Below are 57,671 nucleotides of genomic sequence, written 5' to 3'. Positions count from 1 at the left end.
TAATAGGCCGTGTTGAACATTCGACTGTCATTATCATACTGACCGAGGCCATATAAAAATGTTCAACACGCTCTACTATCTAGAAGACACGGTGTAATCTCATAAAATGAGGCTGCTAATCGCAAATTTCAACTGCTTTATATTTGAAGTACCGTATTAATAATACTTATCATAAAAAAGCGCCTATCTCATTACTGAAATAGGCGCTTTATCGATAACTATTGTAAAAGCCAGCAAAGCCGTTAGCAAAAATTAGCTTGCTTCTTCAACCATATAGTCTACAGCGTTTTGGACTTCTTCATCAGGGATGTCTGCGCCGCCTTTAGCAGGCATCGCATTGAAACCATTGATAGCATGGGTATATAGCGTATCTTTACCTTTCGCGATACGTGGTCCCCAAGCGCCAGCATCACCAAAGATAGGTGAACCTAACAAACCAGCGGCGTGACAAGTATGGCATACCGCATTGTATACTGCTTTACCATCACGAGGACCGTCGCCAGCAGATGGGCCAGATGAGCGTGCTGTTACATCACACACTTCATCGTCTTCAAAACATACAGTTGCAACAGGTTGAATACGGGCAATCAGATTAGGATACAAAGCAATCAGCTTTTGTACTTGCGGCGTATCTTGTGGAATCGGCTCTTCGTCAGCGGCAGGCGCTGCAGCGGCGGTCTCTTCGCCTTCTGCTGGAGCGGCACCATCAGCAGGTGCAGCGCCATCTGTTGTGTCTGCAGCAGCTTGCGGCTCACCACCTAGCGTTTGCGGCGCCTCTTCTACGACTTCTTGGCCTTCTGCGACGTCAGTCACAGTTACAGGCGTGTCGACAATATCTTCAGCTTGGCTCACCGCGATACTAGCGATTCCTAGAATGGCAGCTGCCGATAACATAACTACTTTTCTCATTCGTCACGTTCTCTTATTACGTATACAAGGACTAGCACAGCTCGGACATTCTGTCTGTCCTCCTTTGACGACCTCTAAGTCCTCAATAGCAGACAGCTATCCCGCGTGCCAGCGCACTTGCAATCGGTGATTATAAATATGAATTCTCCCCAACATTATAAGGGAAAAGGCAGGTAAATTGCCATGCTTGTTTAATGACTTGGCTGTTTTTTCTTAAAAAACCTCAATCACGACTGTCATTTATTGGCTTTATGCATTTTATTTGTTAGACTAAGCGGTCTTTATTTCTAGGCATCATATGCTGGTTATCATGCGCATCTAAGCGTGACAGTCAGACATATCGTTATCATATGCGCTCGTAGCTCAGTTGGATAGAGTATCGGTCTCCGAAGCCGAGGGTCGTGGGTTCGATTCCCGCCGAGCGCACCAATCATGATGTTTACAACCTCGCTCCATCAACTCCTTAGTACTATCCTAAACTACTCATACTCATCAGACCGACGTTTCAAAATGTTGGCAGTCTTTCTGTGCGCGCATACCTCTAGTTCTATCACCTATATAAAACTTACTTCGCGTCTTGTAAGTTAGCTGTTAGCTGAGCACGGCTAGGCACACGGTGATAATTAATCACTGGCACCTCACCCAAACGACGTTGACCTTCAGCAATTTTTTTATCAATCGTAATCATCGCCATCTTTTTGCCTTGTTGGCTGATGAGCAAGTGATTTGCCTTACGAGTGATCCGATAATCAGGAAAATACTGCTTTAATAATGCGGATGTTTTTTGCAGGGCATCATTCGGTATTGTATTTTTTGACTTGGCACTACCGTGCTTTTCGCCTACTTTTGCCCCGCGCGATTTTGCCACCAACCATAAGGCCACGATGATGGCGAACAATATGACAAGCCACCAAATTCCGTCTATCATAAGTAAAAATATCCATTACTAACAAGGGTTGGCTCATGTTAGCAGAATTATCACCAGCGTTAATAGCAGAAGTAAAACTTGCGGCAACATTGTTGGCATCGAAAGAGCGCGTTTGCATTTTGACAGGGGCTGGTATTTCAGCCGAAAGTGGTATTCCGACGTTTCGAGATAAGCAAACAGGCTTGTGGGAGAATTATCGCGCGAAAGACTTGGCAACCCCTGAAGCATTCGCTCGCGATCCAAAGCTAGTATGGTCATGGTATCAATGGCGGAGGCAGATGGTCGCAGATAAAGCACCAAATCCAGCCCATCATGCATTGGCTCAATGGCAGTATCATGCGCAAACCTCCGATCAGCAAGTCACACTTATCACCCAAAATGTCGATGACCTACATGAGCAAGCTGGAAGCGCAGTGACTCATTTGCACGGCCATCTGTGGCGTGATCGCTGTGGTCAGTGTGAGATACCTTATCCAGAACAATCAAGAGCCGCCTATATTAAGCAAGATACGATACGTTTTGATGATAAGCTGATTACTTGTCCGCATTGCAACGGTTACATCAGACCAGATATTGTGTGGTTTGGCGAAGCACTACCTGTACAAGCATGGCAGACTGCCGAAGAGGCTGCGGCTAACTGTGATGTGTTTATCAGTATCGGTACCTCAAGCTTGGTCTACCCTGCGGCCGGACTCTCACAGCTAGCCAAGCAAAATGGTGCGCAAGTTATCGAGATAAACCCTGACCCAACACCGAATACCATCGTCGATATCACGCTAATAGAAAAAGCTGGAGTGATTTTGCCGTTACTTATAGAAGAGATTACTGCGTTATAACTGCGACTGCTTAATGTCATTACCTGATAAACAATAAAAAAGGCTTAACGATTGCTATCAACCGTTAAGCCTTTACTACTAAAAATAAGCTCGCTAAAGCTTATTGCAATACCGCGTCCACTTTCGCCAAGTAATCTTCTTTTAGCTCGTCGCTGATAAATGCCGATCTAAATGAGTTTTTTACTAACGTAATAACATCTTCTTCTGTTATCGGTAGATTCTCATGCAAATTAACAAAGTTTTGATTTACGTAACCTTTGAAATAGGCAGGATCATCTGAATTGACGCTGATATTTAGACCATAATCCAAAAGCGCTTTGATATTATGCTCTTTGTAATTATCAAAAACTCGCAGTTCGATATTTGAGTTCGGGCAAACGGTTAGTGGCATTTGCTCGTCTTTGAGTCTCTGCATCAGCTCTGGGCTTTTTATAGACTGCACACCATGATCGATTCGACTGATATTCAATAAGTCTAGCGCTTCGTAGATATATGAAAAGTCCGCTTCTTCGCCTGCATGAGCGACCAGTTTAAAGCCTGCTTCTTTGGCTTTTTGAAAGACTTCTTTGAACTTCGATGGTGGGTTACCAAGCTCTGATGAGTCCAGACCGACACCGATGATGTCATCTTTATAGTCCAGCGCTTGCTCTAATGTCTCAAACGCTGCTTCTTGCGATAAATGGCGTAAAAAACACATGATGATACAAGAGGTGATGCCGTACTTTTCTTTGGCATCTGCTAGTGCTTCTTTGATACCTGTGATGACCGCTTCAAAAGCCACGCCGCGCTCGGTATGCGTCTGCGGGTCGAAGAATATTTCTGTGTGGATAACATTGTCTTCAACACACTTAAGAATATATTCCCACGTCAAATCATAAAAGTCGTCTTGGGTGAGTAAGACATTTGCGCCGGCATAGTAGATATCTAAAAAACTTTGCAGATTATTAAAGTTGTAGGCGGCGCGCACGTCTTCTACGCTGTCATAAGGGATCTCTACGTTGTTCTTTTTTGCCAGTCTAAACATCAGCTCAGGCTCTAATGACCCTTCGATATGTAAATGAAGTTCCGCTTTTGGTAGTTTCTGTATTAAATCAATCATAGTATTCCAATAATGGTGTCATCGAGACGAGCTGTAGACAATTTATATATTTGTACCGTCTTTAAACGGTACGAACATTTTGCGTGCGATATTTTAGCATCAAAACCCTAGAGACGAGAACAGTCACCTTCGACTCTATCAATAATGCGCTTCAAGATGCCGTATTACTATTTTAAAAATACCACGGTATCAGACAGCTCATTGCCTGCTGGATTGTGCTCAAGTTGATAGTACTGGCGCAGCACTTGTCCCACTTCATCCAACAATTCAGCCAAACTCTCTTCTGTCTTCTTGTTGCTGATACCTGATACTGCTTTTTCGCACATAGCACGCCAGACGGTTGGGCTTACATGAGTGCTGATACCGCGGTCAGCCACAATCTCTAACTGATGCTCGCAGATATTGACATAGATGAGAACGCCAGTGTTTTCTTCGGTATCCCAAACTCGATATTCACTAAACAGATCAATTGCTCGCTCGCGGCAATCCATATGATAAGCGTCTTGAATCGGTAAATGGTTTTCGACAATCAAAAACACCTCACCGCGATGCCCACGCTCAGCGCGTGTCACCTCATCTGTCAGGCGTGCTTTGGCTTCTGCTGTCAGCCACTTGCTATGCAGCAAAGGTACAAACAAGACCTGACGCCACCATCGAGCAAAGCTAGAAGTTGAAGCATGGTTTTCTGCCATTATATTTTTCCTCAATTACGTCATTTTTGATGGTTATTTGGGTCTATTTACTGGGACTCTATTTTTGGCTTTTATTAATTTGAGTCTTTACTAATCTGAGATTCTAATAACTAATCTGGGCTTTTAATAAACAGACACTTACCACGAGCCACCAGCACCGCCGCCGCCGAAACCGCCGCCACCACCACCAAAGCCGCCGCCACCAAAACCACCACCGCCAAAGCCGCCACCACTACCCCCACCCATACCGGGTAAGAAAATCATACCACCGCCTCTACGCCCACCTTTACCGCCGCCGCCTTTGCCACCACCGCCGCCACGGGAAATCAAGAACATCCATATAAATATCGCCATGATCAATGTCATAAAAAAGCCGCCGCCAAGCGCTAACGAACCGGCGAAAAAGCCGCCTGCCGTGATAATAGAACCAAATACTCGGCCTAAGATGTTGGTAATAAAACTGCCAAATATCATCGCCATAATAAATAAGAAAATAGGTGATGGTAGCTCATCTGAGCCTTGCACGGCACTACGCTCATCAGCTTGCGCATCAGCACGCGCCAATACCTCAGGGTCAGCCGTTAGACGTGTCTTGAGTGCATCCACGCCAGCCAGTATTCCAGCACCATAGTTGTTTTGCTTAAATAATGGTGTGATGTCCTCACGGATAATACGATTGACCGCAGCATCTGGCAATACACCCTCTAACCCATAGCCTGTGAGGATATACATATCACGGTCATTGACAGCGACCACAATCAGCAGACCATCATCGATAGCTTCATCACCCAGTTCCCACTTTTCAGCAACTTGCAATGCATAATCAAATATTGGTACGCCATTGGTAGTTGGTACGATGACCACTGCTGCTTGTGCTAGACCCTGCTGATAAATGCTTCGAAGCTGCGCTTCTAGACGTAGCTTTTCTTGGGGATTTAAGATATTGGCCTGATCAACGACTGGTTCATTGAGTATCAACTTATCAGCGTCAACACCCTCGGCACTGGAGCGTACAGGTGGCTGAGTGGTTGTTTGAGCATTGGTTGTACTATTTGCTGTGTTTTGGTTATCTGCGTTTTGATTGATAGCGTCGTTGCCGAGCACCGCTTCATTGATGGCGTCGTTATTTAATACGGCATCATTAATTGCTTCGTTAGACTCGCCTGCTTTAGCAACGGCCACCAAATCTTCGACACTACGGTTTTGCAGATCCGAGGTGCTATCTGTCGCCACCGCTGTATCATTGGGTGCAGCGTGCAATGCAGGCACGCTGACGACACCTAACGTAAACAGTAATGCTGATAAGATTGCTTTTGAATTATTCATCTAATCTATACCACCTCAGATAACATCTTTACCAATTGATAGACTCTAGCTAATCCTCATTGAACCATTAGCTAAATGAACAGAGCTGCCTATGCCGCTCTGTCGTCACGTTCATTCTAAATTTTATTCAGCTGAATTTTCTGCAGAGTCGCCAAAATCAACACTTGGTGCGGTTGAAATCGCTTCTTCGTTTGCTACACTAAAGTTGGGCTTAGTGTCCATACCAAATACTTTTGCAGTGATATTGGTTGGGAACTGGCGCACAGTGGTATTGTAGCCTTGCACTTCTTGGATATAGCGGTTACGAGCAACCATGATGCGATTCTCAGTCCCTTCTAGCTGCGCTTGCAGATCTTGGAACAGTGCATCTGATTTTAGCTCAGGATAACGCTCAGACACAGCCATCAAGCGTGACAATGCGCCTGTCATTTGATCTTGCGCAGCAGCATAACGCTCCATTGCTTCTGGGTCATTGAGCACTTCAGGCGTCACCGTGATGCCGCCCGCACGTGAACGTGCCTCCGCCACTTGGGTGAACACCTCTTGCTCTTGTTCAGCATATTGCTGTACGACTTTGACTAAGTTTGGCACCAAATCACTGCGGCGCTGATATTGGTTGACCACTTCTGACCATGAAGCAGTGACCTGCTCGTCTTGCGCCTGAAGATTGTTATAACCACAGCCGCTGAGACCGACAGTAGACGTCGTCAATAGTGCTGCTAGTACCATCGGCTTCATAATAGATTTACGCGTCATCGTTGTTTCTCCTAATAATGATAAATAACAAATATCTGGTAACACGTTTTTTAATAATTTTTTTGCGCTTATGCCTTCACAATCATCTAACGGTCATATGCGTTCTATATTTTGTATTAAAGGCACGTGCTTGTAGCTTTTATATCTACAGACACAACATGAAAAACCACTCATGCATATTGCTCAGTCTTATAAGCTACAAGATATACTGCTCATAATGACGCTATCATGATGCTTTTACAATTGACCGTTACCAAAACACAACCGCAACAACTGGGTGTCATTTTTTTGGTTATACCTTTATGTAGTGCTATTACTATTTAGATAGACTAAAGTTTATTAAATGGATTGCCAGCTCATAAATTCGCTTCTTTATTAAGGCTAATGATGCATAAATCGATGGTCCAAAAATAAAACTTATCCGTCCATACACAAAGAAATTTCTAGTAATTGGTACAAAAATATGGCAAATTGCAGTTACGTAGCCGTACGGTTTGAATACATTTGGTAGTGGACTTATAGTCTGATACGTATTAGAGAATTCATAATTGTGATAAAAAACAGTTACTCACTCTTAGATACTCCACTAATACATTCAATCCGCCATACCAGCAGTGTAGCCAATCGGGACGGCTCATAGCAAATTAAATACCCTCATCATAAGGAGTATTTAATTATATAACCGCCTGTTTTATCCGCGGACTTATAACTCATCTCATTCATAACGTGATGATAGGACACCGCAGTAGTTGAGGCTGTAGAACAATCAAACACACAGCTGATATTAATGCTATCAATGACAAGCGCTATAAAAATAGTCTGTGTCACTGATGAAGCCAAGCGGATAAATACAGACAACTACAGTCCATTCTTGGTGGCTAAGCACGTATGAGACTTAACTAATATAAATATGAGTCGATGCAGATAATTTAACTGCTTAACTTAAATAAGTAAGTTAACCAGTTAATTTACTCCTAGCATACAGAGCCACCTTGAGACAGTACTAGGAATATACATATGGAAGGTTTAGTTAACTTAGTAAACGGAATTATCTGGAGCCCAGCACTGATCTATCTGTGCTTGGGCGCTGGTCTGTTCTATTCCATCATGACGCGCTTCGTACAAGTACGTCTATTCGGTGAAATGATCAAACTACTATTCACTGGTAAGTCCAGTACTGATGGTATTTCGTCATTTCAGGCACTAGCCGTTTCCCTCGCAGGACGTGTGGGTATGGGTAACATCGCTGGGGTAGCTGCTGCTATCGGCTTCGGTGGTCCAGGTGCTGTATTTTGGATGTGGATCGTGGCGTTCTTAGGCGCGTCTACTGCCTATGTCGAGTCTACCCTTGCACAGATTTACAAAGAAAAAGATGTGGTAACTGGCGAATATCGCGGTGGCCCTGCTTATTACTTTGAGCGTGCCCTTGGTCAAAAATGGTACGGCATCCTCTTCGCCATCGCTTCTATTTTATCATGCGGTATGTTCTTACCTGGCGTACAGGCCAACGGTGTTATCAGTGCATTCGCACAGTTAATGGGCGAAGGTACGATCATGAACATCGGTAGCCTAGAAGTTGGCTCTATGCGCTTGGTTGGCTTGGCCATTATCTTAGTCATCTTAGGTGTCATCATCTTTGGTGGTATTAAGCGTATTGCAACCTTTACTGAGTTTGCCGTACCTTTCATGGCTTTAGGTTATATTGCCCTAGCGCTAATCATCATGTTCAGCAACTTCAGCTTGATTCCAGATGTATTTGGTATGATCGTTGGTGATGCATTCACTGCACAAGCAGGTTTTGGTGCTGCGATCGGTTGGGGTGTGAAACGTGGTATCTACTCTAACGAAGCTGGACAGGGTACAGGTCCTCACGCTGCTGCTGCTGCTGAAGTTGAGCATCCATCACAGCAGGGTCTCGTTCAGGCATTCTCAGTATATGTTGATACATTGCTAGTATGTTCTGCTACTGCATTCATGATTTTGTCTACTGGTATGTACAACATTCAAGGTACGCTACCAGATGGTCAGTTCATCGTACAGAACGTTGCTGCTACTACTGAAATCAATGCTCCTGCGTTCACGCAAATGGCAATGGAATCTGTATACGGTACGTTTGGTAATGCCTTTATCGCAATCGCTGTATTCTTCTTTGCCTTTACAACAATTCTGGCTTACTACTACATCGCTGAAGTAAACGTCGCTTACTTGACACGTTTCCTTGGTCGTAGTGCGAACAGAACTGGTCTATTCCTAGTGAAAGTGCTTATCATGGCGATGGTTGCTTATGGTGGTCTTAACTCAGCTGGTTATATCTGGGCAATTGGTGACATTGGTGTTGGTCTTATGGCTTGGCTCAACATTGTTGGTATCCTTGTTATCTTTATCGTGGCTCGTCCAACGCTTACCATGCTTAAAGACTACGAAGCACAACGTAAAGCTGGTGTGGCACGTTACAGTTTTGATCCTGCAAAATTCGGTATCAAAAACGCACCTTATTGGGAAGAGCGTCATCTAGCAGACCAAAAAAGAACGAATGTAGACCCACTACGTAAGTAATAGAGATAATATGCGCTAACGTAGCTACTGCTCAATCTTATTCAGTCTTCCTAAAAGCCCGAGGCAATGGTCTCGGGCTTTTTTATTGCAAATAAATAACGCAGATTTTTAAGATACCGCTGCTACGCGCCACCATCTTATAGGCACAAAAAAGCCCAGCATTATAGCTAGGCTCTTTTACTCTTGTTAAGTCTCAGAGTGACTTAACTAAATATTAATCTTACTCAGGCATCAATACTGTGTCGATTGTATGAATCACGCCGTTGCTTGCCATGATATCAGTACCTGTGATGTTGGCTGTGTTACCAGTCGCATCAGTAATAACATTGTCTTCGCTGATTGAGATGGTTTTGCCGTTCGCCGTTTCGATATCGGTACCATAAGGGATGTCAGCTGCTTTCACTTCCATTGGAACAACGTGATAAGGCAATACGGTTTTTAATAAGTCTTTATTAGCCAATAGCTCGTCTTTGGTCACGCCTAATTTTTCTAATACAGGGGCAAATGCATCATCAGTTGGCGCAAATACAGTGTATTTGGTGTCTTCCATCAACATGGTGTCAAGACCCGCTGATTTTAGTGCCGCTGTCAAAATAGTGAGATTGTCATTGTTTGCAGCGATTTCTGCGATGGTTTGTGTCGCTTCCATGTTCATGTCATCTGCCATTGGCTCGGCTTCAACCATTGGATCGGCTTCGGTCTCTGCTACTGGCTCAACCACCACTTCTTCAGTGGTAACTTCAGGCTCAGCTGGATCTGCGACTGTTTCAGTATCGTTACATGCTGCTAATGACATGGCTGCTGTTACTACTGCGATCGATAATAAATTCTTCTTTAACATGGGTCATTCCTTTTTAATAATTGGATGTCTGGTTTGTCTAGCGAATAACTGTCTTTACTACATGAATAGCTGACGCTAATACGTATATCAATAATTGACATTTTTTAGCTATAGACAATTTACTGTAAGTAAACTGATATTCGCTATATCAATAGTTTCAATTCTAACGATTTAATTTTTAATTGATACTTACTTAAGTAGTAGCACTGTATCAATCACGTATATACCATTGTTCACTTGTATATCGGTTATTGCGATATATGAAGGGTCGCGCTTATTGGTCATGCTCACTCATTAAAATAGGCGTTACTTATATCTAAATCATGCCAATTAAATACTAAAACAGCCGTTATCTAATGAAAAATTCATCAAATAATGGCTGCTCACTAAATCTTCATAATACAAAAAATAATTATTTTTTAATGAAGCTTATTTAGGTAGTAGCACTCTATCGATGACATGGACAACGCCATTGTTCGCTGGGATATCTGTTTTTACAATATTGGCAGTGCGGCCGTTTTCGTCCATCAACTTACCTTGATTCGTCACCATTAGCGTGTCTTTGCTTGCGGTCATGACATTGCCAGGTTTGACATCTTTGGCATACATGGCCATGTCGCCACTAACTACGTGATACCCTAAAACTTTGGTCAACAGTGGCTTGTTTGCAAACAATTGCGCTTTGGTCATGCCTGTTTCTTGTAGCGCTTGCATAAATGCAGCGTTGGTTGGGGCAAATATGGTGTAGTGAGCGTTAGGATCAGACAGCATACCTGCTAGACCTGCTGCTTGTACGGCTTCTACTAAGACTGAAAAATCAGAATTACTTTGAGCAACTTGTACCACGTTCATTTTTGCCATAGTTTGGCTATGCATTGGCGGCTTCATATCTGCGCTTTTTGCTGGCATCATATTGTTACAAGCGCTTAAGCCAGAGATAGAGATAGCTAGCGTGCCGATAGTCGCAATTTTAGTGAGGTTCATAACATTATCCTTAATGATTGAGTATGTATTCGCTTATTGTCTTACAGGTTATATTGTCTTCTAATATCAGTTGCTCGTGCTGTCCAATTCTTATCTTTTTGATAAGCAACATCTAGATGGACCAACAGAACAATAATAACTTTTTGCCCATAAGTGACTTATAAGCAAAACTTACAAATACCTAATTCTCCTGAAATAAAATTAACATGTAAGACTGCTTTATCAACCTGCCTTTACGCAACTTTTTGTAGTACCGGTGTAAACTCTGTCGTACTTTTAAACATAAGCGTTGGCTTTCATTTGCATAAGCAAAGCTTTATGTAACCCATAAACGAAATGATATTCATTTATGCACATATTCTTTACGAAACAGAATTTAATGCTATGCTCAGCAGTTCAATGAATAGGTATCTGCTTGTCTATGGTAAAAGTAGAATGAACAGTATCCATGTGTGCTATATTTTTCATGCTAGAATAATTCAAATTTGATGATTTCCTTTATAAGACTTTGTACTCTATTGGTTTGTTATTCCTTCCTTTTATAATATTGACGATATAAGCAGCGCACCTATGACTCAAACGATGACCTCACCGACCTCTTCTCAATCTGATACTACTTCTGACGCATCATCCGCTGATGACTTTATTTTGACGCCACCTGCTGTCTTTCCTTATAAGGAACAGCAGCTCACCGCGCGCGCCCGTATCACTGAGCAGATGGCTTCACGCATCTTGATGTTGGACGGTGCAATGGGTACGCAGATTCAGACCTATAAACTAGAAGAGTCAGATTATCGTGGTGAGCGTTTTGCCGATATCGACCAAGATGTGCGCGGCAATAATGATTTGCTAGTACTGACACAGCCGCACATGATTAAAGACATTCATCACGATCATCTGTTGGCTGGTGCGGACATTATTGAGACCAACACTTTTAATGGTACGCGTCTGTCGATGGCTGACTATGACATGCAGTACTTAGTGCCAGAGCTCAATAAAACTGCTGCCAAGATTGCGCGCGAGGCGGCTGATGAATTTACCGCCAAGACGCCTGAGAAGCCGCGCTTTGTCGCCGGTGTGGTGGGGCCAACCTCACGCACGTGCTCGATATCACCTGATGTCAATGACCCTGCCTTTCGTAACATTACCTTTGATGAGTTAGTCCTAAACTACCGTGAAGCGACCTTGTGCTTGATAGAAGGCGGCGTCGATCTTATTTTGATTGAGACGATCTTTGATACGCTCAATGCCAAGGCGGCGATATTTGCCATCACGGGTGTGTTTGATGATATTGGCTTTGAGCTGCCTATTATGATTTCTGGTACGATTACTGATGCGTCAGGTCGCACGCTATCTGGTCAAACGGCAGAGGCGTTTTATAACTCGATTCGCCATGCCAAACCACTATCCGTTGGCTTTAACTGTGCGCTAGGTGCTGATGCGCTGCGTCCGCATATTCAAACGCTATCGAACATCGCTGATACTTACGTCTCTGCGCATCCAAACGCGGGTCTGCCCAATGAGTTTGGTGAATATGACGAAACCTCTGAAGAAACGGCTGCGCTGCTAGAAGGCTTTGCCAAAGCAGGAATCCTAAATATCGTTGGTGGCTGCTGTGGTACAACGCCTGAGCATATCCGCCACATTGCAGATATGGTGGCGAACTATCCGCCGCGCGCCATCCCAGAGATTGCGCCTGCCTGCCGACTCTCAGGGCTTGAGCCATTTAATATCACGCCTGATAGCTTGTTCGTCAACGTCGGTGAGCGTACCAACGTCACAGGCTCCAAGAAGTTTTTGCGCCTAATTAAGACCGAAGCCTATACCGAGGCGCTCGATGTCGCGCGCGATCAGGTCGAGGGCGGTGCGCAGATCGTCGATATCAATATGGACGAAGGCATGCTCGACTCGAAGCAAGCCATGATTCACTTCGTCAACCTCGTCTCAGGCGAGCCAGATATCAGCCGTGTGCCCCTCATGATTGACTCGTCTAAATGGGACATCATCGAAGAAGGCCTCAAGCGTACGCAAGGTAAATCTGTCGTCAACTCCATCTCGCTAAAAGAAGGTCATGCTGAGTTCGTTGAGCGCGCCAAATTATGTATGCGCTACGGCGCTGCCATTATCGTCATGGCATTCGATGAAGACGGTCAAGCCGATACCTACGAGCGCAAAATCGAGATATCTAAACGCAGCTACGATGTACTGGTCAACGAAGTGGGCTTCCCTAGCGAGGACATTATTTTTGACCCGAATATCTTTGCGGTCGCCACGGGTATCATCGAGCACAACAACTACGGCGCGGACTTTATCAATGCCACTCGCTGGATCACGGAAAACCTACCGAACGCGATGGTCTCAGGCGGTGTGTCGAACGTGTCGTTTAGTTTCCGTGGCAATCCGATTCGTGAAGCGATCAACTCTGTGTTCCTATTTCACGCGATCAAAAATGGCCTGACCATGGGTATCGTCAACCCAGCCATGCTTGAGCTGTACGATGATATTCCAAAGGAAGCACGTGACGCCATCGAAGATGTCATGCTCAACCGCAATCAAGGCGAAACTGGTCAGGATGCGACTGAGCGTCTGATGACGGTCGCTGAAAACTACCAAGATGGCGGCAAGAAAAAAGACAGCACCGTCGATATGAGCTGGCGTGAGGGTACGGTAGAAGAGCGTATCGCCCACGCCCTCGTCAAAGGGGTGACCACCTTTATCGAAGAAGATACAAAAGAAGCGTGGGAGAAATACCCCAAACCGCTAGAAGTTATCGAAGGACCACTCATGGACGGTATGAATATCGTCGGTGATCTATTCGGTGCTGGTAAGATGTTCCTACCGCAAGTCGTAAAATCTGCTCGTGTCATGAAGCAGTCCGTCGCGTGGCTAAACCCGTACATCGAAGCGGAAAAAGTCGAAGGCGAAGTCAAAGGTAAAGTCCTGATGGCAACCGTCAAAGGCGATGTGCATGATATCGGCAAAAACATCGTCGGCGTGGTACTTGGCTGTAACGGCTACGATATCGTCGATCTGGGCGTGATGGTGCCATGCGAGACCATCCTCGATACCGCTATCAGAGAAAAAGTCGATATCATCGGTCTGTCAGGGCTGATTACCCCAAGTCTCGATGAGATGGTCTATGTCGCCAAGCAAATGCAAGAGCGCGGCATGACCCTACCCTTGATGATCGGCGGCGCAACCACGTCGAAAGCGCATACGGCCGTCAAGGTCGAACCGCAATATCAAAACGATGCAGTCATCTATGTCTCTGATGCCTCGCGCTCAGTCGGCGTGGTAACCAAGCTGCTATCCAAAGAGCACCGTACTGCTCTAATTGATGAAACCCGCGAAGAGTATGTCAAAGTCCGCGAACGTCTGGCGAAGCGTCAACCAAAAGCCGCCAAAGTCACCTATGCTGAATCGGTCAAAATTGGCTTTCAGTATGATTGGGAAAACTATGTACCACCAGTGCCAAATAAGCTGGGACAAGTGATATTGGATGACTATCCAATCACTAATCTGTTGCCATACATTGACTGGACACCATTCTTTATCTCTTGGGGTCTAACGGGTAAATACCCAAAAATCTTGCAAGATGATGTGGTTGGTGAAGCGGCGCGTGATCTGTTTGAAAATGCCCAAGAGCTGCTACACAAAATGATTGAGGAAAAATCAATCGTGGCCAAAGGCGTGTTCAAACTCATGCCCGCTCGCCGTACTGGCTCGGACACGGTGACTGTCTATGACAACGATCCACAACAAGACGGTAAGCCAACGTATCAGTTCGAGCACTTACGTCAGCAAAGCGACAAAGCCAGTGGCAAGCCAAACCTGAGCTTGGCGGACTTTATCTCGCCATCGGAGACGCATACCGATCACTTGGGCGGCTTCACCGTCTCTATCGTCGGGACAGAAGCGCTCGCTGAGCACTATAAAGCGGCAGGCGATGATTATAATGCCATCATGGTACAAGCGCTGTCTGATCGCCTCGCCGAAGCCTTTGCCGAGCATTTGCATGAGCGCATCCGTAAAGACTACTGGGGCTATCAGGCTGATGAGACCCTCACCAATGATGAGCTGATTAAAGAAAAATACGTTGGCATCCGCCCAGCGCCTGGCTATCCGGCTTGCCCTGAGCATACCGAAAAAGGCAAATTGTTTGATTGGCTGGGTACAGTGGACGCTATCGGCACGACGCTAACTGAGAGCTATGCAATGTGGCCTGCGTCATCGGTCAGCGGCTTTTATTATTCGCATCCTGATAGTGAGTACTTCAATGTCGGTAAGATCGGCCGAGATCAGTTAGAGGATTATGCCAAGCGGAAAGACTGGGATATAAAGACGGCTGAGAAGTGGTTAAATCCGAATTTGTAAGAACATACAACTCAGTTAACGCCTAGATCATTTATCGCTATTTTTTGGCTTATTCATTTAACATGATTAAGCCTTTTTATTGTGTCCTCTTCTGTCTGCTCTCAGCAAACTTATCGCTGCACGTATCACAAAATACTTTTATCATTCGCTGCCAATAACCATGTTAAATTATTGTCTATTTTATCCCTTTTATCGTTGTGAGACAGGCTATGAATCAGATTGCATTACTCTCTAGTTGGATTGGCAAAACGTTTGCAATCTGGGCATTGGTCAGTGCTATTTTAGGGTTTGTGTTTCCTACATTTTTTGCCTCGTTGGCATTTTTGATTGTCCCAATTCTTGGCATTATTATGTTTGGTATGGGTATGACGCTCAAAACAGAAGATTTCTTAGAGATTGTCAAACGCCCAAAGCCTGTACTGGTCGGACTGTTGGCACAGTTCACGCTCATGCCGTTGATTGCCTATTTACTGACGGTCATCTTTAACCTTGATCCTTTAATCGCGGTGGGCGTTATCTTAGTTGGCTGCTGTCCGGGCGGTACGTCGAGTAACGTGATTACGTTCTTAGCGAAAGGAGATGTGGCGTTGAGTGTCGCGATTACGTCTATCTCTACCCTACTTGCACCTTTTTTGACGCCTATCCTGTTAAACGTGTTTGCCGGACAGCTAATCGATATTGATTTGGCCAGTATGATGATAACCATTACCAAAATTGTCATCTTACCTATCTTATTGGGTGTTATATTCCATAAGTTTTTGGGTAAAAAAATCGAGTTCGTCACCGAGGTGTTGCCGATGGTGTCGGTATTGGGTATTTCAATTATCATCGCTGCTGTGGTGGCAGTTTCTAAAGCGACCATCTTAGATAGCGGTGCGATTGTCTTTATCGTGGTTGCCCTACACAATATGCTGGGTTATACCTTGGGATACGTGATCGCGCGCTTGTCTGGATTTACGGAGAAACAGCGCCGCGCCATTATGGTGGAAGTAGGCATGCAAAACTCTGGTCTGGGCGCTGCCCTTGCCGCGACTTATTTCAACCCTGTCGCTGCCTTACCGAGTGCGATATTTAGTGTGTGGCATAACTTTAGTGGTGCATTGGTTGCGAATATTTTTGCGAAGAGAGATGGTATGTAGGGGTTTTATTGTTTCACACTAGTCACAAACTCATAAATAATCTTTCTTATAGTATAGTAAACATTATTTTATTATAATTAGATACCAATGTTTATGATGTAGTTAGAATACTATCAATACATAGCATCCGTAATTTTTTTTGTAAAGATGTACTTCTTGAGTTTTATAATAAAAAATTTAATGAGCTAAACTATGAATATTACAGAGATTTGTACTTATCCAGAAAATGATTATATAGAGTATAAGAGTCAATGGTACTGGGAATTGAACGACGAAAATAAAGGAGACTCTAAATCATGGGGAGAGTTTATTAAAGATATACTTGCCTTAGTTAATGCTAATGCAAGAAGTTTTGACAAAAAAAGATACATGATTATTGGTTTCGATGAAGAAAATAAGGAGTTTGTAAATTTTGGACTAACAGATGATATATTTTTGGATCTAAAAGAAAAAATTGAAGAGAAGTTAAAAAAATCTATATTCGACTACAGCGATATAGATATCAATTTTAAAATTGAAAATGAAGGAGGTGAAAACGTCATCCTCTTCGAAATATCACAGCCTTATAAAATTCATTATCTAATAAGAAATATCCAAACAAAAACGATAGATTATCAAAAAAACACTATTTTATATAGAAGTAATGATGGAAATCATAGTGATAGCTTTGATAATGTAGGAGTGATGCCTCAAAAGGACTGCAAGCTTATAGAAGAAAAAATAAAAGAAAAATATGGATTAAATTTTTCCTCTGTAGAATATAATACACTGAGAAATAAAACGATATTTAGTACTATTTATTCATATTTAGAAAAAAATAAAAATTTTAGACTTTCAGATAACTTTCCCAAAAAAAGTTTGGATTCTAAAATATTTTTCGAATTATACGAAATAACAAGCAGTTTAGACAATGATGATAAAACCTACTTTGCTTATATAAGCGATACTAACATAAAAAAATCTATACAAGGTCTTATTGATTTGTATTCAGAGTATGCAACAGCTGAATCAAAAATATTTTTACTTATAGATAGACCAAAGGAGTCATCTTCAGATAAAAGGATAAGATATGTAGAACAGACTTACGATCAGATTATAAAAAATAAACGATACATAAAATTCATCGACGACTTCGGTAGGGATCATCTGTACTCTGAGTATTTAGAGCCTTTAGCATTTGAACATAATTTTCAAAATACAAACAACTTTATCGAAAGCTTTTCCTCTGAAATAGATAAAAATCAGAAAAATATTTATGTCACTGATCTACTCAAACAGTGGTTTTTAAAAGAGAACCATCCACTAATTGTACTTACAGGAACAGGTGGTGTAGGAAAAACAACTGTCGTTAGAAATTTTCTCAATAATAAGTTAAAAGAGATAAAACAAGATTCAAATACTTACGTACTATTTTTAGACTCTGCAAATCTACTTGATAAGATAAAATCTGATAGAGTTTCAACAATTTATGATTTATACAAAGCTGAAATATCTGATACAAGTCAATTTACAGAAGAATTGTTTAAGCTATCTATAGATAATGGTAGTTTTATTATTATTCTTGATGGATTAGATGAAATAATTTCAGGAAGTAGTATTAAATTTAAACTACAAGATTTCTTAAAAACCATATTTGAAGATTACTGCTTCAATTTAGCTAAAACCAAAATAATTGTGACCTGTAGAGATTATATTTGGAATGAGGCGTTCAGCTTAATATCTGAAAGTTATGAGATAGAAGATGTAAAAATAAATCCATTTAATAAAAGCCAAGCGATAGATTTTTTTAAAAGTTGCTTTAAAGATAATGATAAGCTTCAAAGAAAATCAATGAGTATTGTAAATAATATGATTGTTAGCTCTAATGACAAATACTATAATCCCTTTATGCTAGACACTGTTAGAGACTTGGTGTCAAATACTGAGAATAAAGATCAAATAGAAGATATTTTTGAAATTGATAACATTATATCCAGTAACTTTTGTTTAATTAAAAATAGTTACTTAGACTACTTGGTTTATGCTGTCTGTATGCGCGAAGAAAAAAAGACAGGCATCAATTTTAGTAGTCAGGTCAGAGTACTTTGCGAACTAAGTAAAATAAATAAATCTATAGATAAAACTGATTTTTCGTTTGTAGTTAAAAAAATAATACACAATGCTGATGATACTATAATATCTAGACTTTTAAATCATACTTTTATTCAATATACATCTCAAAAATCTATAATAGTTAAATATGACTTTTTGAAAGAATTTTTCACTAAAATATCATCCGCTCAATTCTTATCTGAAGATCATGCATCTTTGGATCTAGATTTATTATCAGCATTATCAAATAAAGTTAGTTACCTTAATCATTTTTCCAAAGATATAGGATCTCGCCTTTTAAACATTGAAATAGAAAATATATTATTAAAAATAATGACTTACATTGAAGAGTTGAATTCAATGATAGAATGTACTGATGATTCCATAAATATAGATAAGTATAGATTCTATATATCTAATTTGTTTATTCTTTATTTAGGGATATTACATAGTAAAGAAATGCTTAAAGATAGGGAGGATCTAAATAAAGCTCTTTTTGATATTTTTGAAAAGCAAAAAAACATCTTATCTAAAGTTTGCTTATATAACATAAGAGATGTAAAAAATACACCAAAAATACTGTTTAATTTTTCTGATACTACAATAGAAGAGTGTTATATAAATAATTATCATAATTTCACAGACTGTGAATTTAACGAAAAAACATTTTTTAAATCTGGAATTATAGGTATTAACTCTACTAGTAACTATAAATCCAATCTAAAGCCTAAAAATATATCTAAAGATATAATAAGAATTGGAAAAACATCTGATTTTATTGAAAATATAGAAAGCTCTCTTAAGGAAAATAGTGATAATAAAAATGAAACCTTGAAAAAATTTATAAGACTGTTTTTTAAAAATGGAAGATTTATGCCTAAAAAGATAGCAGAAATAAACGGTAAGCGCGGTGGAAACCTTTCAAGAAAAATGTTAGAAATACAGGTAATATTGATTCATAGAGACACAAAGTTAAATCAGGAAGAATATAAAATAAATCCTAAGATAGAAACTGATTTATATAGCTTCCTAGATAGCGGTGTAGTAAATCAAAAGATAAAAAAAATCACAAGATCAATGTAAAGATATTTTTTTATTTTTTCGCCGACACTTCTCAGAACAATAAATCACCTGCTCCCAATCTTTCTCCCATTTTTTACGCCATGTAAACGGACGCTGGCAGACGGGGCAGGTTTTTTGCGGTAAGTTTGCTTTTTTATGTGCCATTGTTTGCTCCCATCTACTTTTGACTATTCGTGTTGTGGTTCAATCTTACTTCTGATGCTCGACGCCCTCATACTTCTTAATTCGGCGACACTGGTCTGAGCAGTAGACCATGCTTTCCCAGTTTTTATCCAACTTTTTAGTCCAACTAAACTCACGCTCACAGACGGGGCAGAGTTTTTTTCGAACATTCTTCTTTTTGTGCGCCATACATTTCTCATTGGTTTGTTTACGACATCAGTCACGTGTCACTATAGCCTACTACGTGTCATTGCTATTAGTCACAGTTACTAGTCATAATCGTCAAATATTTTATTGAGGCGATTGAGACTGTTGACGATCAGCTTACCAGATTGATCAGTACTGCTATCAATCGCTAGCTTCTCATCCATGCGCATCGTCAGTGGTGCCAGCGCTTGCTTGAGCGCATTGGCCATCAGTGTGGTCTGCTCATGAATATCAGGCGTATCGCTACCTGCGGCTTTACTGTTATCATTTTTAATCAGGCTTTCGGCTAAACTACGAGACAAGCTATCCGCCATATTGTGTGCCAGTTGCTCCACGGCATCGACCAGCTGTACCATCAGTGCTTTTTGCACGTCTTGGTTTTGCTTTAGGTACTCGCCTTCGGCTTTGTGATCGTGCTTATATATTTGTAGCAATTGGCTCACGCTTTTCTCAAAGCCATTATCGATGCTATCGCTGACGACTTTGGCGTTATTGATCACGCTATCGGCGAGGATTTTTTGTGAGGCCAGCTGTGCCTCAATCTGCGTCTCTAACTGGGCCTTACGCTCTGCTTCTCGCAAGCGGGCGATTTGCTCTGGATCGTTTTTGGTTAAGTAAGTCTCAAACTGACTGCTAATGGCATTGAAGCCACTGGCCAAGTCGACCAACTGCGCGACGATACGCGCGCCCGTATCACCGTCTTCGCCGCCCATGGCTTTGTTGCGTAAGAAGTCGGCTTTGATCTGCGCCCAGCGCTCTTTTTCTGCCTCGGTTAAGGTGCCACGCATCTCGCCAAGCTTGAGCAAGTTGCTCTCTACGCCTTGGGTCAATAGCTGCGACTCGCCCAAATAGTGATCATCTATCAGCTGGTTTAGCTCATTCTCATTCATGACCGCCGACAGCTTTTCGGTCATCTTATTCATATTACGATAACTGCCTTGTAGCTTAAATATCGGCTCAACGCGATATTTATCATCTTGCGAGGCGGAGGCAATATAGGCTTGGTTGACGTCCAAAATGACTGCTTGCACGGCAAACATATGACGCAAGATCGCGACAATCTCGTTGATCTCTGAGGTGCTATACGGATAGGTCAGATCGCTACTTTGCGCTTGCGCGAGGTTGGCATTGTCCGTTTTTGCCATTTTGATGAGGCGATGCACATCGCTTAAATCGCGGTTTGCCAGTGGCGCGAGGACACTATTAGAAGTTAGGGAGTTTTCGATATAACTGAGGGCAAAGATGTCTTCCATACCGCTCATGATATCACCTAAGTTGTAGATATCGGCACGGTTGGCGAGCATGTCAGGCACTTTAAAGGCTTCGCCGCTCTCGGTATACGGATTACCCGCCATGACCACACAGAACTTTTTGCCGCGCATGTCATAAGTTTTGGTCTTGCCTTGCCAGACGCCATCGATACGGCGCGTCCCATCGCCGAGTGAGATAAACTTCTGCAAAAATTCCGCGTGTGTATGCTGAATATCATCGAGATACAGCATGACGTTATTACCCATCTCAAAGGCTAAGTTGATTTTATTCAGCTCTTCCCTTGCCGTGGCATTGGGGGCTTTTTCGGGATCTAATGAGGTGACGTCATGACCGAGTGATGGACAGTTGATCTTCATAAAGATCAGGCCGAGACGATTGGCCACATACTCCATCAAAGTCGTTTTACCATACCCTGGTGGCGATATCATCATCAGGATACCCATCAAATCCGTCCGCTTATCCTCGCCGACCGTGCCCATCTGTTTGGCAAGGTTATTGCCGATGAGTGGCAAGTAACTCTCGTTAATCAGGCGGTTACGCACGAATGAGGACAAGGGACGCGGCATAAACTCGTCCAATCGCAAGGTTTCTTTTGACTTGTGCAATATCTCTGAGCGCATGGCAAGATAGCGCCGATACGCTGGAATCACTTGGCTATCATGGTGATGCAAACGATTTAAAAAGTCATCAACGGCAAAGGTTAGGCTCTGCTGATGAATACGCGAATGCTCACCCAGTAAGCCATTAACTTGTATTTCAAGCGACACCTTACCCGTGTGACGCGCAAAGCTTTGCACTTGATTGAGCGGGTTATTGATACTGGTCAGCGACGTTGATGATGACGCTGGAGGTGAAGAGAGCGATAAGGTGGAAGCGGCATTAGCTGTGCCTTTATTTGCGCCGCCTTTATCAAAGCGCGCGCCTGAATCAATCAATCGTTGCACCAAAGCTTCACGCTGCGCATCGTTCAGTTGAGTGAGTAGTACAGCAATCGCTTCAGGCACATAATGACGACCACTCTCTAGTTGCTGCTGACGTAGTGCGTCTTTTTCTTGACGTTCAGCCAGCTGTGTTTCACTAAGCGCCTCGCCTGCCTCACCCAATCCATCATCTGCTGCGTTAGCCGACTCACTATTACCGTAAGTCTTATCAAGCAGTGCATGGAACCATGTGGCTAATAGCTCATAGGCTGATTTGGGTTGGAAGCCAAGCTTACCGATTGAGGATTGTAGCTGTGCAAAACTGGCATTACTTTGCGTGCTGACGGGTGAGCTACTTAGCGTTTGGCTTAGCTGCTCGCACAATTGCTCGGCCTGCCTACTGGTCTGCCAGTTCATTGTGTTATATGCGCCAGCATTTGGTTCCGCTGACTGCCCCATGACGCTGACTAAGTATTCGCAGGCAAGCTGTACATAGCTTGGTTTAAAAATATTGGTGTTATGAATATCGCTGGTCTTTGAATCTGATTTTGACTCCAATGCAGCGTTTGAAGGCTTATTAGGATCATTATTACTGCCAATACGCTCGTCACGATAGGCCGCGACAAAACGGTGCATCACTTGGCTCATGTCCTCAACCAGTAAGGATTTGGCAGTGTCACTATCAAGGGCACGGCGCAACTGCTCAGCGGTAGCGGCTCTATCCGTCCAGTTATTTACGCGGATTAGCACTGACTCATTCAGCCAATTGTCGTAGCCAAATTGACGTAGGCTATCTAAGCCCAGCGCTTGCACAATATTTAACTGCCAGTAGAACAACTGTGCTAAAGCACGTACTTGCGGCGTATAAATCAATAAACCCGCTTCTCGCAGCGTTGGCAATATTTGCATCAACAGTAGCGTGGCATCATGGTCATGAATGCCCTTGTCATAACCGAGCTGATAACGCGGGGTGGCGTAGGCTTTGACCAGTTTTGCCAGCGGACTGTCATTATCGATATCACCATTGATGTCCAAAGTAATGACGGTTTCGTCGTATGCTTGGTATAGGCGCGTTTCGGTCAGACCGTCTTGACTGTTTTTGGCGCTCTCGATAATGCTATACGCCAGATATTCAGCGCGGTATACCTTGTCGGACTCGGAGGCAATATTCATCTCCCAATACGGACGCAAAGCATTTAGCTCAGCATTATTGAGCACTTCGTAATAGTCGGTACCCGTCAGGTGCAAACTGAGCACGCGCTTGCCATCTGACTGCTGGCGACTGAGCAAGGTTAAGTCTAATGGCTGCGTATTGACTGAAAAAAGGTGCTTGCCAAGCTTGATAATTTGACCGCCATCTTCAAACAAGTCCGACTTGTCTTTTAGACTCTTGTAACTCTCGATTTGAATGGCTTTTAGGCGCGCATCAATGTCATCGGCTTTGACGCTAAAGCCCATGGCTTGTAGCTCTTTTGCGATGTTACGGACTTTTTGTACCAATCCATCTGAGGCAAAGTAAGTATTGAGCGCTTCTTCTTCGGTAAAGCCCGTGACGCCTGTGCTTTGCGTGCGCTTCTTAATACTCTCAAGCATCCGCAGCGCGCCATCGCCCAGATTTTGCGCTTTACGATTGCGAGCATCGAGCAGTTGCTGCTTATGATTTTCAAAGGTTTCGTAAATCTCTTCACGTTTACTGATGATATCGGCTAAAAACTGATCGCCGCTATTGGTCTCAGGATCCGCGAACTGGCTTTCAAGCTCCTCTAATTGCACCAGCAGCTTTGCCATTTGCTCGTCTGATTTTTCAGGCGTATTGGCAATCGATAAGGCGTTGGCAATCGATTGTCCAAACAGCTTGAACTGCGCACCAAATTGCGCGACCGCTTCAGCCGAGCCTAAGTTTTTGCGTTTATGATTGAGCTTGGCTTTGCTCTGGTTGAGGCTGGCATAAATGGTCGATATGTCATCGATGATTTGTGTGCGTACCGTGGCATCCGCAACGTCCAATGTACCAAGCAGCTCGGTCAGTAAGTCAAGCCCTTGCGCCGTATCATCAATTTTATCCAGCACTGGCTTTAACTCAGCATGGGTTTCCGCCGTATTTAGGCGCTCACTGACATCGACCAATATTCCTTCATAGCTTGATAGAGCTTTATCACCGCTTAAAAACAGCACGGTTTTTTCGGCAAGTTCGCTTTCTGCTTCTTCTAGCTGCGCCTGCAACGCTTCTAATTTATCACTGTCTAAATAACGCAAATCCTCCAAGCTGACCAAGCGACCTTTTTGTCGTCTCAATGCTGACAGCTGATCGACATAGTCGCTTGCAGACTCAAACGTCGTGACTCGTATCTGCCGCAAAATCTCATTTTGCTGGGATTCGGCATCGGCAAGCGCGGTTTGGGTTTGCTTTTGGATACTTTGGACTTTGGCAAATTCATCAATGACCAGCTCAGCGGTCGCTGTCACTTCTTTAATACTACTGGCAACGTCGCTTAGCTCAGGCTCAGACAGCCAGTAATAGCTATCAAAGAGCCGACTGGTATTGTCCGACAGCTCTTCATAGAGTTTTTGCGACACGCTTTGATTGTCAATAAGACGGGTAATGCTATAAAGATCAGAGATGCCGCGCACCAGCTCTTTGTTACCGATTTTGCCGTAAAAGCTAGTGCTTTCAGGCAATTCGCTCACATATTCAGGGGAGGCATAAGGGGTGTGCCATATCTGCATCGGATGAATGCGCGATGGCTCACTTTGGTCACTAAACAGTACCAAGCGACCGTTGTCTGCCAATGCCATACCATTACAATAAATCGGGTTTGCCAGTTGTTTTTTGATCAGGTTATAAGGGAATAATCCCGTGATACCCAGCTCTCTGTCATAAAATAAGAATAAAACATCTTCGCCATTGGTCGAGATAATCTTGCGCTTAAACTTTAAGTTTTTGGCACCGACACTGTTGGCATCGAACAGCTTATACTCGCCCGTCTGTAGATAATAACCACCCGGAAATATAATGCCGTGATCTTCGGGCAACTGTACGCAGGACTGACCGATCGCGTCCAAACGCAGCACCGCTTCGGTTAAGGTGTTATAAACGAAGTAACGATAACTGTCCTCACGATAAGGCAATATTTTGAGCAGTATCAGGCTACCGACCTTGGCATAAGCAATCTCAGCATCGGTCAGCGACTGAGTGCGGTCATTGACAGGCTCGCTATAAATGCCCTGCCCTGACTGCGTATTGTCTTCAATCTTAATAGTCAAATCACCGCCGACGGTTTCGACAAATATCGTATCCAAAATATTCATGTGCGGATACTTACCATTGACCATCTGATCGCGCGTGGTCTCAATCCAATCAAAATCATAGGCAGGCGGCAACTCAATATCACGCTCGCCACGATTGTCCACATAGGCGACTTGGGCAGCCTCTGGCGTGCCTTGGCTAAAGTCTAAAGCAAAACGAAAAACCCGAATATCGGTGATACGCTCACCAATTTGAAAGGCCAATAGCAGCTTGCTGTCTTTAACGGTTAATTGAATCAGGCGTGTTTGCTTGTAATAACGATAGAGCTCATTGAAGTCTTGTACAAAGGCATCTTGATCTAAAAACGTGCCTTTTAAATCGACCTCTTCAAGCTGATACTCTTGCTCCGCACTATCACCATTACTGCTCTGCGAACTCTCATCGTTTTCATTTTTATCAGCAGGGTCTATCAAGCGATATAGCGACAATACATCCTTAATATTGCTGGCGCGCTTTAGCCCCATAAACACATTGTAGCCAAACAGCAGATAGTCGCCAACTTGCACCATATCCTGCGCCACACAGTTATGCTCGGTACGGATACGCGTGCGGGCAATGACCTGCATCTGGGTGCTACCAAATTCCGTCAGGCGTGCAGCATTTAATTTGGCGGTCAATTGCTCTAGACGGCTACCTTGCTCTGTTAGGCGTTTTTTGATGAGCTCATACGCATTACCGGAGGCAACTGCCTGATCAGTTTGGGTTGCTTGGTTCGCGTTAGGATCACTTTTGCTATCTGAATTGGTTGGGTTTTGCGTGTCCGCCATCGTTGCTCGTCCATTTTTATATTTTGGCAATAAGAAATCATTGAAGGTAAAGAAGCGCTTGGCTAATCTAAAAAATCAGTAGAAGTGATGCGATTTTTTAGATTAGCCAACTCATCATAAATAATGAGTTGGCTATCGCGCTTTAAGACACTTAGCGCGAATGGGTCATAGCACGCTGCGACCTAAATGACAGCGTGCTTATAACTACTGACATTTATACCAGTCGCACATCGTTTACGCTGTTTCATCATCTTTGTTCTGATTGGCTTTCATGGCTTGATTGGCCATCATGGTATTGATCAGGCCACTCAACGTGTCTGACTTACCCGCTAGGCCATCAATGGCTTTACCAATTGACAATGATTTGGCAAAGTTATCAAAGAAGTGCGCTTCACCGCCGACGATATCGATTTTGGCTTTTTGTAGGGCCACTGCCAAGACCTCAGCATTTTCTTTGGCAATCTCTTTACCTGCATCGATAGATGCCATGGCTTCTTGTAGGGCGGTCTCAAGACCCATGCGGAACTCTTCGTGCTCACGTGCTTCTTTGCTCATGCTACCCATGGCATTGAATTTCTCGACCAGACCATCTGCTTCGGCTTGGAAGTGCGCACGAGTGACTTCGGCTTTTGCCAGTCCAACTTCGCGTTCTGCCTTGGCATTTGACTCACCGCGAGCGGCGATGACTTGGGCATTGGCCAGACCGATATCACGTTCAGCTTTGGCATTAGATTCACCGCGAGCCGCGATAACTTCAGCATCTGCCATGCCTTTTTCGCGCTCTGATTGTGCTTCGGCCTGTCCAGTCGCCTTAATAACATTGGCTTTAGCAATGCCTTCTTTTTCAAGCGACACTGATTTGGCTTCTTGAATCGCCGCTTCAGCAAAGCCATGCGCTGACTCTTCTGCTTTGATACCTTCTGCCATTTTGATTTTGGCTTCGGCATCTTTCGCAGAGGCTTCCAGATTGGCGTTAGCCAGCGTGGTGATCTCGACGGCTTTATGCTTGGCAGATAACTCTTCGGCTTCGGCCTTTTTCACCTGACGCACTTTGAGCTCTTCAGCATCTGCTTCGGCAGCCAGTACGCGCGTTTGCTTAGAGCGCTCCGCTTCGCTGACTTCGCGAACTTCTTTGATGCGCTCTTCTTCTTGTGCCACGGTTTTGTCGACCGCGATACGCTCACGAATGACGTTGGCGATTTCTTTTTTCTCAAGCTCAATTGCGCGCTCGGCTTCGATACGTTGCAAGTCAACTTCACGCTCACGCGAGACGATTTCTAGATCGCGAGCACGCGTGACTTTTTCTTCTTCGATGACCACAGCGCGCAGACGGTTCTGACCCGCCACTTCGATTTCGCGTTGCTGGTTCTCACGCTGAATCGCCAAATCTTGCTCCACCATGATGATGGCGGTTTCTGACTTTTTGCGCTCTTCTTCTTCAATTTTACGAGTTTCAGCGGTTTCACGAGCAATCACTGATGCGATTTCACGCTTTTGCTTGGCTTCGGCATCGGCTTGTTGACGCTCCAGCTCGAGCATTGCCTCTCGGGTCTCGACGTTCTTTTTCTTAACCGCCAGCTCTTCGTCACGCTCAAGCTCATTGGTAATGACGTTTTGAAACGCGGTAAGCTGAGTGATCTTTTTGATACCCTCAGCATCTAGGATATTGCTTGAGTCTAGCGATACTTTTGGCGTTTGCTCTAGATAGTCAATCGCGACATCTTCTAGGACATAACCGTTCAGATCGTTACCGATTTCTTGGACGATACTGTCACGGAACTGACTGCGGTTTTCGAACAGTTTGACAAAATCAATCTGCTTACCGACCGTTTTTAACGCTTCTGAAAACTTAGCATTGAACAGCTCATTGACCGCCGCTTTATCAGACGCTCTCTCTACGCCAACCGATTTGGCGACTTTGAGCACATCTTCTTCGGTTTCATTCACCCGTAGATAAAATGCGACTGTAATATCAGCACGCATATTGTCCGCGCAAATCAGACCTTCTTTGCCGCGCCTGTCCACCTCTAAGGTGATCAGCGAGATTTTCATCAGCTCTTTTTTATTGATAACCGGCCAAACAAAGCCACCATCAAAGCGTACGGCGATTTTACTCACGCCGTTGATAATAAGTGCTTTGCCCTGCTCAACCTTGACGTAAAAGGCTTTGAGCATCAAAAGCGCGACCATCATAAAAACAAACGCCAGCACCACAACCACGCCGACGATAATGAGTATATCCATATCCATTCCTTTAATTAAAACATTCCAAGCGAAGTTAAAATCCTTACTATATTTACCAAATACTTATTTTTTATATTATTGAGCCATCGTTCACTGACCAATATCATTGATGAGCGTTATTTGTCTTTAACAGGCGTGACGCGGTAAGTGTTGGTGTCATCTAAATACTCTACCAACACCACTTTATCACCTTGTTTTAGTTGATTGTCGCTCATATCTGAGCGAATCTTGAGTATCAATCCTGCACCGCCATCATTGAGCGCAGCTTCGCCATGCTTGTCGGTCACACTGAGCGTGCGTACCACAGCGATCTTGCCCACATTACTAGACGAATTGCGTTTGGGGATATTGGCGATGTTTTTGCGGATGGGCGAGATGATAAGACCAGTCAACCACATGGACACAACCAAGACAAAAATGAGTGCCCCTGTACCAAACAAGTAATACAGAATGCCTGAGTCAACGTTTTGGTGTAAGAAACTGGTGTATAGATAGCTCAACAGCCAACCGATCAAACTAATTAAGCTGAGTATGATAATGAGAGGGACGCCATAAAGACCAAACTTGAGCATCAATCCTGTGAAAAATCCGGTTGATGATAAGTTAGCAACATCCGCATCACCGCCTGCGTCACCACTTACATCAACCAGATCGACGCTGTCCATATCTGTCATACCAAGCAAAGATACGACCCAATATAAGGTGACAAACATCACAAGCCCTGTAAAAATAATCGTGGGATACAAACTGATTTTAGTGATAAATACTAAAAAAGCTTCTTGCATGACACCTCTTCTCCCTTTGCTCACTTGATCTAGTATTTTAATGACTCAGTTACATAGTTTGGTATGACATAAATGATGATTGCTCGACTTGATGCCGTTATATTTATATTTTTAGAATCAACTTATGTTTCTTTATTAATGATTATATATACATTTCATTACATAATATATAGCTGTGGCTATTAACGACCCCATATCGGTGAGCGCACGACGCCACCATTTTGGCTATTGATGGCGTAACTTGTGTTTCCTGAGAGCGAATGAATAACCAAATCGCCACCTTTTTGACGTCCTAAACTTTGACCGCCTACTTGCCCGCTGACTTTTGAAAAACGCGTTGGGTAGACCGCATAATTTCCAGAAGGAGATAGACGTGCCGGTTCATCGAGTCCAGTTTCTGCCAGGCTGACTACTTGTCCAGTCGCTAGTGTCATGACAGCAGCCTTGCGTCCATTTAGATAAGCCATACGCTGACCATCTACACTGAGCTGAGGACTGGCGACATAGCCATTTGTCGGTACAGGTACGGCTTTACCGGTCGCGAAGTGATAGCGATAGATACGGGGACGACCAGCACGGACTTTGTCACTGGTATAAACAAAGCTTTTGCCGTCAGCTGCATAGCTAGGCTGCACCTCAGTGCTCGGTAGTGTCGTTAATTGCTCAGTTGTCCCATCACTTAGGCGCATCTTATAAATATCAGCATTGCCACCGACCGTTGAGCTATAGAGCAGATATTGACCGTCAGGTGAAAATGACGCTGACATATTACTGCCTTCAGCATTGACGACCAGATTGCGCGTTTTGCTGCTACGGTCATAAATATATATTTTAGGATGCTCGCGCGGTGCTTGTTTGCTATAAGCAAGCAGTTGCCCATCAGCCGACCACGCTGGCGCATAGATATAGCCTGTGATCTGATCAATGCGCTGACGATCACTGCCATCAGGACGGATGCTATAGAGGGTCGATACTTTTGCGCTCCCTGACCCTTGCTCTTCCACATAAGCAATGTGTCCTTGACGATCAATGGCAGGCATAGCAGCGGTCAGTGGATTGCTATCCACTGTACTGGTCGGCTTTTTCATTTCAGCACTCGGCAGTGTCTGACAGCCAGTGAGAGCCGCCAATATAGCGATCGTCGTCGCCCCTTTTATCGTGATGTTATTCGTGGTTGGTTTTGACATAATAGTTTTAAACATAAAATAGTATCCAATAAAATCGCTAAGGTGTAACAGCAGCTTTACTCTAGTGTAGCGCAAAATTCGACAAACTTTGGACGAAAAAAAGCCCCACATATTAGTGAGGCCTTATCAAATCTAACCAGAATGTCTATATCGCTTTACTCAATCACCAAGTTATTTAGAGACAGCTTTAAAGTAAGCCACTTGGTTATCATTTTTGATGGTCAATACAGGGACATTTTTGGCATTTTTACTGAGGCTATACTTGCCTTGTACCGTTGCTAGGGTCGCTGTGTCAAAGCTGGCTTGCGGCTCAGGACAGGCCATCATTGTGCTGATGCCGTTTTTGATCTGCACATCACCATTGACGACACTGTAGCCCGCGCTCATATTGTTGCACGTGTTCATAAATGCCACGTAGTTTCTACCGTTATCATTCATAAAGCTCAAAGTGAGCGGCTTGGCTGGATCAAAGAACAACTGAGGCACCTGTTCACCGTTGCTACGTTTGGCATCAACCAACTGCCAATTGTGCGCTTGCAATGCCTCTACAGTGACGGGCTGACTGACTGGCGCAGGCAAGGTAGCCGTTGTCTGGCAACCAGCGGCAAGAGCACTAACTGAAAAGGTAGCTGCCATCATTAATTTAGTCATATTTTTCATATACATTCCTTTTTTATTGAATCCAAAAACCTTGCCGAGCATAAGGTCATACTTGACACAAGACCCAACAAGCGCATTCAGAATTTTGATTTATTATGGTAATTGTCTTATTCACTGTTTCAGACAGTAGCGATATTGTGTTTGACTCACCAGTGACTGTCATTATCAATTGAGTAAGTATTTAGCGGATATTTTTTGCCTCATACATACTACTGACTACTGACTACTGACTACTGACTACTGACTACTGATATTTACTATTGACGCTATTTCCCAGTGATAATGTCACTTTTCTTGATAATGTCTTATTTAAACCTTCTCTTGGCAGATGTCAGCTGATACAAAAACACTCCACTAAATAGTGAAGTGTTTTTATCGTGCGACTATCGCATCTGATGACTGATATCGTTTATCGAAACCTTAAGTAATACATATAGGTCTCAGTACACGTATTAGCAACTGCTTTAGATCACATCTGTACCAGTAATGTTTGGCTCTTCAGTCGCAGGCTTTGTCATACTTGACATCGACTGGCAACCGACGAGTACCGTTACCATGACAATACCAGTCATCAATGCTTTGGTTAAGTTTTTCATATTCGCTCCTAGAATCGTTTTAATAGACTGTTGGTTCAATTGAAAGATTACTGTCATTTTACTAAAGCTATAAATATCAGGCCGTACTTCTTCCAATGATCATAGCTTATTCACACTTTTAGCATACCCATCTCTTATATTGCTGTAAGTTAATTAATGTTAAGGGAATATGCTTACTGAGTTTTGGTTTCCTGCAACGCTGCATAACCGGATAAACGCTTGCGCTCAGCATCATCAAACAACTGCTGCTCAAGTTGGTCTATCTGAATTTGCGCCTCTGCTGGATTGGCACTTTGATTTAGTAAGCGCTGTTTTTGCGTTTGATACTGAGTGAAGCGCTGATCAAAATTGGCATCTTCTTGATCAACTTGTGCCAGTCTCTCTGCCGCTGGTGCACCTACTAGCTCTCGACGCATATTGTATAGTGCTTCAGGGCTGGCACCTGCCGCTTTCATCTGTTCAGTACGAGCCATAAGCTCATTAAGATTGGCTTGCTGCATGATATTGGTTTTGATCGCACCATCTGGTAGACGGCTCACATAATCTTGCCTGGCAGCCTGTTTCTGTGCCTCACTCATTTGCTCATTTTGATTGATTCTGACCATCTCTATACTATAGTCATCGTAACTATCGCTAGCACCAAAGAAGGCTTCGATGGTGGTTTTATCAAAATACTGCTGACGTAAACTCGCCACATCCTGCTTTTGCTGAGCAATGGCATTCAAATCTAGCTCACCATTTTTGGTCGCTTGCAGTTGCAGATTGCCATAACGCTTTTCTATCTCAGGAAGCGCTTTGAGATACGCCACATATTTGCCAAAGATAGCGACCGCTTGGCTGGCAGCTGGCTCTGGCGTGTGGTGGCGAATATAACTCTCGACACGCGCAAAAATAACGGCTTCGTCCTCCTCTCCTATTGCTGATAAAAAATAATCGAACAACCGCCGCAGACCTTCAGTGACGACCAACTGCTTGTTTTCATCGATGATGATTTCGCCGTCCACTTGCGTGCCCATTAATGAGGCTGGCAAACGCTCCAATCCAGTGTCAAATGCAAACTGGTTTCGGGCTGAAGCGGTTTGTTCTGTTTGCTCACTATTTAGCGCAGTGGACAACGTACTCTCAGAGGTATCCGCAGAGGCAATGGACGCTGATTGTGCTGTCTCCATTCGTTGACTATCTGGCTTAAACCACATAATCACCGCCGCCGCGATGACTATGATGACCACAGCGATGATAGCGATTGGTAAATAGGCTGGACGGCGATTATTCGACATAGATGAGAGTTCTTTTTACAAGTCAACTTAAAGGTTGGCGTTTTTTAGGCGATTGACCTGAGTACGATAGATAGATTTTGGCTCAGACTCGCCCCATGCCGTCAGACCTAGTACTTGGTCTGCTGAATCCAAATGGTTCATGAGGTAGTTGTCACGAATCACATACCCAAGTCGACTCGAGCAGGCAGAAACCAAACCATCATTTGAATCAAATAAAAACGGTACGCTTGTTGCTGCAAGCAGATAATCACTAGGGTCAAGGACGCTCATGACTTGTCCGACGCCACTAAATGAGTAATATTTGATACCGTTTGCAGAGGTACTGGTTGGCTGACCACAGTAACTTGTTGGCATTGCTGCGGGGAATTTGGCATTGAATTTGGCCGCACCATCGGTTGATAGCGCCATGAGTGCTTGCCAGCCATCTTGCGCTTGTATCTCTTTAAAACTGATGCCTGATCCCACATCTGTAAAGCCGCCAATCAAATTAAACACCCCTGATACCAGCTGTGTCGTAACGTTTGATGGCTCACCTGTGTCATTGTTTGGTTCAAGGACGTTTTTGACAAAATCGGCTGTTTTTGAGCCTTGCTCTGGGCTTGATACGGCGGTGACCGAGGCGACGTATTTTGGTGCAACGCCAGCGACATAGCGGATGTCTATACCGCCTTGACTGTGGCCAAACAAATTGACTTTAGGATCGCCTGAGATGGCAGTGATGGTTTTTACCTGTTGTAACAGCTGCTCGCCGCGGACTTCACTATTATTCACCGCTGATGTTTTGGTGGTGTACACCTCTGATCCACCTTTCATCAGCTCACTAGGAATCCCGTTGAAATAATCTAAGACCCCAAACAGCTTGGTAAAACCGCCAAGCCCATGAGCCAGGACCACTGGATACTGAGTCTTGGTATAACTGGATGTAAAGTATTTGCTATCGACTAGCGTGCAGCCATTGGCGTTGGCACAATTATAGTACTGCCCTGCCGCTTGCGCTGAGGTGGTTTGCATGGTCATTAATAAAACGCCAGTACTGATAGAGCCCAGTATTGGTAAAAAAGTGCGCGGCGTGAGCGCAGCACGAACGTACGAGGAGAGCGTCATAACAACATCCTTGTCATCATTAGTGGTGAGTGCCTTTACCTCATAACGTCGGCAAAGACTGCTGCTAATCCCTTTAGCATGCAAAATTACATTACTTCTATCTTTTACAAGATTCAACTAAATTGTCAAAATATGAATATATTATCGTGACTGGAGGGTCATAACGGCTCAAATGCGGCTGTACAGCAACTATTGTCAATAATAATGATAGATTTAATATCACTTATCATAAAACTGCCATTCATCCATTTATGGTATAATTTATCCACATTAACCCCATAATTATAAGACACAAGATGATGACTAAAAAATCCCTTATCCAGTCCCCAGAGGCCATAGAAAAAATGCGTGTGGCCGGCAAACTTGCCAGCGACGTCCTTGTCATGCTCGACGAACATGTCAAGGTCGGCGTTAGTACCGAAGCCCTCAACCAAATCGCTCATGACTATATCGTTAATGTGCAGCAGGCCATTCCTGCGCCACTGAACTACAATGGCTTTCCTAAGTCTATTTGTACCTCAGTCAACCACGTGGTGTGTCATGGTATCCCTAGCGAAAACAAACTGCTAAAAGATGGTGATATCATCAATATTGATGTGACCGTGATCAAAGACGGCTACTACGGCGACACCTCAAAAATGTGGATCGTCGGTAACGGCTCTATCATGGCGCAGCGTATCTGCAAAGTCGCACAAGACGCGCTATATGCTGGCATGAGTGTGGTCAAAAACGGCGCGCGTCTCGGCGACGTTGGTGCAGCGATTCAAGCAGTGGTCGAGCCTGAGCGCTTTAGTATCGTTCGTGAGTTTTGTGGTCATGGCATCAGTGATGAATTCCACCATGAGCCACAAGTCATGCACTACGGCAAAAAAGGCACAGGCTTTGAGCTAAAGACGGGCATGACCTTTACCATTGAGCCAATGATTAACCAAGGCACATGGCAGACCAAGATTTTACCTGATGAGTGGACAGCGATTACCAAAGACCGCAAACTGTCCGCTCAGTGGGAGCATACGATGGTCGTAACCGACAATGGCTGTGAAGTATTTACCACGCGCCCTGAAGAAGATTTGAGTTTTTTGACACAGTAAGACCATAAAAGATCGCCTAGGCGGTCTTTTTTTTGGCCAATCATTAGCACATATCGAGTTAGGACAGATTGAGTATTGTGCTTACTGGCTTTTTGTCTTTATACTCTGATGAGTTAATAATTTATATTGATACATTTATTAGTACATTCTATTGGTAACTTTTATCAGCTATCAGCAGCTCAAACGCTCTATTTTTAAACTTTTAATTGGATAACACTCATGTTTACTTGTGATGTCGCTTCTATTGATCTAACGCCCCTACCGCTACTATCAAATGATACGGCGACAGATAAATCGCTGTTGTCAGAGCAAAATACGACTGATAAAGCGCTACTTGGCATTCCTGAATGGCTGGGACAAATCAATGAGGACATCAGCCGATTACTAGAGCGTGGTACCAATATTCGTCAATTGGTCGAAGTACGTGCCTGCGCGATTGATAGCTTACTCATTGCGTTATTTAAATGGTTTGAGCTAGATAAGACGGATTTGGCATTGTTTGCAACGGGTGGCTATGGACGCGGTGAGCTGTCGCTTTATTCAGATATTGATATCCTGCTGTTATCTCCTGACGAAATCGGCGCTGATGCCAGCAGTAAGATTGATAAATTGGTCGCATTGCTGTGGGATATCGGGCTGGAGCCTGCGCTGTCTGTGCGGAGCGTCAACGATGCGTTAGAAGCTGCACTTGACCATACGATAGCCAGTGCCCAGCTCGAAGCTCGATTGTTAATCGGCAACGAAGCACTGCGAGATATGCCCATCCAAATCGTTAACAAGCAGTGGTCTCCTCGTGCCTTTTTTGATGTAAAAATGGAAGAGTCCAAGGCTCGCTACCTACAGCACAATGCCACCGAGTATAATCTTGAACCCAATATCAAAACGGCGCCTGGGGGATTACGTGATATTCATATCATCGGCTGGGTGACCAAACGCTACTTTCGAGTGGGCAAGCTATATGACTTGGTACAACAAAACTTTTTGACCGAAAAAGAGTTTGATGAGTTAAGCTTTGCAGAAGGCTATCTATGGCAGATACGGCATTATCTGCATGTGCTGACCGGACGTAACGAAAACAAGCTGTTGTTTGATTATCAGCGTGAGATTGCTCAATTAATGGGTTACGAGACCCAGCCAGATGACCAGCCCAATGCGGCCGTTGAACGCTTTATGCGTGATTACTATCGCTGTGCCATGCAAATATCAACGCTGTCTGAGATGCTGACCAACCACTATTATGAGACCATCATAGAGCCCAATCTGCCTGATGATGAGCGCCCCAAAAAGCAGCCGATCAATGCAAGATTCAACCGTGTGGGTGATCATATTGCTATAGCGCACCATCGGGTTTTTGCTCAGCATCCTGAATCTATTTTAGAGATGTTCTTATTAATGGGTCAGCACGGTATCGACAAAGTTCGCACCCATACGCTACGGGCGCTAAAAATTGCAGCACGCGGCATCGATCAAATCTATAGGGACAACCCCGTTCACAAAGCTTTATTTTTATCTAATCTAAAAGAGCAAAACTATCTGTTCCATCGCCTGCGCACCATGAATCGCTATGGGGTATTGGGCAACTATATTCCTGCTTTTGCGCAAGTCACGGGTCTGATGCAATATGATTTGTTTCATCGCTATACGGTGGACGCGCATACTTTATTTTTGATTCGAATTTTGCACCGCTTTACCGATCCTATGTTTTCTGAAGAGTTTCCACTGGTCAGCGCTATCTTTCAGCGTATCGAGCGCAAAGAGATTTTGGTATTGGCGGCGATGTTTCATGATATTGCAAAGGGCCGCGGCGGCGACCATAGCGAGCTTGGTCAGACAGAGTCCATTGAGTTTTGTCTGTCACATGGCATGAGCTTAGCCGACGCCAATTTGGTTGGCTGGCTGACTCGCTATCATCTGTTGATGTCGATTACCGCACAGAAAAAAGACATCTCAGACCCTGAGGTGGTGACTGTCTTTGCAGACCTTATCGGTAATGTGACGCACTTGAATCATCTGTATGTACTGACGGTTGCTGATATGAATGCAACCAACCCACAGCTATGGAATAGCTGGCGGGCAACGCTAATGAAACAGTTATACTCGCAGACGCGGCGTATTCTGCGCGCCGATATTGATGCGCCTACCAATCGCCAAGATATGATCAGTGCCACTCGTGCGCAGGCGCTCGCGATGCTAGATAATGTCAATAATCAGCACATGAATCGCGATGAAGTATTGCGACTATGGGACGATTTGGGCGATGAGTACTTTTTGCGAGAGATTGCAGAAGACATCTTGTGGCACACCGAAGCCATCTTAAACCATCCACCGATTGGGCTTGCTTCTAATGCGGATAGTCCGCCACTGGTGGTTTTGCGTGAACATCGTGAACTGGCACTGGATGCGGTACAGGTTTTTGTCTATACCCAAGATCAAATAAATCTGTTTGCTGTTACGATGGCGGTGTTCGATCAGATGAATCTTGATGTATTAGATGCGCGTATCATTACGGCGACTCGCGACTTTGCCTTGGATTCTTATGTGCTGCTAGATCCTAGCGGTACGCTGTTAGTCGATGAAGACAGTCAGCAAGAACTTAAACAGCGCCTGATTAATGCCTTTAAAGATCCAACAGTACTAAAGCTCACCAACAAACGTATGCCACGCCAGCTCAGGCATTTTGAAGTGGCTACGGTGATTAACTTTGAGTTTAATGAAGCGTCAGATCAGCATATCATGAGCTTAGAGACACTGGATCAACCAGGACTTTTGGCCCGAGTGGGACAGGTGTTTTTGCAGGAGCAAATTGAGGTTCATGCGGCTCGTATTACGACCTTAGGCGAGCGCGCAGAAGATATGTTCTATATCAGTGACCAAAATGATAAGCCATTATCTGCTGAACGACTTGATGCGTTAAAATCAGCATTGCTCGCCAGCCTAGCGACCAAAAGAGAAAACAACGTGGTTTATAGCTATTAATTGACGTTATTAGGAGCACGTTTTATAACGTGCTCTTGTATATTATATTGTCAGCATGTTCTATCAGCTCTACATCAGCAAGCTCTGGTGGCAAAACACCTACTTCAAGTAGCTGCTGCTCCATGATTAATCGTCCAGCCTTGATTTCTTTTTGTAATAAGCAATGCAAGCTTGATAAATGAAACTCGCCATTAAGATAGTCACCCAGCTGCCTCAAAGAAATAGGCGACTTGGCATGCACGTCAGGATACAGACTATCCTCTGCCAAAATAATCATTTCATTGAACGTCTCTTCACGCATCAGTTCATCATTGTCTATCTCATCCTGCAACTTATTCGCCAGACGGCCTTTCGCTGCAAGAATACCAACAAAAAATATAGTCTGTAAGATAAATAAAGCAATGTATTGCCACAAAGATAACGATAGATTCAACATATTATTTAGCAGCATCAGCGCCATGGCGACAACCACGTAACCAACCAACTGCCATAATAACCACATGATTAAACTATTTTCGCCATACCAAAAGATTTTCTTCTCTTGATGCTCAATCAATTGCCGCCTCGCCTGCCACCAGCACGCTTCACGTTCTTTTAGCAGCGCATATACGTTAATAGGGTGCACACCTGCATCAGGAATGTCATTATTGATATTTTTAGCGATGGAGTTATTATGATTTAGTGCACTAGGCATATCAAACTGTCCTTAAAATGATCTGTCTCTGGCACTGACAGTCATCTTTTATATTGTTATAAGTTATCAGACGCGAAGCGTTCAATGCGCTTTGTAAGTACGACTGAATGGGCTATGATAAGGTCAGCCGTTCAAGCACAATAAATTCGCATTCACGTTATGAGAAGAAAAAGGCAAAAGAGGTATTACACTGCTCTAATGTAAATTTTCTTTATAACTTTATTATTAATTGTCTATTATAGTTATCACACTTATGAATCACAACTTAGCGCATCTACATCCTTATCCCTTTGCCAAGATGGCAACCTTACTTGCTGACAGCATACCTGCCGACAGTTACAGCGAAATCAAACTGGGTATTGGTGAGCCAAAACATGAGCCACCAGCATTTGTACTGGACGTACTACGCGAAAACTTGGACAAAATAAGTCGTTATCCGACCACCAATGGTATGTTTGAGTTACGTCAGACGATTGCGCACTGGTTAGAGAAGCGTTTTTTTCTTAGCCATGTCGATGCCAATACCCAAGTTTTGCCAGTAATGGGTACTCGCGAGGCCATTTTTAGCTTTGTACAAGCCGTCATAAATCATGATACCGCTGATAACGAAAGCACGTCCTCTTCAGCATCTAATGCCTCGCCTTTGGTCGTCATGCCCAATCCGTTCTATCAAATATATGAAGGTGCAGCAATATTGGCACAAGCGACGCCCCATTTTGTTCCCTGTACGTTAGACAATGACTTTAAGGGGGATTATCGCGCGGTGCCAAAAGACGTTTGGGCACGCACGCAGCTTGTATTTGTCTGTAGTCCGAATAATCCAACGGGTTCGGTTATGACTATGGAGGATTGGGAATATCTCATTCGTTTATCAGACCAATACGGTTTTGTTATTGCCAGCGACGAGTGCTATAGCGAGCTGTATTTTGATACTGCTCCGATTGGCTTACTGCAAGCTTGCGCCGCTTTGGGTCGCCGCAATTTCAAAAACTGCATCGTATTCCATTCATTATCCAAGCGCTCAAATCTCCCTGGTTTACGCTCTGGGTTTGTGGCGGGCGATGCCAAGATTTTGCAGTCATATTTGCAATATCGTACTTACCAAGGCTGTGCGATGCCGATACCGCATCAGCTTGCCTCTATCGCTGCGTGGCAAGATGAAAAGCATGTCGCACACAATCGCGCCCTTTATCAAGAAAAGTTCGCGCTATGGATGTCAGAGCTTGGCGAGTTGCTAGATTTGCGCATGCCAGAAGCTGGATTTTATTTTTGGATAAAAGTACCTGAACCGTTCGATGGCGATGATGAAGTATTTGTCAAAGCATTATACGAGCAGGCCAATATCCATGCATTGGCAGGACGCTACTTGTCACGCGAGGTTGATGGTAATAATCCTGGAAAAGGCTATGTCCGTGTTGCTTTGGTCGCAAGTGTCGAGGAGAGCCGCGAAGCAATCAGTCGTATTCGAAAGTTGCTGGCGGCATAAACAGTCACTCAAAAAGCTTTTATCTTGAGCTAATAAAGCAGCCTCTAATAACCACAATATAAATAGGGTTATTAGAGGCTTTTTGCATGAATAGTGCTATAGTAAACTCTCTACTGCAAAATATACCATCAAGGATGATGCCATGCCCCATCTTGACTTTACCCAGCCACCCTTTGACGTACTGAGTCTAGCTGAACGTCAAAGCATCAGAAAAAACACGAAGATCCGCTATCTTGCTAGAGATGAGATCCTACCCGCAGCAGACTTGCAGTATCTATATGTGGTCATCAAAGGACAAATTGAGCAATCACTGAGTGGTGAATTTGTCGCCTCTTATTTGGGCAGCAACCATTCTGATGAGCCAAACAATAATGACTGGTTTGATAGTCGCCGCTTACCTGAGTCACTCATAAAAAATGGTGTGCCAGAAAGTAAAAACACGCCTATACAGCCGTACCAGTTTCGGGCCAGTGAAGAGACATTGCTACTACAAGTCGATGGTGCCACTGTCGATAAAATCAGCGCGCAAAATCATCTGGTACGCCAAATGCTATCAGACAAGCTACCCGAAAGACTAAAGGCATTGCGACAGCGCCGTAGCAACAAAGCCCTAAACCCTGCTGGCTATACCCATCAACAAGAAGTGCAGCAAATCATGCTGCAACCTGTCATCGACGTCCATTTATTGCCAGTACATATTGTCGATGCCAATAACAGCTTGTACGAAGCTGCGCGTATCATGACCGAGGCTGGGCTAAAGCACGTATTGGTACGACCGCTGAACTATGTAGAAAATATACGAGACACTGAGCAGCCAAAACTGCTGTTAGGCATTCTCACCGATACGGATATTTGCCGTGCTGTGAGTGACAGACAAGATCCCGCTATTACGCTTTGCCAGCGCTATACCAATTTTAACCTACGTACGATCAAGGCCACTGACGAGATTGGCGATGCGTTGCTCACTATGACTCGCTATCGCATTCACAGGCTGCCGGTCATTGATAGCAGTGGTGATGTCGTCGGTGTACTTGGACAAAGCGATATGCTCGCCCACATTGGTCATCACTCACAGCTTATTAGTATTCAAATCGAGCAAGCAACTGACCTACCAAGCCTAGATACCGCTGTCGAGCTTATCGGTCGCTATATTCGTGCGCAGCATCAAAACGGTGTCAAAATCGGTAATATCAGCCGCATGGTACAGACGTTGAATGCGCAAGTATTTACCAAGCTCTGGCAGCTGATCGTACCTGATGAAGTGATAAGCAATACTTGTCTCATCGTCATGGGTTCAGAAGGTCGCGGCGAGCAAATCATGCGTACCGATCAAGATAACGCACTAATCATTCGTGATGGCTATACGCATCCGGATTTGGCACAGTTTGCCGATACCTTTAATACTCGTTTGGCGATGCTTGGCTATCCGCTGTGTGATGGCAATATTATGATGACCAATCCTATGTGGCGACAACCGCTCAAGCAGTTTACCGCGCAGATTGGCTCATGGTTTAAAAACACTGACCCCATGCATGGCATCTACTTGTCCGCCATAATGGATGGTGAATACGTCTGCGGTGATGAAACCCTACTTACACAGGTACGTCAGCATTTAAGAATGGCTCACAGACAAGCCGATCCAATGTTTGTCCGGCAATTTGCCCGTGCAGCATTGCAGTTTGGCGATGTCAATCAGTGGTGGCAAAAGTTTGTGCCTTTGATAGGGGGTAAATCTATATCAGCAGATATTGATCTAAAAAAAGCAGGGATCTTTCCATTGGTTCATGGTATTCGTACGTTGGCATTAGAAAATGATGTGCTCGATGTGCCTAGCAGTAAAGATCGCCTAAAGGCATTGGTGCAGGCGCATGCCCTGACCCAAGAGCGCGCTGATACATTATTGGAAGCGCTAGAGTTTTTTATGGCGCAGCGGCTATCCGTAGCACTGTCAACTGAGGACAAGCAGGCAAGACAAGTCAATCCAACGTCACTAACCGCACTAGAACGCGACCTGCTTAAAGAATGTCTGGCCGTGGTAAAAAGTTTTAAAAATCAGCTGCGTCAACACTATCAGTTAGAAATAGCATAAATATAGCAATAGAATAAATAAATAAATAAATGGATGATCAACATGAGCTGGTTACAGCAGTTATCTTGCGCTTGGCAAAAGACGCAGCTACAGCGTCCGGAGCTGGCATCAATGTTCACCACACCGTCGGCTGAGCAGTGGGTAGCGATTGACTGTGAAATGACTGGCCTGAACCCCAAAAAGCACCATTTATTATCCGTGGCAGCGATACATATCAATGGCAATACGATCGATACGGGTAATGGCATGCACTTAGTTTGCAGACCGCCTGTAATGCCAGATCGGGATACAATTGTCATTCATGGTCTGCGTACTGCTGATGTAGAGCATGGCATGAGTTATGACGAGATGCTGGCTCTCTTGTTACCTTTTATTGATAACCGACCCATCGTCGGGTTCTGCACACAGCTCGACATGGTATTTTTAAACCCTTTGGTCAAACGCTATATGGGAACGACCCTGCCCAACAAAGTCATCGATGTGCGTCAATTATACAGTCGACGTATGGGCGACCGTACGCAAGGTATTCCCAATCAAACGCAACATTTGACTAATATTCTGGCGCATTATGGTATTCCTGAGCTTGGTGCCCATGATGCTTATAACGATGCAATAATGACGGCGATGGCATTTTTGCATGTACGCTAGCCTTTATTATTGACGATAAAATTGAGCTTCTGAGAGCATATGCGAAAACAGCAACTCATGTTACCATAAGCAGTTTTTGCCACCTGATGAAAGATGCTCATGCGATACCGTTCAAAGCGCGACCATCAGTCGCCCATTACTGCCAAAACTGCCGCAATCTATAGCCGTGTATTACCCTCTCACTTATCTAATAAACGTCTGCCTACCCTCACGCTATTCGCTGCGATGATCATAGCGCCTGCTTATGCACAGGGGGCTCTACCAGCCCCCATTGAAGCAGCATTGTCACGTGCCAATCTGACAGCGTCTGATATCAGTCTTATCGTAACGCCTGTGGGTGACAAAAATGCCAGTCGACTGCCCGCGTCTGTGCAAGTGATTGATAGCCGTGATACGGATCGCCAATCGGCGCGACCCTCTGACTATAACGCTGTGACTGCTAATGAAAACAATAGCAGCCAAAACGTGACAAAGACAGATAACCTAGCGACCAACATCACCACTCATACTGACTCACAAAGCGCGCTAATCACTATTGAACAGCGTACGATTGAACAGCATGAGCGAAAAATACATACGTATACTGATGATCCTTATACGTATCAGAGTGTAGAGAGCATACCGACGGTTGTACCTGATGAGAACCCTTCCCTTACTAATGATGACAATAGCGCAGTGAGCACGGATAATGCCTCGGTAAAAATCTCCTTTTCATCACTATTGAATCATCAGCCTGATGTACCGCGTACGCCTGCCAGCACCATGAAGTTGGTACCCACTTTTATCGCGCTTGATACATTGGGGGCAGGTTTTGTGTGGCACACGCGGGTTTATCATACGGGTATACAAGTCGGTGATACCTTGATGGGCGACTTGATCATTCAAGGCAGCGGCGACCCTAAGATGACTCATGAGCGATTAAAGCAGCTCCTTTATCAAGTGCAAGCGGCAGGTATTCGCCATATCAATGGCGATATCATCGTTGATAGCAGCATTTTTGAGTCGGTGAGCAAAGATCCTGCCGCCTTTGACAATGCGCCAATGCGTCCTTACAACGCCAGTCCAGATGGGTTTTTGGTGAACTTTAGCACCGTCGGTATCAAGACTCACCCTTTGGACAACGACCACGCAAGCTTGACTTATAAGCCGCGACTGGCTAACTATCAACTCCCTAATAAGATCCGTACTCGCGACGCGGCTTGCGGACAGGTAAGCTACAGCCTATCGCCGCAGTGGCAAGCGGAGCGGCTAGCACTCAATACCAGCCTGCCAAAAAGCTGCGGTGAGCATGTGTTTTATGTGGCGTATCCTGATGCCAAAACGTTTGCCGCACACGTCATTGCTGCAAAATGGCAAGCGCTTGGCAATACCTTAGTCGGCACTGTCATCTCACAAGAAACCCCTTACGATGCAACAAATAGCGCAAAATCATTACAAGGCCTCAGTGCGATCACCGTGTCACCTCTGCCCTTGGTCAGCTATCCTTCATTGGACTTAACGCAGCAAATTTATGACATCAATCATTTTTCAAACAATGTCATGACAGAGCAAGTTGCCTTATCCATCGGCGCTTATGACACAACTGAGCGCGCCAATATGCCTGCTAAAAACAGCACGCAAAAGGCCGCCAGCTTATACCAGTATCAGCCGATGCATACTGACTATCCTGCAGCGCTAACACACATCAGCCAATGGTGGCAAACCAACCTAAGCACACCGCCACCTTATTTGACCAATGGCTCGGGACTCTGCCGCGACTGTACCATCACCGCTGCCAATCTAAGCGAGCTATTGACTTACGCTTATAATCACCCAAGCTTTGATGCGTATGTAGACTCGTTAGGTATCGCTGGAGTCAGTGGCACCATTGCCGCTCATAGTGAGCGACTACCTGACTCAGCAGCGATTGGCCGAGCGTGGATAAAAACAGGCACACTAAATAATGTCACATCGATGGCAGGTTATGTCAAAGGATTATCAGGTCAAGACTATGTGGTTGTCGGACTCATCAATACCGAGCAAGCGCTCAATCCTTATACGGCAAGACCTGTATTAGATGCAGTACTTGACTGGACCGCTCAGCGCTAATGGTTTTGCTAAAGCGATGCTTAGTGAGCAGTAGTAAAGCAGCAGATATTTTGACGCAAGTGGCATGATTATTTGCACAGCAATTATGACTGCTATGTTTATGAATACATTTTTAAAACTTTTATTTTTACCTTTATAAAGGCAAGCTTATGTCACGCCAGACAACCAATCTCAGTAAGCCTCGCACGCTTGCGTCAAGTCAGCTTAAACTGGCGCAATATATTGGGTTTTTCGCCATTGGTTACATCCTTGCCAGCGCCATATTTATGATGATTCAGACCAAGATTGCGCTTAATTCGCAACTGGTCATGGTCGTCTCTATCATCGTCGGTGCCTATATTGCTGTCAGCAAATTCATCAAGCATCAGCAGCGTGCCTTGGCTAAAAATGAAATCAACCGGCTCATGTTTGGCGGTGTTGCGGTGGTTTGGCTATTGACGGTCCTTTATTTTTTAGCCATATGGTTTTGGTTATTTGATGGGGTTAGCCGTGAGGTATTACTCGAGATGGCTATGGCGCGGCCTTTGCCTTTGCTCTCTTCATTGGTGCTGATGCTGGTATTCACCTTGGTCAGTACGCGTATCAGCCTATGGGCCATCAACCATTTCTTGAACCCTGCTCCCAAAACAGTATGAACACAGCCAACTATCTACAACGAGCATAACCGACCACCTACAAGGTAATACAAAGTTTTCTCCTACTCATACGTAAAATCCGTTAGGCTAACTCTGAGCAGTCAAATTTTAGCGGTTATTTGTTTTACTTTATAATAGGAGCAAACATCATGGAAACGGTTTTTTTTGACAACATAGATAAGCTCGGTCGCATTGTTTTAACGACCTTTATGGTCTACGTGTTGATTGTGTTGGTGACCAAAGCCTCTGGTAAACGATCGACGTCACAGCTCAATAACTTTGACTGGATCGTGACCGTCATGATTGGCTCATTGGGTGCCAGTACCATTTTGCTCAAAAACATCCCTTTCATCGAAGGGGCTTCGTCGATATTGGTACTCTATCTCTTACAGTTTTTGATAACCAAATACGCCTCTATCTCACCGCAATTTAGCAGTGTTATTCTGTCTGATCCACGTATTGTCTTTTATCAAGGGCAGTTTTTGCCAGAAGCGATGCGTGCCGAGCGCCTGACTCGTCAAGAAATCGAATGTGCGATGCGCGCTGAAGGGGTCAATAATTTTGATGATATCGAAGCCATTGTCTTCGAGTCTGATGCCAAACTCAGTGTGATTCCAAAACAACGTCAAGCCGATACGAGTGATGATGAGCAGGATGTAGATCACAGCGTGTCAGAGACCATTACCCCTTTGATGTAGTGATTAGATACTTGAGCACTGATGGCTATCAATACTCAGATTCAGTGCTCGAATGTAAAAATTTTTCAATTTAAAAAATGGTACGTACTATGAAGGTAAGAATTTTGACCGTTGGCAATAAGATGCCTAGTTGGGTGCAAACAGGTTTTGATGAGTATTTTAAGCGTATTCAGCCCATGCTGAGCACAGAGATTGTGGAAATTGCCGCTGCAAAACGGGCAAAAAACCCATCAGATGCCAATCTAGCACAGTACCGTGAGCAAGAAGGTCAAGCGATATTGGCCGCTCACAACGCCGCGAGCCGTGAGCAATTATGGGTACTAGACGTCAAAGGTAAGATGATTTCAACGGAAGGATTGGCTGATAAACTCGCTGATGGCATGCAGCAAGGCGATGATATTGCGTTGGTCATCGGCGGTGCAGATGGCGTATCACCAGCAGTGTTAGCAAAAGCCGACGCAAAGTTATCATTATCAGCACTGACATTGCCGCATCCGCTGGTACGCGTTGTACTAATGGAGCAGCTATACCGCGCGATGAGTATCAACAATAACCACCCTTATCATCGCGGTAATTAACCAAACCCCAAGCTTTTTTTTGATTTAAAACGTCAATCCCAAAATAGATTGAAAAACTGGCGCATGCCCTAATAAATGGAACATGAAATATCCAAAACGCGCGACATCCAAAGCCTCTCAGACTACGCATCAGCGTGATCATCATCACGACACTGTACAGACACCTATTACCTCTGCTGCGGCATGGGAAAGTGCGTCTGCTATAATGCCCAATGCATCCAAACTACCTGCGTTGTTTATCTCGCACGGGGCACCCACGCTTGCGATTGAGCAATCTGCCACGACCAGTGCATTGGCACGTATCGGGCAAAACTTACCTAAGCCACGTGCTATCGTCATTATGTCGGCGCATTGGCAATCAGCAAAGCTTGAGATTAGCAGTAACCCGCAGCCAAAAACGTGGCATGATTTTTTGGGTTTTGCGTCTGAGCTTTACGATCTTCAGTATCCTGCATCAGGTCAACCAGCGCTGGCTGAGACACTTGCTCAGCAGCTCAGCGCACGCGGTATCACATGTAGCGTCAATCCTGTACGTGCCTGTGATCATGGCGTTTGGGCACCGCTCAGACACCTGTACCCAGAGGCAGATGTGCCTATCGTTCAAGTGTCACTGCCGCAGCATTACGATAGCATTGCTTGCTATCAATTGGGCGCGCAGCTCGCGCATCTGCGTGATGAGAAAATTCTTGTTATTGGCTCAGGTAATATCACCCACAACTTGCAAGCGCTACGCTGGGAAGCCGATAGCATCGATCAAACCGCCAAAGCATTCAAGCAGTGGTTGCTCCAGCAGCTTAAGATAGACATACCCACTGCCCTCGACTGGCAACAATATCCACAATACAAAGACATTCATCCAAGTGACGAGCATTTGCTGCCATTGTTTTTTGCGTTAGGTGCCGGTCAGCGCGTCTCGGTTGTTCATCAGAGCATGGCCCATCATAGTTTGGGCATGGATATTTACCGCTTTGATTAGCTTCTATTTACTATTTCCTACTTATCTAATTAAAGCACACAAACCAAACCTACTTTTCAAAGGCAGGTTTGGTAAATAAACCCGCACGCTCCATCTCACCTGCCAGACTCAATAGCGTCGCCTCATTATTCATACGTCCGATGAGTTGCATGCCAATTGGTAAGCCTTTTTTACTCATACCGACCGGCACCGACATGGCTGGCAATCCTGTGACGTTGCCCAACAATGTGAAGCCCATTTTTCCTAGTACAGGCGCGCTTAGCTTTTCGATCATGCCTGACTTAAAAGCGTATCTACCCATGTCAAACCCTTTATTAAGTACCCCAGCGCTACGCATCATCATCTCATCCATGCGGCTGGGTGGTAGCACGCCGTGTTTGACCGCAGGCGTCGGTACCGTCGGGGACAAAATCATATCGTAGGTTTCTAATAACAGTCCCGTTTGATACTGACTGTTATGCCAACCGTGTTTGGCATGAACCAAGTCCACTGCTGATAGCGAACGTCCGAGTAGCGCCATATTGTAGGTTTGCGGCTCTAGGTTTTTGATATGGGCGGGCCCAAACTCGCGCTCGATATTATCAATCGTAAAAGCGGTATGCGCGCAGACCACGACGATAAAGTCATGCCAAAACTGCTCGATATTAATATTTGGCTCAGCAGGTATCACTTGATGACCCATAGACTCTAATTGCTTAGCGGTTTGCTTCAGTACAGCAAGGACTTCTTTGTCTACTACGGTATTGGCAATCAGTGGCTGCTGCTGTAACGCGATTTTCAATGGCCTTGGTGCGCGCACCGCCGCCTGCAAAAACGTGCCGTCTGGCGGCGCAATGACATAAGGCGCACCAATCTCCACGCCACTGGTGGCATCGAGCATCGCGGCACTGTCACGTACCGAGCGCGTAATCACATGGTCGGCCACTGCCCCATCCCAGCCTTCACCAAGATTAGGGCCAAGTGGATTGCGGCCACGGCTTGGTTTTAAGCCAAACGTACCGCACCAGGCAGATGGAAACCGTATCGAACCGCCACCATCACCGCCGCCTGCCATCGGTACGATACCGCTCGCCACTGCCGCGGCACTACCACCCGACGAGCCACCAGAGCTATAGCCTTTTTTAAACGGGTTGTGAGTGGCGCCATGGGCTTTTGGCTCAGTGGTGATAATCAAGCCAAACTCTGGCGTATTGGTTTTGCCAAAGGTATTGACGCCTGTCGCTTTCATGCGTGTGACGATTTCGCTGTCTTTTTCTGAGAGGATATTGACGCTGCGGCTGCCCATTGTAATGGGTTCATCTGCGAAGCTAAATGAGAGATCTTTGAGCAAATACGGCACGCCAGTAAATACGCCAGAAGGCAACCCTGCCTGCGCCGCGTTGTAAGCGCGCTCATCGAAACGGTGAATAATGGCATTTAGCTTGGGATTGAGTTTATTGGCCTGATAAACGGCGGCGTCTAATAGCTCCTTTGCACTGACCTCACCTGAGTTAACCAGTGCCGCTAAGGCGAGTGCGTCGTACTGGGTATATTCTTTAAACATAACCAACCTTCCTTAGAGAGTAATTGTAGTAAGATTTTTTAAATATCTATTTCATCAGTAACTGTCAGTTTATTATAAAAAACCACGACCTATGGTTGATAAACAAACTCACTGGTCATTTGAAGGTTTTGGTAGCTAGTTCGTTTATAAATGAAATTAATCTTAAATCTCTTTCATAAAAAAACGAGCCACTTTAATGACTCGTTTTTTCATTATTCATTCAATACTAAATGCTACATCAACAGTTCGCGCTTACCGCTTTTGCCCATCGAGCTGACCAGTCCAGCGTCTTCCATTGAGTCAACAATACGGGCGGCACGATTATAGCCGATGCTAAATTTACGCTGGATACTAGAAGCTGAGACCTTACGCGTTTCCATAATAAAGGCGACGGCATCATTATATAGATCATCATCTTCACCAGAGGCATTAGCCGTGCTACCACCGCCCGGACTAGATAGCTCAAAATTTCCTGCCATGTTATCAATATAATCGGGCGCACCGCGCTCACGCCATGCGTCACAGACACGGTTGACCTCTTCATCACTGACATAAGCACCATGCACACGATCTGGTTCAATCTGACCTGGCCCCAAGAACAACATATCACCGTTACCTAACATGTCCTCAGCACCGCCACTATCCAGAATCGTACGCGAATCGACTTTTGAGTTGACTCGTAATGCTGCACGCACAGGAATGTTGGCTTTAATCAAACCCGTGATGACATCGACTGATGGGCGCTGAGTAGCTAGCATTAAGTGAATACCAGCCGCACGTGATTTTTGTGCCAAGCGCGTGATGAGCTCTTCGGCTTGTTTACCCACCTGCATAATCATATCGGCAAACTCATCTGCGACGATGACAATCATGGGCAGAGTTTTGAGCTTTGGCGCTTGGCTGATACTTACGCTGTCGTTTGGTCGCCATAACGGATCGAGCATTGGATTGCCTGATTTCTCTGCCGCGATGACTTTTTTATTAAACTCGTTGAGCTTACGAACCTTGAGCAAGCTCATCAACTGATAGCGGCGCTCCATCTCGGCCACGCACCATGACAAGCTGCTAGCGGCCTCGGTCATGTCAGTGACAACTGGGGTAAGTAGATGCGGAATGTCATTATAGTTGGCAAGCTCCAGCTGCTTTGGATCAATCAAGATGAGTCGCAATTGATTGGGCGTGTACTTGAGTAACATCGACAATAGCATTGAGTTGACCAATACCGATTTACCAGAGCCTGTGGTACCAGCAACCAGCATGTGCGGTGCGCGAGCAAGATCAGTAATGATGGGGTTGCCACCGATATCCTTACCCATCGCCATGCTGATTTGTGCTTTGGGGTCTTTGAACTTTTCGGTATTCAATAGTTCAATCAAGCGCACCATTTCACGTTTCTTATTGGGCACTTCGATACCGATATACGGCTTACCAGGGATAACCTCGACCACACGCAATGAGGCCATCGATAATGAGCGCGCCAAGTCACGTGAAATACCAGTAACTTTGCTGGCTTTGACACCAGCCGCCAGCTCCACTTCAAAACGAGTCACCACAGGCCCTGGGATAGCGTTGACGACGTTGGCTTTTACATTGAACTCTTGGAGCTTGATCTCAAGCAGCTCAGATAATTGTTCAAGCTCAGCGACGGTATAGCTAGGCTTACGGTCAGGATCAGGCTTGTCCAATATAGATACTTCTGGAATAGGGGTTAGGCTACTGCGATAGGCAGCCGTCTGCATTGAGCGTGATTTTTTGCTGAATGCTTCGTCATCGCTGATATGCGGCATGACGGGTGAAGCCGTGTCTTCACTGTCATCTTCTGGCATCATATCTGTGATATGGTTGCTACTATCACCTTCTGGTACCGCAAAGCTGACAGAAGGTTTAGCTGGGGCTACAGGCTGCGTATTTGAGGCCGAACTGACCGCTTCCACAGTTGGCGCCGCTTTTGGGTTGGCAGGCGGCGTATTGGTCGGTGTCATATCCGAAATTTCTGATACTGATGCGGCCACTTCTACTGATGGCTGAGCCACTGTGACCTCAGGTACAGGCGATGACTCATTACGTTGTAATAGTTCGGACTGTGCAGCAGAGAACCCATAAGAGTCGTCACTTAGAATGCTATTAGTGGCGTCTGGCGTAGGCCTTGATAGCTTTTCTTGCGGAATTTGATTAGTGACATTAGTTTCCTCAGCAGTAGCAACTGACGATTTTGCAACAGGTTCTGATATATTGCCATGCTCCGCCAACCATGCTTCTGCTAACTTATCGACATTCTCCGTTATATCATCTGGGTGAGAGTCTTCCGGCTCAGTAATAGCCTGATTGACAGCTTGATCATTCGTTGATTCATCCATTGAGGATTGAGTAGCTAGCTCTTGATTAGATAAATCTGATTGAGTTTCTGTTTCTACCATCGGTGCTGCCACAGAGGTTTGTACTGCTTCTTCTAATGACACGTCAGTGACGACTTCACTCTGTGCATAGTTAGGCACAGTAGAGTTATCTATGCTGTTAGTGCTATAAGCCATCTGCTCACGCGCGAGCAAATCATCAACCGTATTTGCATCATTCCACGCAAAGCTTGGCTCGACTTTACGGGCAGGCGCTACGATAGGGTTTGATATCGTTGATGTGTTTGTGTCACTGACTGTACTGCCAAGCATAGCATTAGCAGGCGCTGCAGCCGGATACAGTGACTCGCTTTTTTCATCGCTAGACGTAGCTGCTGCTTTTGCTGTCGCCATAGAGGCTTTCACACTATCAGCCAATCCTGACGTCGATAAAAAATCCGCCAGTACATTGCTGAATCTGCCACTATTATCTACTGCGTGAGCACTATTCGCATCGTCAGCTGATTGCAACTCAAGTGGCAGCTGCTCGTACTCGGCTGTTTGATTGGTATTGTTTTCTGTGATGTTATCAGCGCTTTGTGAGACATTACTTTGTTGATCTGCTTGAACCGTGTCTTTATTTTTTAACCCTGAGCCAAGCCATGATAATGCTGTAATCTTCTGATATATAGCGAGCCAGTGGATATTAAAGGCAAAGGTCGCCGTAATCACAACGAAAACTGCTAAGAAAACCACACTCCCCCACTGCGATAGCAACTGTGCCAAACGCTCCTGCAACTCAAGACCGATAATACCACCAGCCACGCCTTCAAGCGCCATTGATGCAGGATTGGCTACTTGCTGAACCAATGCAACCAGTTGTGCAAATAATGCACTGGCACTCAACAACAAAAACACATAAGCGACCAGGCGCATGAGCCAAAATGTCGGCTTATTGTCCCACCAAATAAGGATAGACTCATAAACCACAAACGCTAAAAACCACCATGCACCATAGCCAAAAAAGCTATAGAGCAAGTCGGACAACCAAGCGCCCGTCTGGCCACCCATATTGTTAATAGTCGTCATATCGCTACTGATGTGCGACCAGCTAGGATCATTGCCTGTGTAAGTCATCAAAATAACAAACAAATAAACAGCCAGTATTAACCCAAGGAGGGTAAATATTCCCTTTTTTAAATACTCAATAAGCGGTGCTGATATCACGTAAAATCTGCCTTGTTGTTAATACTAAATGGTCGCCAGTGCATGACTAAGTCTAATCATGCTGACATAAAGTGCTGACATATAAAGGTACCTAGCAAAGTGTTTGGTTGAGATTCACCTCTCAAAAGGCCTGAGCATAGCAGTCATCGCTTAAGCTCTATCACACTTGGCATAACTTCTTATAATAACAAATACATAGGTACAGTGGCGACACTCTTATAAAGAAAGCGTGCAAGAAAGTAAATCAATGTACGATTTGCGCGAAAAATCTGCGAATAATCCAAAAGTTACTAACAGAATACTGCTAACAATTTTGTATAGACCCTATAAAATACCAGCTGTTTCTAGCACGAGTATTTCAAGGTTATCATGCTTTGATTCTAATGATAGCTGTGTTTGTTTTAGCAAACTTGCACTTTTTGCTATCTACCCTTATGTTATTATCACACAGCAATTAGAAAAACCATATTAGTAGCAACGCTTGACGTTTTTTTATTAGATTTATAACTCATATTTTTCATTCGTATATTTAGAAAGGAACCACTTATGGCAACTGACACTACTGCTTCACGTCACGAAAAGCTCATCATTTTAGGCTCAGGTCCTGCCGGTTATTCGGCTGCGGTCTATGCGGCACGCGCCAACCTTAAACCTGTTATGGTAACGGGTATAGAAGTGGGTGGCCAATTAACCACCACCACCGAAGTCGATAACTGGCCAGGCGATGCGCATGATTTGACCGGTCCTGCATTAATGGAGCGTATGAAGGCACATGCTGAGCGTTTCGGTACAGAATTGGTTTATGATCATATCAATGAGGTTAACTTGAGTGTACGACCTTTTGAGCTGTCAGGTAACAATGGCACCTATACTTGTGATGCCCTGATTATCTCAACAGGTGCCTCTGCTCAGTACCTAGGTCTAGAATCAGAAACCAAATTTAAAGGGCTTGGCGTATCCGCTTGTGCCACTTGTGACGGTTTCTTTTATAAAGATCAAAAAGTCGCTGTGATTGGCGGTGGTAATACAGCCGTTGAAGAAGCCTTATACCTCTCTAACATTGCTTCTGAAGTCACTTTAGTGCATCGCCGTGATAGCCTACGCTCTGAAAAAATCCTACAAGACAAGCTGTTTGAAAAAGCCAAAAACGGTAATGTTAAAATCGAATGGAACCATCAAGTCAAAGAAGTTGTCGGTGATGACATGGGCGTCAATGGTGTCGTTATCGAATCAATGATTGATGGCAGCACCAAACAATTAGATACAATGGGTATGTTTGTCGCCATCGGTCATAAGCCTAATACCGACCTATTCAAAGGTCAATTGGATATGAAAGATGGCTATCTGGTCGTCAATAGCGGCTTGAATGGTAATGCCACGCAGACCAGTATCGAAGGGGTGTTTGCCGCAGGTGACGTGGCTGATCATGTCTATCGTCAAGCCATTACCTCTGCTGGTACTGGCTGTATGGCAGCGCTGGATGCTGAGAAATATTTGGATGCTATTGGTGAGGCAACGGCGAAAGACCATACCTATGCGTCAACGCTGACTGCTGATCAAGAAGACTAAATGAATAACTTTGCGCAGCACGGCAATCATGATCAATACATCACGCCTGAGACTTTACAAAGTCTTGGGCGTTATGACTTTCCTGATCCTATCTCTATCGATCCTGATGGCATTGGTATTGTCGCGATGGGTGGCGATCTTGCACCCGATACATTAATATCTGCCTATGCACAAGGACTGTTTCCATGGTTCAATGAAGATGAGCCTATCGCTTGGTGGTGTCCTGAGCCGCGTTGTGTGATCGTCCCATCTGATTATCAACCGAGTAAGTCACTGCGCAAGCAAGCAAGTCGCACGCGTTGGCAACTAACACTCAATCAAGCTTTTGATGACGTCATACATGCCTGTAGTCTGCCGCGTAGCGATGGTCTTAATAATGACCTGCCCGAAGGCGAACACACTTGGATTCATGAAGAGATGATTGAGGCTTATACCAAACTGCATGCGCAAGGATTTGCCCATAGCATTGAGGTGTGGAACGAGGCAGGTCAGCTCATTGGTGGATTATATGGGCTAAAAATAAATGGCATCTACTTTGGCGAATCCATGTTTCATCGTGCCTCTAATGCGTCAAAACTCGCGTTTTGGGGGCTGATGCGATTATGTGAGCAAAGTCATGTTGCACTTGTCGACTGCCAGTTACCTAATGATCATCTCATGAGCTTGGGTGCCACTACTCTACCGCGTCCTGACTTTCTTGCTCAATTAGACCGCTTAATAAGCAGTCGCTCCATCAATTGGCACAATAATTTTCATAAACCATTGGCCGTATCCCTTCTCGATACAGCAAATCCTTGGCAGCATCAATCATGAAATCTACAAAAGCTAAAGAGTTAAGAGAATTTTATGGCGCTTGATACCTCATTTCTGCTAATCGGAGAGCTGGCAGCAAAAGCCAATACAACCAAAGACACCGTGCGTCACTATGAACAGTTGGGCCTATTAAGGTCACGTAAGCGTCAAGCAGGCTCACGTTTATATACTGAGTTTCATCCCGAGTGCGTCGAACGTATTGAGCTAATCAAAAGCGCGCAAGCCATTGGTTTCACCCTTACTGAAATCAAAAACAGCTTAAATGATTATTACGATGGTCAATTGGATATTGATTTGCAGCTCATGCTGACTCAGCAAAAGCTAGAACAAGTCAGGAAACAGCAAGCCAATATAAGCGTGATGGTAGAGTTATTGAGCGAGCGTATAGACGTTCTTGCACGGATGAAAGCAGACAGCAATTATCAATTAGACACTAATATCTGTAAAAAGAAAATACCATCAAGTTAAACACGATAACGTTGGTTGAGATAAATAATTTATCTTTAAAGAAACCACGCTTATCACTTGAGAATTTACTCTCTTCACTCACCATAGACATGTTGCATAATGAGTGCATCAACTGCGGACTGATTCGGTGACTTATAATAACCTTTGCGTCTATGAATGGCTGCAAATGCTTGCTTTTCATATAACGCTATCGCAGCATGATTGTCTGCTCGTACTTCTAACAACAAATTTTCCACCTGATTACTCTGCAATGCTTCATGCAACTTATCAATAATTTGTGAAGCAATGCCTTGTCGTTGATAATCAGGATGCGTGCCAATACGTAAAATCTCTGCTTGCTCAAAAATCACTTGATAGAGGCAGTAGCCAATGACTTTATTATTATCGGCTTTATCTTCTTGTTTATAAACTATGAGCATATGCATACTATCTTGCGCGAGCATCTCAGCCAACGTCTGCTCAGTCCATGCGTCGTGCGGCTGTACGAGCGCTTCGATATTTGCAACGGCTTGAAGCGCTTGTTGCCGCTCTGATGTATTGATTGCTAATTTCTTTATAATAAACACCGCTTCTCCCTTTATTTTTCTTATGCAATAAATGCTATCTTATCGTCATTTTTATAATTACTCAGAAATGACATTATTTATGTCATAAATACCCGCTTTCGCGCCTCATATTTAACACTATCTTAGGTATTTCTTTTAATATTGCCAAAATTTTTGTAGAAAACATAAAAAAACTGCTTAGCCCTTATACTTAAGGATTAAGCAGTTCAACAGTATTGAGCTTCAGCATTCAAGTATTTATCGACGCCTGATGATACCAGTCAAACGTCAACACACTTAAGAATTGTGATTAAGCATTACTTTTCAGATATTCTAACATGGTATCTGCATCTGATACTTCAAATGGATCTGTTGGACAGTTGTCATCAAAACCCGCTTCTTTAAACACTTTTTTGATTTCTTTATTATCGACATACATCGAATATCGCCATGAACGCATACCAAAGCCAAGATTGCTCTTATCAACCAGCATGCCCATTTTACGAGTGAACTCACCATTGCCGTCAGGAAGCAAGAAAACGTTTTCACGGTTTTGCTTCAGGCCCCATTGGTACATGACAAAGGCGTCATTGACAGAAATGCAAACGATTTCGTCTACGCCTAATGCTTTAAATTCATCGTAAAGCGCTTCATAACGAGGTAGATGGCTGATCGAACACGTTGGCGTAAAGGCACCTGGTAGAGAGAAAACCACCACTTTTTTATTGGCAAATAACTCATCTGTGGTTAAGTCATACCATTTAAATGGGTTGTCTCCGTCGATAGATTCATCACGAACACGAGTTTTAAAAGTCACATCAGGTACATGGGTAATCATTATTTACTCCGATTTAAGTTATTGTGTTTTTATTTTTAAAACCCTGCCATTATATAATAAGGGTTATAGCTATCTATAAGCAAATCTTTAATCTACTATATATGAAGCAGTCCTTGTAATTTATAGCTTTGGAATTTATTTTTTCAAATGAGAGAAAAACCCTAGTATTTAGCCCCTTCTCCTCATTCACACCCCATAAAAAAAGCCACCCTACTTAGGATGGCTTTTTTATGACTAATTCATAATCTCATTACTGAGACTTAAGTCTTAGTTC

At 44.3% G+C, this 57,671-nt stretch carries 41 protein-coding genes and 1 tRNA gene; 19 read left to right on the top strand and 23 right to left on the bottom strand.

What is annotated here, in order from left to right:
- Window positions 1-252: 252 nt before the first annotated feature.
- Entirely contained in the window at window positions 253-894 is a 642-nt protein-coding gene (locus BTW00_RS07555; protein WP_256714033.1) for a cytochrome c5 family protein, read from the bottom strand.
- A gap of 367 nt (window positions 895-1,261) precedes the next feature.
- Here BTW00_RS07555 and BTW00_RS07550 point away from each other — a divergent pair.
- A tRNA-Arg gene (locus BTW00_RS07550) sits at window positions 1,262-1,338 on the top strand.
- Between the two features lie 136 nt (window positions 1,339-1,474).
- On the opposite strand, the gene BTW00_RS07545 is transcribed toward BTW00_RS07550, so the two are convergent.
- Window positions 1,475-1,837: a hypothetical protein gene (locus BTW00_RS07545; RefSeq protein WP_075106916.1), complete on the bottom strand. Its 363-nt coding sequence runs from the start codon at window positions 1,835-1,837 to the stop codon at window positions 1,475-1,477.
- A gap of 35 nt (window positions 1,838-1,872) precedes the next feature.
- Here BTW00_RS07545 and BTW00_RS07540 point away from each other — a divergent pair, with 35 nt between their 5' ends.
- Window positions 1,873-2,673, top strand: coding sequence for an NAD-dependent deacylase (locus tag BTW00_RS07540; RefSeq protein ID WP_075106915.1), 801 nt, complete (start codon window positions 1,873-1,875; stop codon window positions 2,671-2,673).
- Between the two features lie 100 nt (window positions 2,674-2,773).
- Here BTW00_RS07540 and BTW00_RS07535 read toward each other — a convergent pair whose 3' ends face one another.
- The 4 genes from BTW00_RS07535 to BTW00_RS07520 form a co-directional block, all read right to left on the bottom strand.
- Entirely contained in the window at window positions 2,774-3,772 is a 999-nt protein-coding gene (locus tag BTW00_RS07535) for an adenosine deaminase (protein ID WP_075106914.1), read from the bottom strand.
- A 167-nt stretch (window positions 3,773-3,939) separates the two neighbouring features.
- Complete coding sequence (locus BTW00_RS07530; RefSeq protein WP_075106913.1) at window positions 3,940-4,464, bottom strand: TPM domain-containing protein; 525 nt, start codon at window positions 4,462-4,464, stop codon at window positions 3,940-3,942.
- Window positions 4,465-4,602: 138 nt separating this feature from the next.
- Entirely contained in the window at window positions 4,603-5,790 is a 1,188-nt protein-coding gene (locus BTW00_RS07525) for a YgcG family protein (protein ID WP_075106912.1), read from the bottom strand.
- Window positions 5,791-5,913: 123 nt separating this feature from the next.
- Window positions 5,914-6,546: a LemA family protein gene (locus BTW00_RS07520; protein ID WP_075106911.1), complete on the bottom strand. Its 633-nt coding sequence runs from the start codon at window positions 6,544-6,546 to the stop codon at window positions 5,914-5,916.
- A gap of 1,017 nt (window positions 6,547-7,563) precedes the next feature.
- On the opposite strand from BTW00_RS07520, the gene BTW00_RS07515 reads away from it, so the two are divergent.
- On the top strand, window positions 7,564-9,102 hold the full coding sequence (locus tag BTW00_RS07515) for a sodium:alanine symporter family protein (RefSeq protein WP_075106910.1): 1,539 nt from the start codon (window positions 7,564-7,566) through the stop codon (window positions 9,100-9,102).
- 220 nt (window positions 9,103-9,322) lie between these two features.
- On the opposite strand, the gene BTW00_RS07510 is transcribed toward BTW00_RS07515, so the two are convergent.
- Together BTW00_RS07510 and BTW00_RS07505 are read right to left on the bottom strand one after the other, a co-directional pair.
- A complete protein-coding gene (locus BTW00_RS07510) occupies window positions 9,323-9,943 on the bottom strand; it encodes a fasciclin domain-containing protein (RefSeq protein ID WP_075106909.1) in 621 nt (206 codons plus the stop codon).
- A gap of 429 nt (window positions 9,944-10,372) precedes the next feature.
- A complete protein-coding gene (locus BTW00_RS07505) occupies window positions 10,373-10,927 on the bottom strand; it encodes a fasciclin domain-containing protein (protein ID WP_075106908.1) in 555 nt (184 codons plus the stop codon).
- 570 nt (window positions 10,928-11,497) lie between these two features.
- On the opposite strand from BTW00_RS07505, the gene metH reads away from it, so the two are divergent.
- From metH to BTW00_RS07490, 3 genes are all read left to right on the top strand, one after another.
- Window positions 11,498-15,301, top strand: coding sequence for a methionine synthase (metH, locus tag BTW00_RS07500; protein ID WP_075106907.1), 3,804 nt, complete (start codon window positions 11,498-11,500; stop codon window positions 15,299-15,301).
- Window positions 15,302-15,510: 209 nt separating this feature from the next.
- On the top strand, window positions 15,511-16,440 hold the full coding sequence (locus BTW00_RS07495; RefSeq protein WP_075106906.1) for a bile acid:sodium symporter family protein: 930 nt from the start codon (window positions 15,511-15,513) through the stop codon (window positions 16,438-16,440).
- Window positions 16,441-16,632: 192 nt separating this feature from the next.
- Window positions 16,633-19,614 (top strand): NACHT domain-containing protein, encoded by a 2,982-nt coding sequence (locus tag BTW00_RS07490; RefSeq protein ID WP_075106905.1) that lies wholly within the window; start codon window positions 16,633-16,635, stop codon window positions 19,612-19,614.
- Here BTW00_RS07490 and BTW00_RS07485 read toward each other — a convergent pair.
- The 10 genes from BTW00_RS07485 to BTW00_RS07445 all read right to left on the bottom strand — a co-directional run bounded on the left by BTW00_RS07485 (window position 19,606) and on the right by BTW00_RS07445 (window position 34,102).
- Window positions 19,606-19,758 carry a DUF2256 domain-containing protein gene (locus BTW00_RS07485; RefSeq protein ID WP_075106904.1) on the bottom strand — a complete coding sequence of 51 codons (153 nt, stop codon included), beginning with the start codon at window positions 19,756-19,758 and terminating at the stop codon, window positions 19,606-19,608. The genes BTW00_RS07490 and BTW00_RS07485 overlap by 9 nt on opposite strands.
- A gap of 45 nt (window positions 19,759-19,803) precedes the next feature.
- A complete protein-coding gene (locus BTW00_RS07480) occupies window positions 19,804-19,965 on the bottom strand; it encodes a DUF2256 domain-containing protein (RefSeq protein ID WP_075106903.1) in 162 nt (53 codons plus the stop codon).
- An 80-nt stretch (window positions 19,966-20,045) separates the two neighbouring features.
- Window positions 20,046-26,249, bottom strand: coding sequence for a DNA repair ATPase (locus BTW00_RS07475; RefSeq protein WP_075106902.1), 6,204 nt, complete (start codon window positions 26,247-26,249; stop codon window positions 20,046-20,048).
- A gap of 234 nt (window positions 26,250-26,483) precedes the next feature.
- A complete protein-coding gene (locus BTW00_RS07470; RefSeq protein WP_256714032.1) occupies window positions 26,484-28,493 on the bottom strand; it encodes a flotillin family protein in 2,010 nt (669 codons plus the stop codon).
- A 116-nt stretch (window positions 28,494-28,609) separates the two neighbouring features.
- Complete coding sequence (locus tag BTW00_RS07465) at window positions 28,610-29,278, bottom strand: OB-fold-containig protein (protein ID WP_075106900.1); 669 nt, start codon at window positions 29,276-29,278, stop codon at window positions 28,610-28,612.
- Between the two features lie 182 nt (window positions 29,279-29,460).
- Window positions 29,461-30,480, bottom strand: coding sequence for a PD40 domain-containing protein (locus BTW00_RS07460; protein ID WP_075106899.1), 1,020 nt, complete (start codon window positions 30,478-30,480; stop codon window positions 29,461-29,463).
- A 156-nt stretch (window positions 30,481-30,636) separates the two neighbouring features.
- Window positions 30,637-31,125: an META domain-containing protein gene (locus BTW00_RS07455; RefSeq protein WP_075106898.1), complete on the bottom strand. Its 489-nt coding sequence runs from the start codon at window positions 31,123-31,125 to the stop codon at window positions 30,637-30,639.
- A gap of 464 nt (window positions 31,126-31,589) precedes the next feature.
- Complete coding sequence (locus tag BTW00_RS14190; protein WP_256714031.1) at window positions 31,590-31,721, bottom strand: hypothetical protein; 132 nt, start codon at window positions 31,719-31,721, stop codon at window positions 31,590-31,592.
- A gap of 173 nt (window positions 31,722-31,894) precedes the next feature.
- A complete protein-coding gene (locus BTW00_RS07450; protein WP_075106897.1) occupies window positions 31,895-32,998 on the bottom strand; it encodes a lipase secretion chaperone in 1,104 nt (367 codons plus the stop codon).
- Window positions 32,999-33,025: 27 nt separating this feature from the next.
- A complete protein-coding gene (locus tag BTW00_RS07445; RefSeq protein ID WP_075106896.1) occupies window positions 33,026-34,102 on the bottom strand; it encodes a triacylglycerol lipase in 1,077 nt (358 codons plus the stop codon).
- Window positions 34,103-34,401: 299 nt separating this feature from the next.
- Between BTW00_RS07445 and map the strand changes: the two genes are divergently transcribed.
- Entirely contained in the window at window positions 34,402-35,193 is a 792-nt protein-coding gene (map, locus tag BTW00_RS07440) for a type I methionyl aminopeptidase (protein ID WP_371915062.1), read from the top strand.
- A 219-nt stretch (window positions 35,194-35,412) separates the two neighbouring features.
- Window positions 35,413-38,169, top strand: a complete 2,757-nt coding sequence (glnD, locus tag BTW00_RS07435; protein ID WP_075106894.1) for a [protein-PII] uridylyltransferase — start codon at window positions 35,413-35,415, stop codon at window positions 38,167-38,169.
- A 22-nt stretch (window positions 38,170-38,191) separates the two neighbouring features.
- On the opposite strand, the gene BTW00_RS07430 is transcribed toward glnD, so the two are convergent.
- The gene (locus BTW00_RS07430) at window positions 38,192-38,863 is read right to left on the bottom strand and encodes a hypothetical protein (protein ID WP_075106893.1); all 672 of its coding nucleotides are present in this window, start codon (window positions 38,861-38,863) and stop codon (window positions 38,192-38,194) included.
- A 253-nt stretch (window positions 38,864-39,116) separates the two neighbouring features.
- Between BTW00_RS07430 and dapC the strand changes: the two genes are divergently transcribed.
- The 8 genes from dapC (at window position 39,117) to BTW00_RS07390 (ending at window position 48,061) form a co-directional block, all read left to right on the top strand.
- Entirely contained in the window at window positions 39,117-40,349 is a 1,233-nt protein-coding gene (gene dapC, locus BTW00_RS07425) for a succinyldiaminopimelate transaminase (RefSeq protein WP_075106892.1), read from the top strand.
- A gap of 142 nt (window positions 40,350-40,491) precedes the next feature.
- On the top strand, window positions 40,492-42,438 hold the full coding sequence (locus BTW00_RS07420) for a DUF294 nucleotidyltransferase-like domain-containing protein (RefSeq protein WP_075106891.1): 1,947 nt from the start codon (window positions 40,492-40,494) through the stop codon (window positions 42,436-42,438).
- A gap of 42 nt (window positions 42,439-42,480) precedes the next feature.
- Entirely contained in the window at window positions 42,481-43,086 is a 606-nt protein-coding gene (locus tag BTW00_RS07415; RefSeq protein WP_178379268.1) for a 3'-5' exonuclease, read from the top strand.
- A 99-nt stretch (window positions 43,087-43,185) separates the two neighbouring features.
- Entirely contained in the window at window positions 43,186-45,174 is a 1,989-nt protein-coding gene (dacB, locus tag BTW00_RS07410) for a D-alanyl-D-alanine carboxypeptidase/D-alanyl-D-alanine-endopeptidase (RefSeq protein ID WP_083603599.1), read from the top strand.
- 149 nt (window positions 45,175-45,323) lie between these two features.
- On the top strand, window positions 45,324-45,809 hold the full coding sequence (locus BTW00_RS07405; protein WP_075106890.1) for an ABZJ_00895 family protein: 486 nt from the start codon (window positions 45,324-45,326) through the stop codon (window positions 45,807-45,809).
- Window positions 45,810-45,958: 149 nt separating this feature from the next.
- On the top strand, window positions 45,959-46,507 hold the full coding sequence (locus BTW00_RS07400; protein ID WP_058024302.1) for a DUF421 domain-containing protein: 549 nt from the start codon (window positions 45,959-45,961) through the stop codon (window positions 46,505-46,507).
- A gap of 89 nt (window positions 46,508-46,596) precedes the next feature.
- The gene (gene rlmH / locus BTW00_RS07395) at window positions 46,597-47,085 is read left to right on the top strand and encodes a 23S rRNA (pseudouridine(1915)-N(3))-methyltransferase RlmH (RefSeq protein ID WP_075106889.1); all 489 of its coding nucleotides are present in this window, start codon (window positions 46,597-46,599) and stop codon (window positions 47,083-47,085) included.
- 82 nt (window positions 47,086-47,167) lie between these two features.
- Window positions 47,168-48,061 (top strand): class III extradiol ring-cleavage dioxygenase, encoded by an 894-nt coding sequence (locus tag BTW00_RS07390; RefSeq protein ID WP_083603598.1) that lies wholly within the window; start codon window positions 47,168-47,170, stop codon window positions 48,059-48,061.
- A gap of 49 nt (window positions 48,062-48,110) precedes the next feature.
- Here BTW00_RS07390 and BTW00_RS07385 read toward each other — a convergent pair whose 3' ends face one another.
- Window positions 48,111-49,604 carry an amidase gene (locus tag BTW00_RS07385; protein WP_075106888.1) on the bottom strand — a complete coding sequence of 498 codons (1,494 nt, stop codon included), beginning with the start codon at window positions 49,602-49,604 and terminating at the stop codon, window positions 48,111-48,113.
- Window positions 49,605-49,837: 233 nt separating this feature from the next.
- Window positions 49,838-53,164: a DNA translocase FtsK gene (locus BTW00_RS07380; protein ID WP_075106887.1), complete on the bottom strand. Its 3,327-nt coding sequence runs from the start codon at window positions 53,162-53,164 to the stop codon at window positions 49,838-49,840.
- A 546-nt stretch (window positions 53,165-53,710) separates the two neighbouring features.
- Between BTW00_RS07380 and trxB the strand changes: the two genes are divergently transcribed.
- The 3 genes from trxB to BTW00_RS07365 are packed head-to-tail and all read left to right on the top strand — an operon-like array spanning window position 53,711 to window position 56,014.
- The gene (gene trxB, locus BTW00_RS07375) at window positions 53,711-54,733 is read left to right on the top strand and encodes a thioredoxin-disulfide reductase (RefSeq protein WP_075106886.1); all 1,023 of its coding nucleotides are present in this window, start codon (window positions 53,711-53,713) and stop codon (window positions 54,731-54,733) included.
- Window positions 54,734-55,546, top strand: a complete 813-nt coding sequence (aat, locus tag BTW00_RS07370; RefSeq protein ID WP_075106885.1) for a leucyl/phenylalanyl-tRNA--protein transferase — start codon at window positions 54,734-54,736, stop codon at window positions 55,544-55,546. It abuts the gene before it with no gap.
- A gap of 33 nt (window positions 55,547-55,579) precedes the next feature.
- Window positions 55,580-56,014 carry a MerR family transcriptional regulator gene (locus BTW00_RS07365; protein ID WP_058023725.1) on the top strand — a complete coding sequence of 145 codons (435 nt, stop codon included), beginning with the start codon at window positions 55,580-55,582 and terminating at the stop codon, window positions 56,012-56,014.
- Between the two features lie 74 nt (window positions 56,015-56,088).
- Here BTW00_RS07365 and rimI read toward each other — a convergent pair whose 3' ends face one another.
- Together rimI and BTW00_RS07355 are read right to left on the bottom strand one after the other, a co-directional pair.
- A complete protein-coding gene (gene rimI, locus BTW00_RS07360; protein ID WP_075106884.1) occupies window positions 56,089-56,580 on the bottom strand; it encodes a ribosomal protein S18-alanine N-acetyltransferase in 492 nt (163 codons plus the stop codon).
- Between the two features lie 289 nt (window positions 56,581-56,869).
- On the bottom strand, window positions 56,870-57,397 hold the full coding sequence (locus BTW00_RS07355; protein ID WP_075106883.1) for a peroxiredoxin: 528 nt from the start codon (window positions 57,395-57,397) through the stop codon (window positions 56,870-56,872).
- Between the last annotated feature and the right edge of the window lie 274 nt (window positions 57,398-57,671).

This window comes from Psychrobacter sp. C 20.9 (assembly GCF_001921765.1).
In the GTDB taxonomy this organism is placed as follows: domain Bacteria; phylum Pseudomonadota; class Gammaproteobacteria; order Pseudomonadales; family Moraxellaceae; genus Psychrobacter; species Psychrobacter piscatorii_B.
This window is presented reverse-complemented; position numbering and strand designations above follow the sequence as displayed.

What these genes read in the sequence shown, in the direction of transcription:
- BTW00_RS07365 (WP_058023725.1), top strand. Translation starts at nt 55,580, where the DNA reads ATGGCGCTTGATACCTCATTTCTGCTAATCGGAGAGCTGGCAGCAAAA.
- glnD (WP_075106894.1), top strand. Translation starts at nt 35,413, where the DNA reads ATGTTTACTTGTGATGTCGCTTCTATTGATCTAACGCCCCTACCGCTA.
- BTW00_RS07535 (WP_075106914.1), bottom strand. Translation starts at nt 3,772, where the DNA reads ATGATTGATTTAATACAGAAACTACCAAAAGCGGAACTTCATTTACAT.
- BTW00_RS07545 (WP_075106916.1), bottom strand. Translation starts at nt 1,837, where the DNA reads ATGATAGACGGAATTTGGTGGCTTGTCATATTGTTCGCCATCATCGTG.
- BTW00_RS07520 (WP_075106911.1), bottom strand. Translation starts at nt 6,546, where the DNA reads ATGACGCGTAAATCTATTATGAAGCCGATGGTACTAGCAGCACTATTG.
- BTW00_RS14190 (WP_256714031.1), bottom strand. Translation starts at nt 31,721, where the DNA reads ATGAAAAACTTAACCAAAGCATTGATGACTGGTATTGTCATGGTAACG.
- BTW00_RS07385 (WP_075106888.1), bottom strand. Translation starts at nt 49,604, where the DNA reads ATGTTTAAAGAATATACCCAGTACGACGCACTCGCCTTAGCGGCACTG.
- BTW00_RS07430 (WP_075106893.1), bottom strand. Translation starts at nt 38,863, where the DNA reads ATGCCTAGTGCACTAAATCATAATAACTCCATCGCTAAAAATATCAAT.
- BTW00_RS07480 (WP_075106903.1), bottom strand. Translation starts at nt 19,965, where the DNA reads ATGGCGCACAAAAAGAAGAATGTTCGAAAAAAACTCTGCCCCGTCTGT.
- BTW00_RS07415 (WP_178379268.1), top strand. Translation starts at nt 42,481, where the DNA reads ATGAGCTGGTTACAGCAGTTATCTTGCGCTTGGCAAAAGACGCAGCTA.
- BTW00_RS07490 (WP_075106905.1), top strand. Translation starts at nt 16,633, where the DNA reads ATGAATATTACAGAGATTTGTACTTATCCAGAAAATGATTATATAGAG.
- metH (WP_075106907.1), top strand. Translation starts at nt 11,498, where the DNA reads ATGACTCAAACGATGACCTCACCGACCTCTTCTCAATCTGATACTACT.
- trxB (WP_075106886.1), top strand. Translation starts at nt 53,711, where the DNA reads ATGGCAACTGACACTACTGCTTCACGTCACGAAAAGCTCATCATTTTA.
- BTW00_RS07355 (WP_075106883.1), bottom strand. Translation starts at nt 57,397, where the DNA reads ATGATTACCCATGTACCTGATGTGACTTTTAAAACTCGTGTTCGTGAT.
- BTW00_RS07525 (WP_075106912.1), bottom strand. Translation starts at nt 5,790, where the DNA reads ATGAATAATTCAAAAGCAATCTTATCAGCATTACTGTTTACGTTAGGT.
- map (WP_371915062.1), top strand. Translation starts at nt 34,402, where the DNA reads ATGACTAAAAAATCCCTTATCCAGTCCCCAGAGGCCATAGAAAAAATG.
- BTW00_RS07455 (WP_075106898.1), bottom strand. Translation starts at nt 31,125, where the DNA reads ATGAAAAATATGACTAAATTAATGATGGCAGCTACCTTTTCAGTTAGT.
- dacB (WP_083603599.1), top strand. Translation starts at nt 43,186, where the DNA reads ATGCGATACCGTTCAAAGCGCGACCATCAGTCGCCCATTACTGCCAAA.
- BTW00_RS07400 (WP_058024302.1), top strand. Translation starts at nt 45,959, where the DNA reads ATGGAAACGGTTTTTTTTGACAACATAGATAAGCTCGGTCGCATTGTT.
- rlmH (WP_075106889.1), top strand. Translation starts at nt 46,597, where the DNA reads ATGAAGGTAAGAATTTTGACCGTTGGCAATAAGATGCCTAGTTGGGTG.
- BTW00_RS07515 (WP_075106910.1), top strand. Translation starts at nt 7,564, where the DNA reads ATGGAAGGTTTAGTTAACTTAGTAAACGGAATTATCTGGAGCCCAGCA.
- BTW00_RS07510 (WP_075106909.1), bottom strand. Translation starts at nt 9,943, where the DNA reads ATGTTAAAGAAGAATTTATTATCGATCGCAGTAGTAACAGCAGCCATG.
- dapC (WP_075106892.1), top strand. Translation starts at nt 39,117, where the DNA reads ATGAATCACAACTTAGCGCATCTACATCCTTATCCCTTTGCCAAGATG.
- BTW00_RS07530 (WP_075106913.1), bottom strand. Translation starts at nt 4,464, where the DNA reads ATGGCAGAAAACCATGCTTCAACTTCTAGCTTTGCTCGATGGTGGCGT.
- BTW00_RS07465 (WP_075106900.1), bottom strand. Translation starts at nt 29,278, where the DNA reads ATGCAAGAAGCTTTTTTAGTATTTATCACTAAAATCAGTTTGTATCCC.
- BTW00_RS07555 (WP_256714033.1), bottom strand. Translation starts at nt 894, where the DNA reads ATGTTATCGGCAGCTGCCATTCTAGGAATCGCTAGTATCGCGGTGAGC.
- aat (WP_075106885.1), top strand. Translation starts at nt 54,734, where the DNA reads ATGAATAACTTTGCGCAGCACGGCAATCATGATCAATACATCACGCCT.
- BTW00_RS07470 (WP_256714032.1), bottom strand. Translation starts at nt 28,493, where the DNA reads ATGGATATACTCATTATCGTCGGCGTGGTTGTGGTGCTGGCGTTTGTT.
- BTW00_RS07505 (WP_075106908.1), bottom strand. Translation starts at nt 10,927, where the DNA reads ATGAACCTCACTAAAATTGCGACTATCGGCACGCTAGCTATCTCTATC.
- BTW00_RS07460 (WP_075106899.1), bottom strand. Translation starts at nt 30,480, where the DNA reads ATGTTTAAAACTATTATGTCAAAACCAACCACGAATAACATCACGATA.
- BTW00_RS07405 (WP_075106890.1), top strand. Translation starts at nt 45,324, where the DNA reads ATGTCACGCCAGACAACCAATCTCAGTAAGCCTCGCACGCTTGCGTCA.
- BTW00_RS07420 (WP_075106891.1), top strand. Translation starts at nt 40,492, where the DNA reads ATGCCCCATCTTGACTTTACCCAGCCACCCTTTGACGTACTGAGTCTA.
- BTW00_RS07450 (WP_075106897.1), bottom strand. Translation starts at nt 32,998, where the DNA reads ATGTCGAATAATCGCCGTCCAGCCTATTTACCAATCGCTATCATCGCT.
- BTW00_RS07390 (WP_083603598.1), top strand. Translation starts at nt 47,168, where the DNA reads ATGAAATATCCAAAACGCGCGACATCCAAAGCCTCTCAGACTACGCAT.
- BTW00_RS07445 (WP_075106896.1), bottom strand. Translation starts at nt 34,102, where the DNA reads ATGACGCTCTCCTCGTACGTTCGTGCTGCGCTCACGCCGCGCACTTTT.
- BTW00_RS07475 (WP_075106902.1), bottom strand. Translation starts at nt 26,249, where the DNA reads ATGGCGGACACGCAAAACCCAACCAATTCAGATAGCAAAAGTGATCCT.
- BTW00_RS07495 (WP_075106906.1), top strand. Translation starts at nt 15,511, where the DNA reads ATGAATCAGATTGCATTACTCTCTAGTTGGATTGGCAAAACGTTTGCA.
- BTW00_RS07485 (WP_075106904.1), bottom strand. Translation starts at nt 19,758, where the DNA reads ATGGCACATAAAAAAGCAAACTTACCGCAAAAAACCTGCCCCGTCTGC.
- BTW00_RS07540 (WP_075106915.1), top strand. Translation starts at nt 1,873, where the DNA reads ATGTTAGCAGAATTATCACCAGCGTTAATAGCAGAAGTAAAACTTGCG.